Origin of the sequence: Clostridium swellfunianum, from assembly GCF_023656515.1 — a bacterium.
Taxonomy (GTDB): domain Bacteria; phylum Bacillota; class Clostridia; order Clostridiales; family Clostridiaceae; genus Clostridium_AT; species Clostridium_AT swellfunianum.
Genome location: NZ_JAMOFV010000006.1, coordinates 3,027,189 through 3,084,859, shown reverse-complemented (window position 1 = coordinate 3,084,859; position 57,671 = coordinate 3,027,189). Strand labels below are relative to the sequence as shown.

Genomic DNA, 57,671 nt, shown 5'->3' with positions numbered 1-57,671 from the left:
ATTTCATCAAGCATCACATTGGTTTCAGCCAAATCTTTTCCTTCTGGGGCTATATCTCTATCGTGGAATGCAAAATACTCTATTCCAAGCTTGTTCATAAGTTCAAAAGCAGCTTCCATTTTGGCCTTAGCAATCTTCATTGGATCTTTCTCACAGTCCCAAGGCTTTTGATAAGTTCCTACCCCAAATGGGTCTGAGCCATTTGCAGCTAAAGTATGCCAATAGGACATTGTGAACTTTAAATGCTCTTTCATTGTTTTTCCACCTATAACCTCATCTGGATTATAGTATTTGAATGAGAAAGGATTATTAGAATCCTTTCCCTCATATTTTATTACTGGTACATTTTGAAAATACTCAGTCATTTTATTACCTCCTACCATTTATATTCCTGTGAAACTGTTTTCACTTCTTATGTTCTAATTTTACTACAACATTTTTTGTTTTTCAATATGTTTTTAAATTAATTTTAAAAAGTATTTTAAATTCATTTATCATCATCTTTTTCAGTATTTTATTTCTTGACAACACATCTGCTGTTGTGTAGAATAATCACTCAATATCAAAATATATAAAAGAAAAACTTCAGCTACAAAGTATTCTGTAACTGAAGTTTTTGTATATATATCAATTAGATTTTAAATTGATCCTTTAATCGTTCAAGCCATTCTTTAAGGTCGTTTTCTAATTCTTTGGCTACTGAGTTTTCTTCAATAGCATTTATCATTGTTGGATTTTTTTGATAAGGATCTTTATAATTATCATAAAGGTATCTTTCAAGTTTGTTTTCCTCAGGAACATACCCTTTGTTTACAACATAAGTATATCTTTTAGTTCTTATTCCTCTCCAGCCATATTCTTCTGGCTTATGACCTGATTTTCTATATTTTTTCAGCAATACCTCACTGCCTGGACAAGAACATATATAAACAGAATTTTGTTCTCTAACATTTTCTCCTTTTAATAACCTTGATAAATCAATCCCTTCCACTGTGTTAGGAATATCTAATCCCATAGCACTTAGCAATGTTGGCATTATATCTGCGCTAGCAAAAAGTGCATCGGTATTTCCTCTTTTAAATTTATTCGGATATCTAATTATAAATGGAACTCCAATAGATTCCTCAAACCAGATATTTTTGGATGTGAGTCCATGGGAAACCATCATATCTCCATGATCAGATGAAAGAACTACTATTGTATTCTCCTCAAGCTCCAGTTTCTTTAATTCCTCAAGAATTCTTCCGAAGTTTTCATCAATTCCAGATATAGCAGCATAATAATTTAATATATTTTCCTTTGCTTTTTCAAAATCACCTTCAAAAGGATCTCCAACTCCAACAACAGACTTTTCAAGCGAAAAATTTTCTCGTAGCTTAAGTTCCTTTCCTTCATAGATCTTTCTATATTTTTCAGGAACCTGATCATATGGCGAATGTGGAGGATTCCATGACAAAAATAAAGTAAATGGCTTGATATTGTCATGATTTCTTATATATTCTAGAGCCATATCTGTTTCGTGTTCCACTGACCACTGATTCACTTTTATCATTTCAGGGGTATCTTTCCAATAATGCGGCTTTAAATGCTCATCAAAGGTTCCGTAAGAATACCAGTAATCGAATCCATGTCTCTTAGGCCCAGGTTCTGTATACGCATCCCATCCCCTTGCTCCAGATACTGGTTCATCTGACAAATTCATTTCTGGCAAATCAAGATGCCACTTTCCTATATAAGCTGTATCATATCCGGCATTCTTTATAACATCACCGATACAGATTTCCTCTTCCTTAAGCCTTACATCACATCCTATTTTACAGTTTGTAAACATTCCTGTAGAAAGAGGATACTTTCCTGTAAGTAAAGAAGCTCTATGAGGAGAACATAAGGGAAAGCTACTTATACAATTATCAAACACCAAGCTTTCTTCAGCAAATCTATCAATGTTAGGTGTTATAACAGGCTCTTCTTTCATAAAACCCACAGCTTGCCTTCTCCATTGATCCGCAAAAATATAAATTAGATTTGGTTTTCTAATATCCATCCTTATCACCTTCTCTCTAATTTTTAGGCTTGCCACAACCTTGGCATCCACATTGGCTCTTTTCCCATTTCAGCCCAAATATATTTAAGTAAAAGTTCTGTCTTTAAATCTCTATATTCTGGATTACTCCATAGATTATTTACTTCATTTGGATCTTCCTTCAAATCATAAAGCTCTCCATAATTTTTGTTGAAATAAACCGTAAGCTTGAATCTTTCATTAACATAAGTTTTTAGATGCACTGAACAAGGATCATGGTGATTTTCACATATTATATGATCCCTCACACAGTCCTTAGCTCCATACCATACCTCTCTCTGCGAAATGCCAGTCATACAATTAGGTACGTCTACATTAAGCATATCAAGGAATGTAGGCGCAATATCCACAAGGGATTGCATTGAAGACGATATTCTTCCAGCTGGAACTTTATGTGGATAGCGAACTATAAGCGGTACCTTTATCATATCTTCATAGTGAAAAGGTCCTTTCGCAATTAATCCATGGTGTCCGTAGAAATGTCCATGGTCTGTAGTAAATACTACAATAGTATTCTCTGCTAACCCTAACTCCTCAAGTTTATCTAAAATTTTTCCTATATATTTATCCATTAAACTAATCATGCCATAATAAGTAGCTATATCCTTTTTAAGTTCATTTTTATCATGTACATGAGAATGACAGCCATGCAGCGCAAATCCCGAATCCATATATGATGAAAAATCCGGATTTTCCTCTTGGGTCATTTTAAAATGTGGTGGATTATTACTATGCTCATCTTCAAATAAAGATGGTATAGTCAGTTTTTCCGGATCGTACATAGTATCCCATGGCTCTGGTACAAAATATGGCGGATGTGGATCCAAGAAGCTTGACCACAAAAAGAAGCTTTCTTCATTTTCTTTGTATTGATCAAGAAGCTCATTGGTTCTTTCAGCTATCCAAGTATCATAATGATATTCTTCTGGTATAGTCCATTTACGCTTTGCATCCGGTGATAAACTTCCAAGAGGAGCCATAAAATAGTCTTTCCAATTATCAAAGCCCTTTTCTTCCATCCAAAGCGCATAATGCTGCCCTGCTAAAAATTCTATTGTATGATTTCTTGCTAACTCGCTAACTTCAAATCCATAAAACTTATCATTAAAGCTTCTCCAAAACTCTAAATCATTGGTTAATGGGTATGCTTCAAGAGATGGAAACTGATCATTTCCTCTTAATGGTTGGAAATGAGCCTTACCAATTAAAGCTGTTCTATAATCATTATCTATTAAAACATCTCCAATAGTTAAAGTATTCTCTGGAAGCTTAGTGCCTAAAGTCCAAGCACCATGTTGACTTGGATATTGGCCTGTTATTAATGATGCCCTAGTTGGAGTACAAGTAGGATTAGGGCAATAAGCTCTAGAGAAAGTTGTCCCCTCCCTTACAAGTCTATCAATATTGGGTGTTGATATTTCATTATTAAACGCACCTATAGTATTCCAATGCTGTTGATCGCTAGTTATAAGCAATATATTAGGTTTTTTCATTAATGAATCACTCCATTCTTAATTTTTTTCTTTCAATACATAACCAATATATAATTATAAGAATTATTCCAGCAGTACTTGTGCAAGCTCCTATGGCAAAAACCATATCTACACCGTACAAATCAATAATATAGCCTGCAGCGCTTGAAAAAATAATACTTCCAATTGCACAAACAGATACTGCAGTTGATTGCGCTGTTACCTGAAGGTTACCAGGTGCTATTTCTGCTATAAAATATTTATAAGTGATAACATAAACAGAAAAAGTAACCATTTGTAAACTTCCTAACATTATTACTTGAATATAGGAAGCTGAATTTCCTAAAAGCAGCATTCTTATTAAATACATACATGAAGAAAACATAAAAAGACTTGTTAGTTTAAATCTTTTTATTATGTATTGGGACCCGAAGAATACTGGAAGTTCACAAACAGCCATAACAAAGGCTGAAATACCTATATGTTTTGATGTTCCACCTAAGTTAGTAATCTTAACATATAAAAAAGATAGAGTTTGATGAGTAGTAGTTAATAAAATCATTATAACTACTACAAACACATATCTATAATCCTTAAACAAGATTAAAGGGTTAATTTTTACACCTTTTTCCTTAGGATTTATATCTCTTCGGATGTCACTGATTTTTAGTGTAACTGCTGACGTCAGTAAAAGCATTATAATATATGCCTTTAAAAATATACTCCAGCCAAAATTTTCAATTAAAACTCCCATAAATATTGAACATGCAGCCCATCCTATAGATGCCCACGCTCTTATGCTTCCAAAGCTTTGACTAATATATCTTTCATTACTGAGTACCCAGCTATCTGAAAGCACCGATAACGGTCCTTGAAAAAAACCAATACTGCCAATCAATAAGATTATAATGTAGGTATTTGTAGTAATCTGCATAGCAACAGCAACTATTGACAGCATAACCAAATTAAAAATAAAAATTTTTTTAATTGTTTTTATTGAATCACATATATATCCAAATACGAATTGCCCTAGTATAGACATGCCAATATTAATGGAACTAAACATTCCTAACTCTGTCATGCTAAAACCTTTTAATTTTAAGTAAGGCATTATAAATGTACTATATATGCAGGTAGTTATGCCAATAAAACCAAATAAGCTGTTAAATTGCGTAATTTTATTTTTCATGCATATCTCCTAACTATGGAAATATAAAAATTTAAATTCTCCATTAATTCTTACCTGCTAAATATCATTTCTTAAACATTAAATTTAATCCTAAAGGTTTTTCCCTTTGCTTCTTTAACATTTATAATAAAGCTTGTATTATGTATATTTCTTTTAACTTCTATTTCATCGTCCTTGCTAATTATTTCTTTTAGCATTTTATCTATTTCAATCTCAATAGTTCCCTTATTCTCCATAGTTGGATCTGAAACTGCCAACTCTATTTCCTTTCCTGACTGCATAACCATAAAGCAAGCTTTCTTATTACAGCTTATATTCTCAATAATTATTTTTTTATCTTCCCATAGATTAGCAGCTATGATATTAAGTCTAGTATTTTTAACAGCCTGAAGCACTTTCGAGTTTTCCAAAATTAGAATATCTGGCTTTTCGGCATAGCTCTCAACCTTTTCAACACTTTTATTAGGAAGCAGCACATAACAATAATGTTCATTATTCGGATTTAATCCATGATTAATCCACAGAGTTAAATACTTTCTACAAAACTCATCGCTTGTACCATCGGCGTTTATATCCTTCCAGCATCCTCTTCTTTCTTCTCGTACAACCTCAACATCTATTAAGCTTGGAAAGTAATACCCTATATCTGAACCTTTATTGGTCCCCTTTAGATGCATCCATTTTATGCTCTTTAGATGCTTTTTCCAACCTAAATAACAAGGTAGAGTTTCACCATTTGCAATTAAAGTGTTATCCCCTTTATATTCTAGCCTTCTATTTTCAATAATAGTTTCAATATCTCTATTATCACTACTTGAGATGCCAGCACCTAAGGCTACTATCTCTTCCTGAAACATAAACCAGGATTTCTTTGCAGTAAGAGTGCTGAAGCCCGATTCTAAAGCCATACCACAAGCTCCATATATTCCGGCTAAGGTAGCTCCTCCAACCCAGCTGTTATTTGATTTTCTTTGCCCGCCAATTCCATCTTTTTGAAGAACAATTTTTCTTTCAGCTGTATCAACAGTTGTTCCAGCCATTCTATAAGGATTAACTGTTGGCCAAAAATCCTCGCTATAATGATTTAAGTCATTATTATACAGATAAGTCATTCCATCAGAGGTATACCATGCTTTTTTATTCTCATCATTCATATCCTCATAGTTCTGTATTCTCTTAGAATACATGCTAATAGCAAAAGCAAAATCTTTAGTTCTATGAACAACTCTATCCATATTAGCAAAATTCCAATGCCCTACGAGCTCTTTCTTAGGTAATATACTGTCATCCTGAAGTAGTTTTTTCGCGGACATTATTGACACAGCGTCCATATTTTCAAAAAAATTATTTTGTGAATCGGATATAATCCAATGCTTGAGCATACTCTTAAGCTTAGTATTATGAGGGTCTGGTGCATAATTAGATATCCTTAGTATAGAACTTATAATATCATGGCCGATTACATGATCTTGTAGAAAATATCTAGATACAGCTCTCCCCCTTGCCATATCCATAGCAGCCCCCTTATAAATAAGAGGCTCGTATGAATTATATATCCAATCATATATATTATTTGCTTCAGCATAATCTAGCTGCCAAGGCGAATTTGAAAGTAGTAGCTGCATTACAGACAAGCCTTCAATTAGTACTGCTCCATAGCTGCAGGTATATGGTATTGCTCCATGCTGTACAAAGGAACCGTCAGTATAAAAGCCATCTCCTTCTGAAACATATTGAAAAACTTCTCTTAGATTCTCTTTAGCACGCATCATCATTGATTCACTTTTTAAAATAATCCCACTTACTGCGACAACCTTACACATATCGACCCTGTTAGCACCAGTGGTTTTTACTTTATCAGCTCTGCATACAGTTGGATCAAAGGCAAACTTTTCAATTGCTTTCATATACTTTAGTATTTGATTCTCCGTTAAATCATCATACAAGAGTACAACTATATCATTAAGTCTTAGGGGGATTCCAATATCAAAAGGCCACCAGTTATCATAATAATCAGTATTCTCATTGTATCTATTTTCATATAGCCATTCTAGGGCGTTAATAATATCATCTAAAAGAGCTTTATTGCCTTCCAGCTCAGAACCCTTCATACAATAGGCAATAGCCATTTCCCTTAGTCTGATATAGCATTCAGTAATATTGCCTGAAACTTTATCGTTATATAGAGTTTCCCATAAGTATTTTCTATGTTCACTTTTGTTTAATGAGTTCCATACAGTTACAGCATTTTTTGTGGTTTTCTCAATAATTAATTTAATATCCAAATCTTCTTTATTAATTTCATCAACACCAAGAAGATTCCATTTCCATCTTTCTCGCAGAAAATTGAAATTTGCTTTCACTTGTTGTGTTTCATCATTTTTCATAAAGACCTCCAAAAATGTTTTTATGTTAAGTCCTGTCAATTAAAACTTTCACTATATAATAGCTCCTACAATGATTCCAGCTATTGCTGAAGAAGGAATTACCAGTATAGGATGAATTTTATATTTAATAAGTGCTGCTAATGCTAACATTAGTATAACAATCGAACTAACATTTACAGTCTGCAATGGATTTGACATAAGTCTTTTCATAAAATCCAATGAATTAAAATTCTTGAATATAGAAGTTTTAGCTACTGATATTGCAGCAGAAGCAATTAATCCTGCTACTACAGCTTTAATGCCTTTAAAAATAAGGTTATTTAGCTCATGTGTTTTAAATTTATTAAAGTATTTATATAAAATAACAACACACAAGAAGGATGGCACCATAATACCTGTAATAGCAGAAAGTGCGCCTGCCAAACCGTTTACTTTAAATCCTACAAAGGTAGCTGAATTTACAGCGATAGGTCCGGGTGTCATTCCTGCAATTCCAATTATGTCTACAAATTCTTTTGATTGTATCCAGCTATTTCTTTCAACTTCTCTTTGAATTACCGGAATCATAGCGTAACCTCCTCCAAAACTGAAGAGGCCTATTTTAAAAAAGGTTACAAATATATTAACTAGCGTCATTTTTTAACCACTTCTTTTCCTTAATTTTATTTGCTTGAGTGGAAAACTTATATAGATATATAAATGAACCGTATAAAGCACCGCCAACTATAACAAATATCGGATTTATTTTAAAGAAAGCTACTGATACGAATGTTACTACTGCAAGTAATATATCTGTTTTATCTTTAATTGAATTTTTAGAAACACTTATGGTAGCTGTAATTATAAGCGCTACCACAGCTGCACCTATTCCATCAAAGGCATTTTGAACAAATTTATAATCCTTTATCCTTGCAAAAAGAGAAGCTATAGTAATAATGATTAAAAATGATGGTAATGCAACACCTATTGTTGAAAAAAAAGCACCCTTCTTTCCATAAATTTTATATCCAATAGCTGTTGCAGAGTTAACAGCTACTGCACCTGGAGTAGATTGAGCCACAGCTAGCACATCAATTATTTCATCCTTATGTACCCATGCTCGTTTATTTACAATTTCTTTTTGGATTATCGGTATCATGGCATAACCTCCACCAAAAGAAAAAAGACCTATTTTAAAAAATGTACTAAATAATTGAAGCAATATAGTTGTATCTGAATCTCCCTTTCTGAAATCTTTTAAATTCATGTTAATTCCTCTCCTAGTTAATTTAAGTATATAACTTAATGATAATATTTATATGCTGTTATATTAAAGTGCCAGATTAAGTTTGCGTAGGACAATTTCTGAACTGCTTGAAATATCTTTAAAATAGTAAGCCCTGAAACACTACGCTTCAGGGCCATATGGTACCAATTATTTTTTTGCTTCATTATTTATGTTTTTACCGTAATGCAACCATGGTATTTCGTCTAAAATAAGGTTGAAGGGCAAGTCTATTTTTTTATCTTTATTTAAGATAATTTTATATCCCCTTCGATTATTAGGAACATTTATCTTTTTGGGCTTGATAACATTTACCTCGCAGCTGGCAATAAGGTTCCCATCTTTCAAAGTAACTGTTATATAAGCACTTCCTTTCTTTAAGGCTTTAACATATCCATTGCTATCTACTTCTACTATCCTATTATCGCTGCTTTTCCATATAAGCTCTTTATTTACAGCATCTGATGGCATTATATTAGCTTTTAATAAAGTACTATCTCCTACCTTAATATATAAATTAGTTTTGTCTAATTCTATTGTATTAGCCATTCTTTTAAATCTGCCAATAATAGCCTTTCCTTCTGAATTGCTTACGTCTATAGAAATACAGGTCTTATCGCCAGAGGATAAAACTTTGATTCTACTATCAAGCTTTTCTGGAACTAAGTAGGGTTCATTAATATCTACCTCGATGGTTGCATTATTTTCCTTAGTAGGGTCAGAGATAGATAAATCCAAATATCCATTATCCATTTGTGATAGAACAGAAGCTTTTTTATTTACTGTAATGTAATCTACAGTTTGAATGGCATCATTCCAAAAATTAGCTGCAAGCATATTTAAAGATTTTTTCCTAGCGGCTTGTACTTCTGGGGTATTTGAAACTATCTCAATATCCGAATTCTTAGCATATTGCTCCACTTCCTTTGCTGACATTCCTGGCAATAACACGTAAGAATAACCTGAATTATATGGATTTAAGCCATGATCAAACCAAGCAGTTACATAGTTTCTTGTTATAGGTGTACGATTACCATTTATATTTATATCAGCCCAGGAACCAGTCCTAGCTTCTTTTAAAATATTGATATTAGCTCCTCCAGGAAAGTAATATCCTACATCTGAATTAGCTGTTTTACCTTCTAAATGCATCCAACTTGCCTCTGGAACTACTTCACTTTCCCCTAAAGCATCAAGCTTCGTGATGCCATTAATAGTAACCCTGTTATCTCCTATGTCAGAGATTTTTCTGTTATCTATAATGGTTTCTATAGTTCTATTATCTGTACTAGTAATTCCCGCACCTAGAGCTACAACCTCATTCCCAAACATAAACCATGACTTTTTTGCCTGTAAATTCATATTTAATTTATTTGTAATTACTCCAGCAGGGTCCATCTTTAGCTTATCTAAAAACATACCTGCAGTACCGTATCCCCCCAACGAGGTTCCTCCAACCCAGCCCTGGGGCGAAGTTATTTTACTTGCTGACTGATCATTAGCAGCTGTAGGCTGAGGCAGCTTATCTACTGTTGTTCCTGGTAAACGATATGGGTCCACCGTAGCCCAATAGTCACTTGAGAAATTTGTTATATCTCCATTATAAAGATAAGTCATTCCATCACTTGTATGCCAACCCTTTAAATTTTCTCCATTCATCGTTTCATAATTAGATATTCTTTTTGAGTACATACTTATAGCTAGGGAATAATTAGAATTTCTATGGACTACTCTATCCATATTAGGATAATTAAACTGTCCTACTAATTCCCCTGACGGTTCTATTGACAAATCATTAAGTATTCTAAGTGCTTGTGACTTAAGTATTATATCACTGCAGTTGTTTATATAATCTCTATAAGTATCCTGCTGAATCATATACTTAGCTAAGCTTTTATACCTATTTGCATATGGTTCAGGAGCAAATTGCGAGAATTGAATAAAAATATTTATCAATGAAGCACCTATTTCATGATCTTGGTATCCCCCTCTTGATATTGCTCTGCCGCTTGCCATATCCATAGCAGCACCTTTATAGAGTAAAGGAGCTATACCCGTTTCAATCCAATTATATATGTTATCTATTTTGGTGTCTTTCACCTGCCATGTGCTTTCATCAAGTATATATACTATATCTCCAATACCTTGAAGTAAAACTTGTCCGTATGTATTATTATATGGAACGAACGAATGCTGTATAAAAGAACCATCGCTATAAATTCCTTCTCCGGAAGTTACTATATTAAAATTACCACTTAGAGCATCTCTACCTGCAGCTATGAACTGTGCATCCTTTGTATTTATTCCGTTAACTACTGCAACCTTACAAGTATCAGATAAATTTCCTCCTGTAGATGTTACACGTTTACCATAAGAATCCATATACCATGTAGGGTCAGATACAAAGTTTCTAACCGCCATCTCATATCTATTTATTTCATCAGAGTTCAAATAGTCATAAAGCAAAGAAACGAGATTATTTAGCACTTTAGGTGTTCCAATTACAAACGCATACCAGTTTCCATCTCCAGTTCCATTATCCCCGACAAACATTGATAATTTAGTATTACTGTTATATAAATTCTGATTCAACCAATCAAGACCTCTTAAAATATCTCTTAGCAGTTCTGTGTTCCCCTTAAGATTTGACCCCTCCATTAAATAAGCTTTAGTCATAGTCATAAGGCGATTATAATTAGCTGTTACTTCAGAAGTTTTTCTTTTAGGTCCACCTATTATAATACCTGGAATGTCATTCCAAAGATAATTTCCTGTAGAATCCATGCTGCTCCAATAAGTTTGAGCTGAAGTTGCAATATTACTTATAAATGTTTGAGTAGATGGATCATTTAGATCATAACTTATTCCTCCAAGTAAAGTTGAAGCATATTTAATCCTCAAGTTATCATATTCATCCATGGTGTAAGGTTCCACAGTCAAATTCATGCTTGCAGAATATTTATTATCCTCAGTTATTGCTGTAATAACTGTATTTCCTGAACTTATACCTTTGACTAAACCGTCTGTAACTGTTGCTATATCCTCAGAACTTGATTTCCATATAATCTTAGTCCCTGGCATAGTAGCAGCCGTAAGTAATGTATATTTTCCTTCATTAATTACTGAAGAAGCCTTGTCTAGTATAAGTCCACTTACACTTATGGTACAAAGTGCTTTTTTTGAACTATCTGAAGCTGATTGAGCAATAATGTTTGCCGTTCCTGGTTTAATTCCAGTAATTAATCCATTTTCATCTACTGTAGCTACAGCTGTATTATCAGAACTCCAAAGTATTCCTTTTTCGCTGGCATTTTGTGGCTCAATCTCAGCACTTATACTGCTAACAGTCCCCATATCAATATTAATACTGCTTTTATCTAATATAATTCTTTCTACTGGTACACCCACTACATTTACATCACAATACACTGCCTTCGAAGAATCCACAATGGAGATTCCTGTAATTCTGCACTTACCAACCTTTATTGCAGAAATTATCCCAGCATTGTCCACTGTAGCAACAGTACTGTCCGAAGATGTCCAAGTTATATCTTTTGTGGCAGCTTTTGGCATAAAATCAGGGCTTAGAGTAAACTTATTACCTATAGATAAGGATATGCTACTCTCTGGCAGTATAATACTGTCTATAACTTCCTGGAAACTAATATCATCAACCCAAAGTGTACCTTGGGTAGGTGCATCAGTGCCATGTATTATAGATACTTTTACACTTTGACAGTTGTCATCTATAATTTGATCATTATTTATTTGTGTCCAACCCATGGTTCCAATTCTTTTTTGATCTGATGATATTATCTGAGTTCCGGTAGCATTTGCTCCTGTAAATTTTTGAAATCTAAGCCCAATTGAATTCCCAGCTATATTACCTAATTTAACCCAGGCACTAGCTCTATATTTTTTACCTGCCGCTTCAGCTGGAAGATTTATTACTTGTCCTAAAAATAGCCTAGTATTATTTTTAAGCGTATCATCAGTTGGTGCTATTTTTAGAGCATTATATCCAGAATGCACGTTATCGTTTACAACAGATATCTTCGGACTGTTAGCAGCAGGTTGGCTTGGCATTGTGCTTGCATTCCATGATGCAGCAATAGCAGAAGGATTATTCCAATAGTTAGTATTGCCTCCGCTTGCTAATGTTTCAAAGCTTCCATTGACTATAAGTTGAGAAGCTGCTCTTACATTTGAACTAGGAAAAGTTAAAGGTAAAATCGTAATTACAATGGTTAAAGTTAAAATCATTGAGATACTTTTTTTAAACTTCATTGTAGTTCTTCCCCTTTTTATCAATTATTGATACTAAATAAAAAGGGAGGTCCAAAGCCCTCCCTTAAGTTGTAAACTATCTCTTGTTATATCTTTCTAAAGCACTTTGCTTTATCTTTAGAACCTTATCAATATCCATCTTTTGTATCTGGCTTGTATATTTGTCAAAGTTAGAAATTGGCTCTTGTCCCATGACAAACTTTAAGAACATTTCATCTACATATGTGCTTATTTCATTTTCCATCTTTGAAAGTTCTGATGATTCTTCTGGTAATGCTGTTACATATGGAATCATTGTCTTAGGAGCATCAGTATTAACCCAAGCCTTTATAGCCTCTTTTTGCAGTGGTAGCTGATAGTAGTTATCTATATATTCTTTTACTTGAACAAATGGTCCACTATATGTTCTCATGTATATAGACATAGCTTGTGCTAAGCTCAATTTTTCTGGGTTCTTAATAATTAAATCTGTATAAACTGGCTTTCCATCAACCATTTTATAGCTTACATCTTTTATACCAAAGTTATAAATATCCATACCAGCTTTGCTGTATCCATAATCTAAGAATCTAATAGCTTGCTCAATATTCTTTGATTTGGCACTAATTGCAACACCTTGTCCTGTAGATAGGAACTGCTTTTGACCAGTTGCTGCCTTTTGTCCCTTAACTGCTGATGGATATGGTACTCCAACAAGCTTAAAGTTTGGATCTTTATCCTTCATTGCATTGATCCAATTTCCAATATCTCCTCCGGAGTATGCTAAAGTAGCACCGGATTTTCCTGAAAGCATATTTGATGCCTTTATCTTTTTATCAACTGTAGCAAAATTCTTATCTAGAAGACCATCCTTATACCATCTATTAAAAGTACTTACAAAGTCTTTAAAACCTTGTTCCATTGGTCCAAATTTTACCTTACCATTGTCTACATAATATCCGTTTCCTACTCCATTACCATAAGTAACGCCATAAGCTCCTGCAAAAGCACCAAATATTTCTCTAAGTTCAAAGCTTAATGGAGCTGTTGCACCCTTTTTTTCCTTAAATGCTTTTAATACAATTTCCCATTCGTCCATTGTAGTTGGAACAGGAAGGTTTAATTCCTTCAACCAATCTTCTCTCATTGTTGGTCCATAGTAAACTGTTAAAAGATCATCACTTCTTATAAATGGGAACATATAATATGCGCCAGTATCAGTCTTGCATGCTTTATCTATCTCCGGATGATCTTTCAAGAACTTTTTTAAGTTTGGAGCATACTTATCAATATAATCATTTAACTTAAGAATACTTCCATCCTTTATAGCTTTATCCGGTCCACCAGGAAATGCTCCCCATTCTGATTCAATTAAATCTGGAAGGTCGCCTGATGCTAATAATAAATTGAATTTTTCTTTTTCTTGTCCTTGAGCTGGATGAATATAATCCACCTTAACACCTGTTTGTTTTTGAAGTTCCTTTGCAAACTCTGTTTCTCCTAAATTCTTTCTAGTTGCAGAAACATTTGCATTAAGAGGTAGCCAATACTTTAAAGTTACATCAGTTTTAATTGGATAACTTATTTCTCCAGTCTGTCCGCTTGTTGCTTTGCTAGAACTTGCTGTATCTTTCTTACCACATCCTGCAAGTAAACTAGCAGATAATGATAGCATAACTACAGTAGTTACTATGCTTCTTAGTTTTTTATTCATGCTTTTTCCCCCTTTGAAATTTAACGTTTACACTTCTTGTTTGAGCCTAATCGCTACACTCTAAATTTAGTTGAAATTTGTTCATATTAATAGTGACAATTTCTAAAATACGTTGACAATAATGTGAAAACAGCAATTTAATATATGTCTTATAATTGTTTCAATGGACAAAAACTAATAATAAGTCTATTAAAATGGATCCCTCCACATCTAAACACCTTACACCTTTCACATAACAATAGCTTTCTAATATATTTCATGATATAACTAGTTAGCAATGCGTTGTATTTTGTATATTATTTTCTTCAATACTGTCTTTAAAGTGTTATTTATATTTTAAATTGCAACTATTCTAATCTATCTGCCTTTTGAGAAGAATCAATACTATTTTATATTTATCAGGAAACAAATAGGTTGCTGACACAAGCCAACAACCTATATTTATTACCAGTATAAATTCCAATCCTTTACTGCCCTAACTAGAGCTTCAAAGTAGTAGTAATCTCCCCATATGCAGCTTTCATCTATACCATTGCCTTGAGGCTTAGCGTAAACAGCATGTTTTAATATACCATTTTCTTTACTGTTTATTTCAGTTGTATAGTTTATAGCCAAAGATTTTAGCATACTAAGAGCTGAATTTTCATAATAAACTCTATATTCATCAGAAAGAGGCATATATTTAAGCATTTCCATTATACCACATACTGCGATTGCTGCGGAAGAGCTATCTCTTTCTTGCCCGCTGGTATCTTCTGTAAATATTAAATCCCAATAGCATACATCATCCTCTGGGAGTCTATTTAAAAAGTAATTTGTTACCTTCTTTGCAAGCTCAATAAGCTCCCAGTCTTGAGTATACTTATAGCTTAAAGGGAATCCATATATTCCCCATGCTTGACCTCTAGCCCAGCAGGAATTATCTGCGTAACCTTGGTGTGTAGCCCCTCTTAATGGCTCACCAGTTTCTGTATCCATATAGAAAGTATGATAGGTTGATGAATCCTCTCTTACTATATACTTTGCAGCTTGTTTAACATGACTATAAGCTATTTCTCTATATTTATTATCTCCAGTTACTTCTGAAGCCCAATATAATAAAGGCAGATTCATGTTGCAGTCAATTATCATTCTTCCTCTTTGCTGAGGATCATTCAAGTCTCCCCACGCTTGGATTATACCAGCCTTATCATAATATCTTGTTATTAATAGATCGGCTGCCTTTATTGCAGTTTCTTTTGCAATTTGATTTCCAGTAAGTTTATATCCGCTTACACAGGAAAGTGTATATAAAAATCCTAAGTCATGATGATCTACTTCAATTCTATTTTCGAGTCTATTTTTAAAGCTTTCTACATGTATTTCTGCAACTCTCTTATATTTCTCGTCACCAGTTACTTCATAAGCAAGCCATAACATTCCTGTCCAAAAGCTTGCTGTCCAGTCAATATTATCTATTGGCGGATAAACACCATCTATACTTGCCGGCCTTGGAAACTTATTTGTAAATAAGTCTAGATTTTGATCTATCTTAGCTAATATATGCTTGATAGAATTTTCTATAAACTCCTTATCCACTGCAGGCCTTGTTTCATACTTATTCTTATTCTTTATTCCTTCATCAACTATATTATTCATTTTATCCTCCTTCTATTTTAAAAAGCAGTTAAAGATAATTATTCTTTACACTTCTAATATATTAATATATCTAGATGATAGCCCATCTAGATACATTATTAATAGTTATTAGCCTTTAACAGCCCCAACTAGCGCACCTTTAACAAAATACTTCTGTAAGAATGGATATACGCATAAGATTGGAAGCGTAGCTACTACAATAACTGCATATTTAATTGATTCTCCTATAGCTTCCTGATCTGCCATTCCAACCCCAGCAGCCATTACTGAAGTATCATTTTGAATTAATATCTCTCTTAATACTAATTGAAGCGGGTATAAGTCTCTGTTCTGAATAAATATCATTGCATTGAACCATGCATTCCAATGTCCTACAGAATAATAAAGCACCATAACTGCTACTATTGGCAGTGATAATGGAAGAATTATTCTAAACAAAATAGTGAAATGATTTGCTCCATCTAATTTAGCTGATTCCTCAAGGCTGTCTGGTATAGCTTCAAAGGATGTTCTCATTATTATAAGGTTAAATGTATTTATCGCTACTGGCAATATCAATGCTAGATAGCTGTCATCTATATGAAGATTTTTAACTGTAAAATAGAATGGAATAAGCCCACCACTAAAGAACATAGTAAATACTACAAAGAACATCATTGACTTTTTCCATAGCACATTCTTTCTTGATAGAACATATGCCGCCAAAGAGGTCATTAATATATTTAATGAAACTCCAAATACAACAATTATTATTGTATTTAAATATCCCTTTACTATCATAGGATTTTTAAATACCATCTTATAAGCCGCAAAGTTGAAACCTAATGGTTTTAGCAATAGTCCTCTATGAGCTAACACCTCATTAGAATCACTTACTGATGCAAATAATACATGCAGTAGTGGGTACACAGTTATAATCATGAGAACTATCATGAAAATGATATTAAATGTATTAAAGATTTTTTCTCCGTTACTTTTTTTATTGAGCATAACCCTAATTTCCCTCCTTTACCACAGACTTGAATCACTGAATTTTTTACTTATTTTATTTGCCGTTATTAAAAGAACAAAGTTAATTACTGAATTAAATAATCCTACTGCTGCACTATAACTAAATGCAAACTCCTGAAGACCTTTACGATATACAAATGTAGATATAACATCTGCAGTTGAATATATTGCAGGATTGTAAAGCAATATTACTTTTTCAAATCCTACGCTTAACATACTTCCCATTCTCAATACAAGCATTACAATTATTGTAGGCATAATTCCTGGAATTGTTATATTAAGTGTCTGTCTCCACTTTCCCGCTCCATCCATTTGAGCAGCTTCGTATAATTCTTGATCTATTCCTGTCAATGCTGCTAAATATATGATTGTCCCCCATCCTACTGACTGCCATATATCTGATAATACATACACTGGCACGAAGTTTTTAGCTTCATTTAAAAGTGTTGTTGCTTGTCCTCCAAATAAGGATATTATATAGCTTATTACTCCAGTATCTGATGTAAAATCCTTTATCATACCGCACACTACTACAAGAGATATAAAGTGAGGCATGTATGAAACAGATTGTACAGCACTTTTAAAATACTTGTTTCTTAGTTCATTAATTAATAAAGCTAATATTATTGGTGCTGGAAAACCAAATATCAAGTTTGTGATACTTATTACTAGAGTATTTTTTAAAACTCTCCAAAAATAAAAACTCTGAAAGAAATCAATGAAGTGCTTAAATCCAACCCATTCGCTCCCTGAAATCCCCTTGGTAGGTTGGAAGTCTTTAAAGGCCATTATTAATCCATACATTGGTTTGTAATGAAATATAATATAGAATGCCAATACTGGTAAGAACATTAAATAAAGACCTTTATTTAATTTAAAGTCTTTACGAACCAGAGTTGAAAAATTTGAAAATTTTACTGCTAATGTTTCTTTGTTTTTCGTTTTATTATCTTTTTTATTTACGTTCAGCATTTTGACCCCTTTCTATGCTCAAATTTTATTGTTTAAGCATTTATATCTTTATTTGTGCTGTGAACCTAAGATTAATTTAAAACATTTTCATAGCTAATCCTAGCGTCAATACATGAAATCAAAAGTCAAAACTTTATATTTTCTACTTATCTACAAATAGCCTAAATTATTTTTAATATCCTTTTATCCTCTTTTAAGCAAGTTCCTTATAAACTAGAAATATCGCATGAGATTTTGCCACCAAATACCCTTTATTATTATGGATAGTTTTTAGACAATAAGGACAAAAAATAAAAAGCAGAGGTACAGCTCTAATATGCTTTAAAGCCATACCTCTACTTTTAACCTATTTGATTAGTCTCTTTATACTTTCCGGGTGTAATTCCTTCAATTTTCATAAAAGCTCTTGTAAAGGTTCGAACATTAGAATAGCCTGTAGCCTTCGCAACATCCTCTAAGTTAATCTTTTGTTCGTTCATAATTTGTTTGGATTTTTCAATTCTTATCTTATTTATTTGGTCCAAAATTCCTTCTCCAGACTGAGCTTTATAGAGTTTGGATATATAAGAAGGATGCATATCAAAATTATCTGCTATTGCAGAAATACTTAAGTTTTCATCTTTATAATTATTTATTATGAATTCATCAACTTTACTTTTTATATTGCTATTCTTATTTTTCCTATTGCTAATTATCTTATCACAAATCACATTTAATATATCTTTTAACTCATCCTTAACCTTATTAACATTTTTATTGTTTATAAGTTCCTGTATCTTATCCAACTCATCAGAAAACTCATCAGCAGGTATAGTGCTTAAATCATTTATTGTTTTTAAAATTGTACTTACTAAATTAAAAAATAAACATTTTGCATTTTGAGGTGAAATTTCTTTATCAACAAAGTTCTTTCTATACACATCATTAATAACCAACTGTACATTTTTAAAATCCCCTAGCTTTATACAATTAATTATTTGTTGTTCTTTTTCTATTGGATAGTAATATTCTTTATTTATCTTAACCTTTGTGTCATCATAGAATATTACTCCATCTATTCCCATAACTATTTTATAATCCATTGCTTCCAAGGTTTCATCATAGGCTGCAGCAATTCCCTCTATATCTTTATGGATAGTGCTTAAAGCAACAGTAAAATTAATTTTATAGTACTTCTTAATAAAACTCTGCAGCTCACTAGTTAATTGTTTTATTTGATTTTCTTCCTCTTTAAAATTTTCATCTTTAAAATTGACTATGGCAGAAAGCATTCCATCCGTCTCAGTAACTAATACTAAAAATTTATCGCAGGCTAATTCTTCTAAGATATTAGTAATAACAAACTGTGCTAAACTAAAAGCCTCTAAGTTATTATGCTTAGTATGCTCTAAGAATACTTCACTAAAGTCCTCAATGTAGAATAGCATAACAGAAAAATAATTAGACTTAAAGCCAATGTCATATGCTATCAACGAATCGTTTACAGTAGTATCACTAAAGTTTCCTTTAAGCAATCTTTCAATAAATCTAGATTTAAGTATTGAATTTTGGCTAATAAGTTTTCTATTAAACTCTTCCTTATCGCTTACTGCATTTGCAATAGTTTTTTTAATAAATTGATACTCATTAGCTTCCATATCCCTACATTTTTCAGGCATATCTCTAAGCTCATTAATGAGCATTCCCATAGGCTCATAATTTCTTTTTACCAATATATAAGTCATTATACTTCCTAAGCCTATACAAACCAATATGCTAAGATAAATCATTCTTCGAGCATACTGAAGTTTTTGCCAAAAAATACTTTCTGGCATGATATGAATATACTTGTTTTTTTCTACCTGAGAGGAGACGTAAGAAACAACAACTTTTTCTCCATTGTAATCTCCAGTAACTACTCCTCTATCTTTGTCAAGACTCTTATAATTAAGCCAATCTGGAAGTTGTCCTTCGCTTGCTTCCCCGGCAATTATATCATTGTCTTCATTAATAATCATTAACTGACCATTATTAGCAGACTCAACATTACCAGATATTTTAATAAACTGTGATTCGTCTATCGCAGTAATAAAATTAGCTGATACATCAGTCTGTCTTAACCACGGAAAAGTTATTATATAATATATACTTTTTTCATTGCTTTTTGAATCCTTAGGTATAGAAATAAACTTCCCACCTTTGTAATTTTCCTTCACAAGCTTTATCCATTTATCATAGCTATACTCGTTCATTCCAGTATAAATATCATAAAAACTCTTATTCTCAAAATTACCTTTATCACTTAGAATAAGTTCACTATTATTTAAATAAATAAAAAAGTTATTAATTTTGGGGTTTAATATCTTATAGTTCTTTAATTCTTTTACCCCTTCATACAACTTATAGTATTGGTTGTCATCAAAAGGAGGCTTTATCGGAATTAATTCCTGAATTCGGTTGTTGTATGCAACCTGAACACTAATCATTTTTATGTCATCAGCCACACTATCCATATACTGTTGGACCTGACTTAGGTAAAAATCATTTGCTCTGTTTATCTCAGCTTTAACTATTATATCTACCTTAGCATACATGATAACGCTTACAATAATTGGCAACAGAAGTATCACTATATATGATAATGTCCAAGTAAACATAATACTTTTTCTTTTCATAAATTTACTTCTTATAAATGCTCTAATCATACTTCTCCCCCCGAATAGTTTTTAATTTAAAAGTTATACTGTCTTATTTTATACAAATTAATATATCATATTATTTGATTTTTTGAAACTTATATGTGTTTTCAGGTATCCCTGATAAATCTATACCTTCGCCGCGAACCACAGCCCATCTTATCTTCCGATTATATGCTTTTTATAATATTAAACTAACAAACTTTAAACTTAAACTGACAATATATAAAATAATACGTCAAAATCAAAAACAATGGAGAGCTTAATAGCTCTCCACTTATTATTCTGCTAATTCTAAAGCGATTTCCATCATTTGAGTAAAAGATGTCTGCCTTTCTTCTGCTGTTGTCGCTTCATGTGTAACTAATGAGTCCGAAACTGTTAATATGCAAAGGGCATTTGCTCCAGCGCGAGCTGCATTCATATAAAGTGCTGCTGCTTCCATTTCAACTGCCATAATACCCATCTTAGCCCATTTCTTCCATACCTCTTGATCTTCATCATAGAAGATATCTGAAGACAGAATGTTTCCTACCTTAGGATTAACTCCTTTTTCTTCAGCTATTTTAACAGCCTTTTGAAGCAGCTTCCAAGATGCGGTTGGAGCATAACTTCCAGGAAGTCCATACTGACTAGCATAGTTTGAGTTTGTTGAAGCTGCCATTCCTATAACTATATCTCTAACTTTTACATCTGCTTGAAAAGACCCGCAGGAACCTATTCTGATTACATTTTTAACTCCATAAAAATTTATAAGTTCATAAGAGTATATTCCTATTGAAGGCATCCCCATCCCTGTGCCCATAACAGATACTTTCTTTCCTTTGTATGTGCCTGTGTAGCCAAACATATTTCTTACAGTATTAAACTGCACTGGGTTTTCTAAAAAAGTTTCAGCAATAAACTTTGCTCTTAAAGGGTCTCCTGGAAGCAAAACAGTTTCTGCTATTATTCCTTTTTCGCTAACATTAATATGTGGTGTTGGAATCATAAATATCACTCTCCATTAACAATTCTAACTATAGTTTAAACCGTAAGCTAATTATAATGCATATTTCTAAATATATCCATAGACAAAAATTTATTGTATATTAGCTCTAAATAAAAAGAAGAGAAGATTAAATTGTAATCCTCTCTTGTAACTATATCTTCTTATGAATTCTTCATTACTATGTTTTCAATGTTATTTGCTACTTCTTCACAGTTATCGCAGCACTTCTCTAATCTTCTATATATCTCTGTCCAAACTGACAGCTGAATAGCATCTTTTTCACTTCTATAAAGACTTCTTACTCCATCCATATAAAGTTTATCGCCTTCTTCCTCTAGGCGGTTAACTTCTATTATTGCAGCATGAAGAGTCTTTGATCTTTTAAAGCCTTCAAATTCTCCTAAAGCTGCATTCATTGATTTGCAGCAGTCCATAATTAATTCTGTGAATTTAATTATTTCAGGTCTTATTGTTTGAACATTAAATATGTCAACTCCAATTAGAACATCTTCTATTGAGTCTATTACATCATCTATATTATCAGCAAGACTGATAATATCCTCTCTTTCAATTGGAGGAAGAAATTCTTTTACAAGTCTATTCATTATTTCATGTCTTTCAAGATCTGCAGCATGCTCAATTTCATGCATTTCTTTTACCTTTTGTTCTATTGTATTTGGATCATAACTGTGTAGTATAGTATTTAAAATTTCAGCAGCTTTTAATGAAAAGCCTGATAAATCAACAAACGCCTTAAAATAATTAAAATCTCTATCTTTAGCCATTTTTACACTTTCCTCTCTTATTTAAAATATTTTCATAAATATATAAGCCATTACATATCCTACAATACCGCAGCCAGGGAAAGTTAATACCCAAGCTAAGACCATTTCCTTTACTATGCTCCAGTTAACAGCAGAAAGTCTTTTAGAAGCACCAACTCCCATAATTGCTGTTGTCTTCGTGTGAGTTGTACTAACAGGAACACCCATCACAGAAGAAACTAATAAACAAGCTGCTCCTGCTAAGTCAGCTGCAAAACCTTGATAAGTTTCCAGTTTTACCATATCCATACCTACTGTTTTAATGATACGGTAACCACCTATAGAAGTACCAAGTGCCATTACAACAGAGCAAAGTACCATTAGCCATATTGGAATAGTAAAATTAGTTACATTGGTTTGTCCATTAGCTAGAAATATTCCAAGCATAAACACGCCCATAAACTTCTGTCCATCTTGAGCTCCATGCATGAAGGCCATTGCTGCTCCTCCTGCAATCTGTGCATTTTGAAAAAATGGTTTGCTCTTGCGTCTATCAACCCTTTTAAATAATGCTTCTATTGTACGAACTAATATAAATCCAAAGCCTAAACCCATAATAGTGGACATGAATAATCCATAAACTACTTTAACCCACTCGTTGCCATTGATTCCAGAAAGTCCACCTTGAAGCGCTATAGCCGCTCCAGACAAACCTGCTATCAATGCATGACTTTCACTGGTAGGTATACCAAGCCACCAAGCTGCTGTTGACCATAATACTATTGCAAACAAAGCAGCGCATAGTGCTATTAAAGGATCTTTAGACTTTCCACCAAAGTCAACCATCTTATAAATGGTTTGTGCAACTGTTGCATTGAAAACTGTCATTACAAAAACACCAAAAAAATTAAAAATAGTAGCCATTATTATTGCTTTCTTTGGACCAATCGCCCTCGTTGAAACACAGGTAGCAATGGCATTAGGTGCATCAGTCCAACCATTTACTAATATAACTCCCAAAGTAAGTATTACTATAATAAGTAACGCTGGGTTTGATACTAATTGAGACAAAAAACTTTCTAAAGTAATGCTCATTTTTATCCTCCGTCTATATTTAAAATTTATAACATTCAATAGTCCCAGAATAAATATTAACACGCTGTTTACATAATATCAATTAACAAAATGAACTTAACATACATTTAACAATAACATTTTAAGCATACCTAGTATCTATTATTTCTAATAAGTATGTAATATATCCTAACTTTTTATGCTAAAAAAAGCTGCATAGCTGCAGCCTTTTATCTTTCTTCTATAAAACTAAATTTACTCCAGGGCTCAATATAATCAAGCAAAAATATTTCTTCTGGAACGACTTTTCCCACTATATTTGTTTTTCCTGTATTTTTCATATCCTTAAGAGCCACTTGAAGCTCTCCTGCATACCTTCCATAAAGCGATGAATCTATAATTATATCACCTTTTTTTATGTCTACAATGTTATAGGCTGGAAATTCATGACCCTTGTATTTAACTCTGCTTTGTGTAGATCTAATTACATACTCGGATACATCACCTCTGTTAAAATGAGTTTCCTCCAGTACTATTTTTTTATCTAGTTCTGTAGCATTTGAAACAAATTGTATATTAAATTGGAGCATATTTTTATTTAATCTACTGATTTTTTTAAGCTCCTCCTCTGATGCAAAAGCATTAGCTATAATTACATCATCAATTAAACCTGATGCATAAAGATGCTTTGTCTGAACGTCTATAGGCAGGTTTCGATGCATTTCTAAAGTGCATAGGCCTTCTGATACTGGCCAAGGCCCAAAGCTTGCACTTTTTGAATTTACAAAGGCGGCTGTTCTTATCCCAAGTTCCTTAAACTGTTTTGAACACATCAAAAAATGATTAAGGCTTAAGCCTGTATATAGCCTTGGATAAAAATTATGGCATCCTATGATATTTTCGCTATTAGGTCTGTAGGACAAAATATTATCCACATATTTTGTTCCATTGCTCATATTAAGTTCAATTTTTATTTCGTAAGGATTACAGCTCATTATTGACTCTTCTAAACCGCTAAATCCCATATCAAGCCTAATACCAGATAGTCCAAGTTCTTTAAAGAAAGATAAATCATGTATAGAAGCACCGTACTTTTCAAATACTGTATGATCTATATCTGCAATTACTTCCATGTTGTGCTTATTAGCACAAGAAGTTAAGATTTTAAATTCTTTTATAGTTTCATCTATTGATTTCCCATTAGCAGATATAAGACAAGTAAAAATTCTTTTAAATCCATAGCTTGCAGCAAGCTGTATATAATTAATATTTTCTTCTACTGTAGCATTTTCTACATAAACTGATATTCCAAGCTTTCTTTCCATATAATCCACTCCTATATAGATTAAATTAAGAAACTCTAACACTTACGGTTAGAGTTTCTCTAAAATTTTTATATTCTAATTATGCATTCAATGAATTGGAATTGTTCTTAAATTCCATATCTCTTGCGTGCTTTTCAGCCACAATTACGAACGGCATATAAATTAATATTCCTATGGCAAGATTTATGAGCTGAAGGATTATACCTCTAATTGAACCTGTTGCAAGGAAGCCGCTTATAATCGGAGGCATAGTCCAGTGAACTATTGCTATAGTTTTCGGAACAAGACCAATAGCTATTGCTGTGTAACTTGTAATTGTTAATATTACCGGAAGAAGTATAAATGGAATAACATAAATTGGGTTTAAAACAAGAGGCATTCCAAATAGCACTGGCTCATTGATATTAAAGGCTGCTGGAGCTATTCCAAGCCTTGCTTTAACTTTATTTTCTTCTCTCTTTCCAATTATCATTATTGCTATCAGAAGACATATGGAAGTTCCTGCACCTCCCATATACACAAAGGTGTCAAAGAAGGAAGATGTAACTATATGCTCTGCAGCTTTTCCTGCCTTGAAGGCATTAACATTAGCCTCCATTAAAGGTAAAAACAGTGCACTTGTAATTGGGAGAAGTATGTTTGTTCCATGAAGACCAAAGAACCATAATAGGTGAACCAAGAAAACAACCAATAACGCTGCTGGCAGACTGCTAGCTAATCCAAGCAGTGGCTTTTGAATTATTTCAAATATAAATTTATGAATATCCGGAACTCCAATAGCGTCAAGACCAATTTTTAAGAATCCAAATATAACTAAAACTATTAATGATGGAAGCAGTGCAGCAAAGGATCTTCCTACGGCTGGCGGTACTCCATCAGGCATTTTTATAACAAGCTTTTTGTTTCCCATAAGCTTTACAAATAGCTCTGTAGCAACGATAGCAACAAATAATGAAACAAACAAACCTTGAGCTCCTAAATATCCATATGGAACCGCCCAATCCTTTGCAGAACCTGCATAAAGCATTAAAAGAGAACCGAAGGATACAACGCCTGCTGTAAGTCCATCTTTTTCATAGGACTTAGCAAGATTATAGCTAATTGAAAATACAACTAAGAGAGCCATGATGGCAAAGGTACCATTCCAGAGTGTTCCTCCAAAGCTGTTCCACTTCTCACCAAAGATGTTCTTCATGAAGTCTCCCCAGCCTGGTATTGGAAGATTATTAAAAAGTACTGCCAAGGATCCTATAAGAATTAAAGGCATTATAGTAACAAAACCATCACGTATAGCCACAAGATGTCTCTGTGAACCGATTTTTCCTGCTACAGGTACAAAGTACTTTTCCAGAAAGTTAATTAGTCCTTTCATTAAAATTCCCCCCGTTAAATAATTATTTATAATTTCATTAGATACTTAATAAATACTTATTTGCTTAACAAAGTTAAGGCATGATTTAAAACCTTTTCTCCATTCATCATTCCGTAGTCAATGCTGTTTATAACATCGACTTTAACTCCTTTTGGTTCATAAGCTGTTTTGTATTTGTTTAATAAAAATCTTACTTGAGGACCCAAAAGTAGTACATCTGTTTCATCGATATGATGCCTTAACTCTGCTTCCGCTACAGCAATTATTTTAGCTTCTATTCCAAGTTTATTGGCAGCATCATTCATTTTTACAACTAGAAGACTTGTTGACATTCCTGCCCCACAAACCAAGGTAATCCTTTTCACTCTTACCTCCTCCTTTCCAATTTTATTTTTTAATTACTTATGTTATTTTTGTCTGCATAAATATTATAAGCAAGTATCGTGCCAAAACACTTTTCTTATTATTTTCTGTTTGATTTCATGTGATTCATAGCAATTTAAGACGGTTTTATATTATAGTGTTTTAATTTATCTTTAGTGTTTTACTTGTTTTATAGTGTTTTACTTTTTATCATTAGTGTTTTGAGTGTTTTAAATAGTGTTTTATTTATTAAACAATTTTTCATACATATCGATAAATTCCTGCGCAAGATCCTTTACAGTTATTGCATTCATTAGGTGATCCTGTGCGTGTACCATAAGAAGCGTTACTTCTTTATTGTTGCCTGCTGCCTCCTCTTGAATAAGCTGTGTTTGTACTGAATGGGCCTGCGATAATTCTTCATCGGCCTTAATTATAGCTTCTCTTGCTTCTTTTATTTGCCCAGCTTTTGCAAAGTGTATAGCCTCCATAGCTTGGCTCCTGGCATTGCCTCCACTTATAATTATTTGCATTATAATCTCTTGATAGCTCATATCTCTCTCATCCTCTCTCATATTGTTGTTTATAAAAATAACTTGCTACGTTACATTAATATAGCAACTTGCATGCCAAAACACTAAAAAGAAAATGCGGCACCAATAGCCGCAGACTACTAACTATATTTTTTTATATCAAAGTAACTCATTATATAACAAATCTCATCTTCCAGTATATATACACCATATTTTTTATTAAGCTGGCTGCAAGCATTTTTTACTACTCTATAAAGCTCAGGATTTTGCTTTATATACTCCTTGCAATTTTCGAATTCTATTATAGCACCGCCAGCTTTCAGCCTGTCTATCATACATCCCATATGAAGTGCAGTGCCTATTAAAATGTCTGTATCCATTTTTATGTTTAGGTCTTCTTCAACTTGAGTTATAAATTCCTTAATATCCTTAAATACTTCTGCTCCATCAATATTTTTAAGCTGATACTTCAAAGTATCTCCCATTTTGATATAAGTAGTTTCTATATCTATAAGCTTCTGTATTTGTTCTATTGCTTTCCTGCTTAAAACTTCATGAAGACCAAACTTAGGAAGCTTTGAACTTATATTAAAAGAGCTCACAAGGCATAATACTGTTTTATCCCTAGAAATCGCTCTAAGCCTAGTACTTATATTTTCCTTAGCCACAATGTTAAGGGGAATAATTTCAAGAATACTTCTATCAAATTGCAGCTCCGCTTCTAAAAATTCTTTTATTGTTCTAGCACTACCCTCTCCTGTTGTGCATATAGTTATAATCGCCATTTTATTTTTAACACTTTCTTCCAATTCTTCTTTTTCACCTTCATGCTCTATAAATCTGTTAACATTCATAGTTTCCATATAAACCTGCTCTAAAGAATACCCAAGCATGGATTTTCTTGCAGCTTCTAAAACATGAAGTGTGCTTACCAAAGGTATTGTCCTAGTATTAATGTTAAACTCTTTTTCAAGCTCTTCACCAAAGGTTGTAAGAGATCCCATATCCACCAAAAGAAGAATATCAGAGGTTATAGTATTTTCCTTAACCATGGTCTTTAATCTCGACAGCACCTGCTGCGGTTTTTCTTCGAGTGGCGCATTAATCCCCATAACGTGCTTTATTCCTAAAAGCTTGTTTGAAACCTCAGCCATAGAGGCTGCAGTCGTATCTCCATGAGCGATTACTATTACTTTAACTTCCTCTTGTTCCTCTATACGTTCTCTATCATCATAAACTAAAAACATAGCCAGAAAACCTGCTTCATCAATTGGAATCGTTATATCCAAACATCTTTCTATTATCTTCAGGCAGTCTAAGGCTGCTGAAAATTCTTCAGGGTGCTCAGTCCGTATCTTATTTAACTGTGGATTAATTATTTTCTTGTTTCTTTTAATTCTTTCTATTGAATTTGCTATATGAACTGCCATACCATAATAGACCTTTTGACTTAAATTCTTCTTAAGTCTGTCTTCACTAAAGCTTATGATTTCTTGAACAACATCCACAATTTCATGACTTATTAGATTTTCCAAATTTGTTATATCGATTCTTCTGTTAACAGTATAAAGATACTTGGTAAAATAATCATCAATATCCTTTTCCATTTCCTGCTCCAGCTGACTGCCATTTATGCCTTTCCCTTTAAGCTCATGGAATCTTATATCTATCATTTCATAAATATTTTCTTCTTTTTGTTCCTCTTCAAATAAAATTTCATCACTGCTATTATCAAAGATGCAGTATCTCTTATTTATTCCTATAAGCTTATTCCATATTTGTCTATGTTCAGTTTCTCTATATAGACCTTCCCGAATGTATGAGGGAAGCTCAGAGCTGGTTATAGTAATACCATTTTTTCTATGAGCAATAAAATCTGCATAAGCTTTAGCACAAACAAGCTGTATATCAGTCTTAAGTTGACCTATATTATTTGAACACCCATAGCTTAAAAGTGCTCTCATGGAATTGACAGAGACCATTATCTCTCTATCAAGCCTTGAAGATTCCTCTCTAAAGAAGCTGCTTATAAGATGAAATCTTTCCTCTAGGCTTCTTTCAGACAACGAAGGGATTCTGATTATCATAGGTATTCTTCTTGTAAATGTTCTTAAGAGAGCAGAATCAGGATTTTCTGTAGTAGCAGATATTATTATTACACTTGCTTTTCTTTCCTGCTCTGTTTCTCCTAATCGCCTATATATCCCCTTATCCATAAAGGTAAAAAACATTTCTTGCCCTTCTGGGGGGAGCCTATGCACCTCATCTAAAAAAAGTATTCCCCCATTGGCCTTTTCAATAAGACCCTGTTTATCTGAATCAGCTCCTGTATATGCACCTTTTTTAGTTCCAAAAAGCTGGCTTATTAAAAGCTGCGGGTTGTTTGCATAATCCGCACAGTTAAAGGTAACAAAGGGTGCTTCCTTTCTAAGCTTTTCCATTTCTATTGCATACTTATGTATAAGTCCCGCAAACATAGACTTTCCAACTCCTGTATCACCAAGAATTAATATATGCATTCCTTTAGGTGGATACAATATTGCAGCTTTTGCTTGCTCTACTGCTGAAAAAAGGCTTTGATTTTTAGCTGCAAATTTATCTATTGTTGTGCTTTCTCTTTCTTTTTCTGCCAAACCTTCCTCGGTAATTTTAAAAAGCACCGGCCTGCCGTTGCTTTTAGAAGCCTTTCCTTCTTCACATAATCTATTTAAATCACTGCTTGCATTTGCTCTGCTTATACCTAGTGCTTCCGCAAGCTCAAGAGCGCTTACTCCACTTCCGTTATCAAGCTCCTTAAGCTTCTCGTAAACCAATTCAATTCTTTTCAAACTGCTTCAACCTCCAATGAGAAAATGAACTTATAATAATATTCTATAAATCATTAAAATTTCCTTTATACTCCCTTAATTATAAAAGTTTTTATAATTTACTTCATATTAAATAGGCTATGTTGAAAAATAATGTTGAAATTACCCAGGTAATTTAACATAACCATTAAATAAAATTTGATTTGAATCACATTTTTATTTGTTCCCAATCACAGAAAGAAAACTGTACTAAAGCTATAATTAAGACAGTTAATTAAGTGAATGGAGGAAAAATATATGGAACGAATAGATAAATTAGTAGAACTGCTTCAAAAGTTAAACTCAGGTGATATAACTCCTGAACTAAGACAAGAGGCCTTAAAGATGGTTTCAAATATTGACCCGCTAGAATTATCTTTAGCTGAACAAAAGCTTATTGAAAATGGAACAAAACCTGAGGACTTAAGACACCTCTGCGATATACACATGGAGGTTTTAAAGGATGAGCTTGATAAGTTAAGATTAAGCTTAACATCAGATCATGTTTTAACTACTATGATTGAAGAGCATGAAGAGATTTTAAAAAGACTAACTAGACTTGAAGAGTTAAACAGTAAAATCCAAAAGATGAATAGCTTCGATAAAAACACTTCCTTATTTAATGAACTTCTAAATTTAGCTGTTGAAATAATTGGTGCTGAACCTCACCACAAAAGAGAGGAAGATGTTCTATTTCCTGAGCTTGAGAAAAGGGGTGTCACAGGACCAACAAGAGTTATGAGAATGGAACATGATATGCTGCGAGCTAAGAAACATGAAATTAAAAGTTTATCGGAGAAAGTAGAAAATATGGACTTTGCAGAATTTAAGTCACAGCTTAATGAAGCAGCAAAATATCTAATCTTTAATCTACGAGATCACATATATAAAGAAAATCATATTTTGTATCCGTCCTCAGTGCAAACTTTAAAAGATTCCAAGCTTTGGCAAACTATGAAAAAAGCTTGCGATGAAATAGGTTACTGCAGCTTCACGCCCTGGAAATAAAATAGTAATAGTTATACCAATTACTAAAGGCATATTCCTTGCAGAGCAAAAAGTTAAATTGTTAAAAAGTTATATTGTTAACTTTTTACTTTGCAAGAGAAAAACCTCCATGGTTAGTACAAAGCCATGGAGGTTTTATTTTCTGTTCATTATAAGAACTGATTGAAGAAAGCTTCGGGTTATAAGCTAGCATATTCTTATACCAATTTTATTTATAGCATCATCTCGTTGTTTATAACATCCTCATAAGTTTGTCTCTTGCAAACAAGCTTTGACTGTCCGTCCTTAACAAAGACTACAGCTGCCTTAGGTATTTTGTTATAGTTGCTGGACATGGAGTAGCCGTAAGCTCCTGTTGAGAGCACCGCAAGAATGTCGCCACTTTGAGCTTTTGGTATTTGCACATCATTTAACAAAATATCTCCCGATTCACAGCACTTTCCTGAGATTGTAACCTTTTCTTTACTCGCCGCTTCAACTCTGTTTGCTATTACACATTCGTATTCTGCCTTATAAAGAGCTGGTCTTATATTGTCTGTCATTCCACCATCAACAGCTACATATTTTCTTACTTCAGGAATTTCTTTTATTGCTCCAACGGTGTAAAGAGTTGTGCCCGCCTTTCCAATTATTGATCTCCCTGGTTCTATAGTGAGGCTTGGTAGGGTTATTCCTAATTCGGCTGCGGTCTTGTCTGCCCTGCTTAATATAGCACTGCAAAATTGTTCTACTGTTTTAGGATTATCCCCACTTCTATAGTGAATTCCAAAGCCTCCACCTAAATCTAGTTCCTTTAATTCATAGCCAAGTCCTTGCCTTATGCTTGCTACTAAAGAAAGCATAACATCAACTGCATCCTCATAAGGAGTTATATCAAAAATCTGGGATCCTATGTGACAGTGGAGTCCAACAAGCTCTATATTAGGAAGCTCTATTGCCCTCTTGACTGCATTTAGAGTATTGTTATTTAAAATAGTAAAACCAAACTTCGAATCTATTTGGCCTGTCTTTATATATTCATGAGTGTGGGCTTCTATGCCTGGAGTTATTCTTAAAAGAATCTTTTGAACTTTATCATAAGTTTTAGCTATTTCATCAATTCTTTCTATTTCATAGAAGTTATCTACGACAAATTTCCCAACCCCATACTTGATTCCCATATCTATTTCCTCAAAAGTTTTATTATTGCCGTGGAAATAGACATTTTCTATTGGAAATTTGCTTTTTATTGCGGTGTAAAGCTCACCTCCTGAAACTACATCAAGGCATAAGCCTTCCTCTGCTATTACCTGACACATAGCAAGAGTTAAGAAAGCCTTTCCTGCATAAGCAACTCTATTGCCTCTTTCCTTTACAGCAAAAGATTTATAATATCTTTTGCATTTTTCTCTAACTAATTCCTCGTCAATAACATATAAAGGAGTTCCATACTGCTTAACAAGCTGAGTAGCATCTACGCCACCAATATTTAATACATTATCTACAACCTTCGTTGTACCAAAAAACTCCATGCTCTCACATCCTTATAATTTAAACTCTTCTGCTACTAGATTAATTGCCTTTAATTTGTCTTCCTGCCTTATAGCACAGGTAATTCTAATTTCTGAGGTAGTTATCATCTTAACTTCTATGTTGTTAGAACTAAACAATCTAAACATTTTAGCTGCAACCCCTGAGGTTGTTTTCATTCCTATTCCAACTATTGAGAACTTTGTTATTTCCTCATCTATATTTATGCTATTTTTGCTTGCATAAGTCCTAATAACTGATAAGCATTCTTTTAAATCATCCTTTGGTATTGTAAAGGATATATTAACCCTTCCTTCTACAGGTGCAGTTTGGCTTATCATATCAACATTTATTCTTCTGCTTGCCATTGCTTCAAAAAGATTTGATAGTACGTTTGTGTCATTTGATATATCTCTTATTGTGACAGCCACATCCTCATCACTAGTGGCAAGGCCTGTAACTGGTTTGCTCTCCATATTCATATTAGTAACCTCCTTAATAACTGTTCCACAAGTTTCGCTATTGCTAAGCCCAACATATATTGGTATTCCATACTTTTGTCCAAGCTCTACTGATCTGGAATGCATAACTTGAGCTCCAAGACTTGCAAGTTCCAACATTTCCTCATAATCTATCTCACTAAGCCTTTTAGCTTTAGAATATTTTCTTGGGTCTACACTATAAATCCCATCTACATCAGTGTATATTTCGCAAACTCCTTGAAGCTTAACAGCTATAGCAACTGCAGTAGTGTCAGAACCGCCTCTTCCAAGAGTGGTTATATCTCCTTCTTCATTGATTCCCTGAAAACCTGCAACAATCACTATTTTACCTTCCTCAAGGCTCTCTTTAAGGTGGTTTCCATCTATATCCTCAATAAGAGATTTTCCATACTGCCCACTTGTTCTTATTCCAATCTGATAAGCTGTATAGCTTACAGCATCATAACCTGAATCCTTTAAAGCCATAGCAAGAAGCGCCGAAGATATCATCTCACCTGTAGAAAGAAGTACATCTAGCTCTCTCTTATCAGGATTATCAGTTATCTTTTTAGCAAGTCCTATTAAATCGTCCGTGGTATCTCCCATTGCTGATACAACAACTACTAAATCATCACCTTTGTTCTTCCTCTTAATAATTGTCTCAGCCACATTTTTAATTTTTTCAACAGTCCCTACGGAACTGCCTCCGTATTTCTGCACAACTACAGCCATATTATAGCCCCCTAATTAATGTTTTAATAAATTAGAAACATACATTATTTTATAAAAAAAATAAATGCAGCAAAGGAACACCTTTGCTGCATTGTAATAAGACGTATTACTGCAACTTGTGAACCTTGTAGCTCTCCACCATTTTCACAGTGACAACCCTGCATATATTTTATGCAAAGCCAGGAAGAATACTCGCAAAGTAATTTTTCCTTCGGCCATAACTCCTTTCATCATAAGTCAGCGCGTGCCCGCTCTTTATGATTACTATTAGTTACAGCACCTCTACCCTAGGTAACTTATTCAGTTAAGAATGAAATTTAATTCATCCTTTTTTATAATTTAACACAGTCATTTTCATTTTACAATAGTTATCAGAAAATTTTTCTTTTTATATTCTTTACTATATTTTATAAAACTCTTCAAAAGATTTAACAACATAGCTATGGTCATCTACTCCTCCAAGCTCTCTTATAGAGTGCATAGCAAGTATTGGAGTTCCCATGTCTACCGAGCGCAATGCAAGGTGAGTTGAGGAAATTGGTCCTATAGTTGAACCTCCTGGAGTATCTGAACGATTAACATACTTTTGAACAGGAACTCCTGCTGCCTTGCAGATTTGCTCATAAACAGCAGCTGAATTACTGTCTGTTGTATAGCTTTGATTTGCTGCAAGCTTTATAACTGGTCCCTTATTTATTACTGGTCTGTTTATTGGATCAGCCTTTTCGCCGCTGTTTGGATGAACAGCATGAGCTAAATCAGCTGATATCATGAAGCTTCTTGAAACAGCTCTAAAGAAATCTTCCCTATCTCCGCCAAGAGCTAATACTATTCTTTCTAAAAGGTTTGATAAAAGCTCCGAATCTGCCCCTTGTTTAGTTGAGCTTCCAACTTCCTCATTGTCAAAACAAGCCATAATATTTGTAGCTTCTGAAGCTTCAGCATTAATTAAAGCCTTTATCCCTGCATGAACCATTGCCAAATCATCTAGTCTTGGACTTGATATAAATTCATTATTAAGACCTATAATGCTTCCCTTCTCAAATTCATAAAGGAATAAGTCAAAATCTAGAATATCCTCTTTTAAAACCTTTAATTCTTCAGCAACAGCATTTAAAAGGTAGCTTCCTTTTTCAAGCTGCTCATTTATAAGTGATAAGAGCGGCAACGTATCTTTTTGTCTGTTAAGCTCAACGCCCTTGTTCACTTCCCTATTCATATGTATTGCAAGATTAGGAATTATAAGTATTGGTCTGTTGATATTAACTAATTTTGTAACTGGATTAAGAAGATTTTCACCTTTTAATGTTACTCTTCCAGCCACAGCTAATGGCCTGTCTAGCCAAGTATTTAGTATTGGCCCACCATAAACTTCAGTATTAAGCCTCACATAAATATTTTCAGATGTCATTTCTGGATTTGGCTTTATTCTAAAGCTTGGCGAATCAGTATGAGCACCTATAAGCTTAAAACCCTTTTCCTGTGGCTTTCCTTTACCAATTACAAAAGCGAATACCGCTGAATCATTCTTAGTAACAAAATATTTTCCTCCATTCTGAAGGCTCCATCTATCTTCTGCTTTCAATTCATCAAATCCATTGGATTCCAGCATATTTTTTACACTTTCTGCTGCATGAAAAGCAGATGGACTATCATAAATAAAATCGATAAGCTCATTAGCAAGCTGTAATTCTTTTGACATATTAAGTGCCCCCTTTGTATTCCTTATTTTGCACATAGCAATTATTAATTGCTATGCCCTTTGTATTCCTTATTTTGCACATAGCAATTATTAATTGCTACGCCCTTTGTATTCCTTATTCTGTACATAACAATTGTTAATTGTCACACCCTTTGTATTTCTTGCTATGTACATAATAGGTTCTTTAATAGCAAATCATAATTAAAGTATAACAAAATAATAGATATAATTTCCACTCTTTTCTTAAACTGTTTTCACCTTTGGTATTATATGTTATATTAAGGATAATTATTATTTTTCAAGGAGAGTTATAAAATGCTATCTCAATTTTTAGTTTCTCGTTTTATAAAAGATTATGATAATACACAAAATGAAAAAGTAAGAAGCGCTTATGGATACTTAGGCGGTACAATAGGTATCATAGTCAATGTTCTTTTATTTGCTATAAAGCTTTCTGTAGGACTTATTTCTGGAAGTATAGCAGTAACCGCTGATGCTTTCAATAACTTGTCTGATGCAGCCTCTTCCATCATTACAATTGTAGGGTTTAAGTTAGCCAGCAGACCGGCAGACGAAGAGCATCCATTTGGTCATGGAAGAATTGAGTACATATCAGCCCTAATTGTTTCATTTATGGTTATGATGGTTGGTTTTCAATTTATTAAAGCTTCTTTTGAGAGAATAAAGAATCCTACACTAGTTAAATTTGATCTTATACCTTTTATCTTAATTTTAATTTCTATTGGAGCAAAGGTTTGGCTCAGCAGGTTTAATAAATTTATAGGTAAATCAATAAACTCTGGAGCTCTTGAAGCTTCTTCGCTAGATGCTCTTGGCGATGTTTTCGCTTCTAGCTGTGTTGCTTTATCTCTGCTAATTTCAAGATGGACTGCTTTTCCTATTGATGGTTACATAGGAATTTTAGTTGCCTTATTTATACTCTATTCCGGTTTTTCAATAACCAAAGATACCTTAAGTCCACTGCTTGGAGAAGCGCCAGATCCGGAACTTGTTGAAAACATAAAAAATGGAGTTATGTCCTATGAACATATAAATGGAGTGCATGATCTGGTAATTCATAATTATGGACCAGGGCGATGTATGGCTTCAATACATGCCGAAATTCCCTGTAACATATCAGTAGTTGCCATCCATGAAATAATTGATAAAGCCGAAAAGGAACTATCTAAAAAACTTAATATATTTTTAGTAATTCACATGGATCCCATAAACACAGATAGTAAAGAAGTTAATAAGGCTAGAGAAGAACTTGAAGTTATCCTTAAAAGGTTCCCTCTTGTAAAATCAATGCATGATTTTAGAATAGTTGGAGATGGGGACTACAAGAATCTAATATTCGATTTGGTAATAGAACATACAAAAGGTTTTAGTCATGATGATGAGGAAAGACTTAAGAAGGAAATAGACGTAGAACTTAAGAAAGTGCAACCTAGATATAATACTATTATTACTGTAGATAAAGATTTTACAGTTCTTTAGAATTGTGTATCAAAAAACGAGAAAATCTTAATGAATTTTCTCGTTTTTTTGAGCTTATTTATATTCTGGAAGCCAGCTGCCGTGAGCTTCAATTAAATCATCGCAAAGACTTCTTATATCATCCAGGCTTAATTCTGATAAAGTATGTGGATCAAGCATTGCAGCCATGTATATATTTTCTTTCTTCTTTGTTATAGCAGCTTCAATAGTCATTAGCTGAACATTTATATTTGTTCTGTTGAGGGCAGCAAGCTGTTGAGGAAGTGCTCCTACATAGCATGGAGTAATCCCACTCCTATCTACTAGGCATGGTACTTCTACTACAGAATCATTTGGAAGATTTGTTATTAATCCAGTGTTTAAAACATTTCCACCAATTTTATACGGTACGTCTGTTTCCATTGCCTCCATGATGTAAGAAGCATATTCATTCGTACGCTTATGTATTAGATTTTTATTATTGACTAAACTTTCTTTCATATCTTCCCAGCGTTTAATTTGCTCAATACATCTTCTTGGATACTCATCTAACGGAATATTAAATCTCTGAATTAGCTCAGGATATTTGCTCTTGATAAAATATGGAGTATATTCAGCATTGTGCTCGCTTGATTCTGTTACATAATATCCAAACTGCTTCATTATCTCAAATCGAACCATATCATGATGAATTCCATCTACTTTTGAAGCTCTCTCCTTTATTTCAGGGTACAAATCCTTACCATTCTGGGTTACTTCAAGCAGCCAAGCCATATGATTAATTCCTGCAATCTTATGTTGAACTCCTTCTGTGCTCATTCCTAAATGTCTAAGTAAATCAGGCATACAAACTTGCACGCTGTGGCATAATCCTACTGTTTTTATTGGAGTATATCTCAGCATAGCCCCAGTAAGCATCGACATAGGATTTGTATAATTTAAAAACCAAGCCTCAGGGCATACTTCCTCCATATCCTTTGCAATATCAAGCATTACAGGTATTGTTCTTAATGCTCTAAATATACCCCCAATACCTAGAGTATCCCCGATAGTTTGACGTAAACCATATTTTTTAGGTATTTCAAAATCTGTTATTGTACAAGGATCATAGCCACCAACCTGAATTGCGTTGACTACGTATTTTGCTTCTCTTAAAGCATCTTTTCTGTTTGTATAAGCAACAATCTTTGCATATCCCCCACTATTTTCGTTGATATTTCTAAGCATTTCTTCAGATTCTTTAAGCCTTTCTATATCAATGTCAAACAAAGCTAATTCTGCTTCTCTTAAAGCAGGTGTGAGCATGCAGTCTCCAAGTACATTTTTAGCAAAAACAGTACTTCCAGCACCTATAAAAGTAATCTTTAACATTTATATCCCCCCATTAACCTTCTTATATTATATGCTCTAACAAGGTAATTCTACCAAAGTTTTCCCTAAAGGTATATACTATACTTCTTTTAATTTTCCTACAGGAGCTGCATAAACAACAAATTCCTCTTCTCCATCAAGCCGTAAAAACTTATCGGCAATCTCCTGATGGTAGTCACCTATAGCCACTGTTCCACAGCCTATCGCCTCACAGGCTAAATAAAGATTTTGGCATAGGTGTCCTGAATCTTGAAGAATTGTTTTAGCCGCAGCTATATCATATCTCCATTCGCTTCTATAAGGTATGCAGCTCCAAAAGAATACTACTGGAGCAGTAGCGATAAACTTTTGTCCTGAAGTTGCTTCAGCTATTTTCTCTTCCATATTTCCTTCACTAAATAAATATACAAGCTTATGCTCAATAGCTAGATACCTATACACACCCTTATTTAAGCCTTCCACATTATTAACTACAAGATAAGTTTCAAAAGGATGCCTTGCTCCCCCTGACGCCGCTGGTCTGAAGGTTGCGAAATTCACTTTTCCAACTACCTTCTTAACCTTTTGAGTAGTCCAAAGTAAAAATGAAAGCTGCTCTAGCGTCAGGGCTTCTTCTGAGTAAGTTCTAACGCTTTGTCTATCCATAAGACAGTTAAAAATATCATTTTTTATTACTACGTCCTTAGTAGCCTCTGGAAGGTTGATAATTTCTGTTCCTTCTTCCAATACCTTTTGAATTAAAGGCTGCGGCATTCTTTTCTTTTGATCTGTTTCGATATCGGCAAGAAGTGTAAATTTAGCTTTTAGTAAATGTCTTTGTTCTTTAGTATTATCCATTTTGTGTTCCTTTCGTTTCCTCATTTTTTATATAGATATTAATACCACTATTAAAATATTAATGCAACCTATTGTTTAATCTATTCACATCTTAATTATTTGCTGCATAGAATATATTGATTTGAAAATTAGGAGTGTGATACTTATGCCAGGAAAAATAGTTGATTTATTCCCAGGTGGCAATACATCAAAAGGCTTTTATTCTTTTTACAGATACATTCTAGGTCAAGAAGAAGCTCGCAGAATTATATGCATAAAGGGTGGTCCTGGTACTGGCAAGTCTTCACTTATGAAAAAAGTAGCGGTACATTTTAGCGCAAAAGGCTATGACATAGAGCTTCATCACTGCTCGTCGGACAACAATTCCTTAGATGGAGTTGTTATTAAAGGTCTTAATGTATCTATGATGGATTCTACTGCACCTCATAACATGGACCCTATGAATCCAGGAGCTGTGGATGAAATACTTAATCTAGGTGACTGCTGGAATGAAGAAGGCTTTAAAAGATTTAGAAAAAATATTATAGATACAAATAAGGAAATCGGCAAAATCTTTAAACGCGCCTATAGATTTTTAGGTGCCGCAAAAGCCGTACATGATGACTGGACTAATTACAACAACGAAGCTCTAAATACTGTTAAACTAAACAAGCTTAAGGAGGATTTAAAAGATAAGCTTTTTACTTCCCCAGTTGATGGCTATGGTAAAGATAGACATCTGTTTGCTACAGCCTTTACTCCAAATGGTATCGTAACCTATATAGATACCATAGTTAAAGACTATGAAAAAGTTTATGTATTAAACGGTGGTCCTGGAACAGGAAAGACAGAAGTTCTCGACTTTCTATCAAAGGAAGGTTTAAAGCGAGGATTGTACGTTGAAATCTTCCACGACCCGCTGATTCCTGAAAGAATTGAGCATATATTTATTCCTGAGTTAAAAACTGCCTTTATAACCTCAAACGAAATCAATCAGAAAAAATTCGAAGGTATTCAGATTTATATGGATAATTATTTAAATTCTTATTTGATAAGCAAAAACAGAGAAGAAATCAAAGCAGACTCTGAAATGTTCTATAATCTTTTAAATAAGGGTTTAAAAACCATCGCCTCTGCTAAGGCTCTTCATGATCAGCTTGAGACTTACTTTATCCCTAATATGAATTTTGATAAGCTTAATGAGGTTACTAAGAAGGTTATTGATAAAATCGAAAAGTATGAGCAGGAATATTTAAAGGATAAACAGATATAGTATTTTAAATAATAATTATTAGTAAAGCCAGCATTATTCATAATATAGCAAAGCTGTAACCAATTTTGGTTACAGCTTTGTTTCAGTTGCTGCTCTAAAGGTAAATTTCCACTCTGCCTCTGCGCAGCTTTTATTTGATTTTAGCAATATTCTTCTAAGAACCTTATCCCATGACTTTCTAAGCTTTTCATCATTAATATGTATTTCTTCTACGTCAACCTCAAACAGATTGTTATCATAAACAAGCTCAATATCTTTGGATTTACTTTTGAATAAAACTATACCATCTTTCAACTCGATGGGGCAGCAAGTCATAAAAACTTCTATTATATTGCTAGTGTTATTTCCCAGCTTAAAATCTTCTACTAATTGCACTGAAGAATTATTAGTTCTATTTAGCAATAAGGTCCTTGTCCAGCTTATTATATCAGACTCTTTTTCGTAAGCTTTAGAAATATCCAAAGAAAACCTTGCTTCATTTTCAACAGAGCAATATTCTATATCTTCTGCTTTAAAGCTTTCTCCATGCTTTTGCTGATATCCATTTATAATAGGAACGTTATGGTATGCAGATTGCATGGTCCATATGTCATACCTTTCATCACTAAAGGTTTTAGCAGAATAGGTTTCCACGCCAATATCTATAATTAATGGACTCCCATCGTAGTATAAGACAAATTGTCCAATGTCATTATGATTATGGCTTTCGCCATTGTGACCACCTTTTGCTGCTATAAAAAAACCTTTATTAGTTTCATCTTCACGAGCAGCCATTACTTGAATATCTTTAAACCAGATATCCTTGGGCTTATCTGGCGTAATCTCTTCCATGTACATAGTCTCATAATTGAATAATTCGCTTAAGGCCCTGTAAAAGGAATATAATCCTTCCATCTCAAGCTTTTTGTCATTAAGTCTGTACATGTAAGCGCCAAAACTCTCAAGCTTATCATCCTGTATTCGTTTCCCGTACCTATAAATAAGCTCAGCATCTACATTTACTTTTGCACTTCCATCTGCAAAATTAATAAAGTAGTCTTTATCAATGTGAGTCTTATATATAAAGCTTCCTATAGCTTTAATAATTGGTTCATTATAAAAATTAATCTTTCCCTTTGAGAAAGTATAAAAAAGCTCAAGGCAATCAAAAAGTGAGCCTCCTGCTCTTCCCCAGTAGCTTGACCCCTCATCACAGCCACCCTCTTCACTATAGGTATCTAAAAACCTATCTATGCTTTTTGCAGCTTTTATAATGCCTTTTTTTCTAAGTTCCATATCCTCATCTATTAGTAGCAAAACAATTATACAATTAGAATTGCACCATGGGTTCCAATTATTAACAAAGCTTTCACCAGAAAGCCCCATCCACCAATAGAAATCATTTATATAAGGTATAACTATCCTCTTTCGTATTTCTTTCTTTATTCTTTCTCCAATAATTGGAGTTATATCATCAAGCTCTTCTCTTAATAAATAATAGGTCCAGCTTAGTGTGGCTGCAATTTCAGAAGAGGACAAAGTTACTACAGGATTATCTATATCCGGCAATGGTTCCTTACCTCTTTTGCTGATTCCGTTATGTGCTGGAGAACTCCAGGAGCTTTGCTCGCAAATGCACCACACAGCATTTATTATCTCATCTAAAAACCGTCCTTTATATTCTATACACTCGCCTAGTATCAGCTTCCCAATTGCTTTTAGCCTTTCATGGTATAACTTCTCATACTCGCTTCTATTGCCATTCTTGATAAAGTCCATATACCTAACTGCCTTTGCAGCTGGCCACTCATAGTTTAAATAATCTTCAGCTTCCTTTATAACCTGTTTACTTATGCTTTTAGGAACCTTTTCCCACGGCTCTCTCTCGCTTGCTTTAGGAAAGAATTTATAGTCCCTTGCTTCTAAAAACTTATCTATATCTTCCTTAAGAAGTTTTTCCAATATCATATTATCACTACTTCCGACTAATTCTAAGTTATGCTTTCACTATCCTAGTACTTAATATTATAAACTTTATTTTCATTAGAATTTCTTTTAATAAGCACTACTTTACCATATACGTATTCTCCATCCGCATCAATCAGGCTGTAAGTTCTGTGAATTTCCTTGTGAAGAACAACAATTATATGTATCTCCCCGTTTTGAAGAGTTATCTTTATACCCGAAGCTTCATCTTTGTTTAGTACATCTCCTAAAGAGCTTTTTAATTCTATTAGTTCACAGCTCGCTATATTATTTTCCTTATTTTTTTCAGCATTCAACACTGTAATCATTGCTGTAAAGCCTTTGTTATGTTTTTCAACAATTAATTTATTGCTTTCTTCCAGCTTATTATACTCTTTAGAAATACTGCAGTTTTCTATTTTATATTGTGTTCCTGCTGTTAGTGCAAATATATTTAGCTTTGCTTTTTCTCCTTGATATGTAACTAATTTTCCCTCTTTAAGCACCTTTCCCTTATTATCGAAGTGGAACAGCTGCTTATAATTGTGTTCACCTGTTGTGTGAAATTCATCTATTATAATCCAATAAGCTGGCTTTATAAATATTACTTTTCTTAAAGTAAATACTGGACTCTCTAAATCCATATATCCAAGATGTGAGCCTTCTACGAAAGCATAATCTTCTTCACTTATATAGCTTCCTTGAATTGGGGTTGCTATTTTGCTATAGCTCCAGGAACCAGTACACTCGGTAAAAGGCTTGTTATCAATTATTGTTGTATTATGGGAGCTGCAATCCTTCAGCTGAGCTCTTACTGGACTACTTTCACAGTAATTGTATCGTCCTGGATCTACAAGCATGCTTTCACCCTGAGCAAAGATATCTATATGCAGCAAATCAGCATGTCCATGTCCACTTCCAATAGTACCGCAGTGAAATCTTAAATAGTTGTCCTCCTCACTCCAGCCAGATCTTAAGAAATAGTTGCCGCTGTCTTTAAAGGCATAATCTGTGCATTCAGGTACAAGAACTTTTAAACTTTTATATTTTTCTATAGCCTCTAGCTCTAAATCCCAGACATTATCAAAATCCAATTCTCTATAGGCTCCAAATTTTAACACTCCATCACTATAAATATAAGCAGCCTTTGTTAGAATATCCCTTAAGTCAGTGTAATCGCTGTCGCTTTGTACAGGTTGATAATGATTAGGCTGAGCCATATATAAGTCTGCATATACCATGGATTTTGTTTTCTCCAAAATTTCTTTTGGAAGCTGTATATTATTTCTTTCAGCTGCATTTATTATGTCTAAGTAGCAGTGCAGCACCTCATTATGATACATAGGTGATTGCTCCCAATGCATTCCATCCTTCATAATCTGGAGCTTTATTTCCTCATTAAGTCTGTTAATACTATTTTTTCTGAACTCATCTGCCATCTTTAGCTCTGGTAAAAATACTGCTAACATAAATAGACCATGGTTTCCGATAACTCCCCAATTGCTTAGCCTTCTAAAACCATCATGAATACTATTTAAATACTTCCCATGTTCATTAAGCGAAAGAATAAATTTCGCCAGCCTTTCTGGAGTGCACTCACTGCTGTTTCTAAAGTACATAAAGCTTTTAATCCAATTCTCACATCTTATTCCTGCTTCTATTGTCCTCCAAGTAGTGCTTTGACTTTTTTGAGTCCTAGCATTATTGTCTATCCAGTGTTCCATTTGACTAAAAAAGGCTTTGGCGTATTCTTCGTTCTTTGTAAAACAATAAGCTTGACCTAGAGCTATCCAATATTTATGTCTGTTAAGCATAAAAGTCCACTCATTGTCATCATAAGGCTTATACTCCCAATTTATTTCTTCCTTAAAGAGTACGGGTTCATTAGTTTTTTCCATGTCCCATTTGTACCTAAAAACAAAATTTTGATTTCTTACTTGGTCTGCTACACTTATAACTTCTTCAATATCTTGTTTGCAATTGGATCTGCAGTATTCTTCCTTTAAGGAAACATCGTCATAAGAATATATATTTATATGTTTTTTCTTCATAAAGTAATCAAAAAAACACTGCAAGGCATCAGTATTACTACCTTGCATTAGTTTCTCCTTGACGCTTTTTAAAGCAACATTATTTAAATCCAGAATATCAAACAAATTTAAAATATTCATTTTACTTTCTCCTATTGTTAACAATTCTTTTACCAATAAAGCTGCCAATCCTTTATAGCTCTAACAAGAGCTTCAAAGTAATAGTAGTCACCCCAAATACAGCACTCATCTACTCCAACACCTTGAGGTTTTGCATAAACCCCGTGAAGAAGAAGACCATTACTTTCCTTACAATCTTTTGTTGTATATTTTTCATATAGTGACTTTACCATGTTTATTGCTGCATTTTCGTAATAAGTCTTATATTCATCGCATAGAGGAAGATGCTTTGCCAGTTCCATTAATCCGCAAGCAGCTATAGCTGCAGTAGAGCTATCCTTCTCTTCACCATCCTTATCTGTAAATACTAAATCCCAGTATGGCACACAGTCCTCTGGAAGTCTGTTTATATAATAGTTCGCAACCTTTTTTGTAAGCTCTACTAAATTGTAATCCTTTGTGTAGTTATAGCTTAAAGGAAACCCGTATATTGCCCAAGCTTGTCCTCTTGCCCAGCAGGAATTATCTGAATAACCTTGGTGAGTCGTTCCTTTCTTTGGTTTTCCTGTGTTTGTATCCATATAATAAGTGTGGTAAGTTGAGGAATCTTCTCTTACAATATACTTTGCAGCTCTGCTTACATGATTACAAGCAATATCTCGGTACTTGGTATCTCCTGTTACCTCAGAAGCCCAATATAAAAGTGGTAGATTCATATTGCAGTCTATTATCATTCTGCCGCTCTGACTTTCATCTTTTAAATCTCCCCAGGCCTGTATTATCCCTGCTTTTTCATGATATCTTTCTATAAGTATATCGGCAGCCTTTATGGCTGTTTCTTTTGCAAATTCATTCTCTGTAAGCCTATAGGCATTTACACAAGATAAAGTATATAAAAACCCCATGTCGTGATGGTCTACTACAATTCTTTTTTCTAATCTTTCCCTGAATATCTCAAGGTGATTTTCTGCAGCTTTCCTATATTTTACACTACCAGTAACCTCGTAGGCAAGCCATAGCATTCCTGTCCAAAAGCCTCCTGTCCAATCATTGTTGTCTACTGCTGGATATACTTGATTGACGCTAGAAGAAGCGGGAACTCTCTCTGAAAACACCTCAATATTTTCATCTATCTTAAGCAAAACTTGCTTGATTGCTTCATCAATTTGTTTTTTATCCAATTTAGGTTTAATACTATACTTCTCTTTCTGTTTTATTCCTTCATCGATGATATAAGACATATTATATCCTCCACTTATATTAAAGTTTAATTGTTCTAATTTATAAAAACACTCTGCCTAATAAAGTTGGATTTCCTCGCAGCAATTTAAAGCTGCGAGGAACCCAGAAAAATATACAAATATGCTATTAGTTATTTTTTATTTTTAGTTTTAATAATTATATCTTCACTAGCATCTGAAACATTTCCATCTTTATCAAAAGCTTTGATATAAAATTTATATTTGCGTGCTTTCTCTAAGCCTGTCACATTATACATGCAACCATTTTCTGAGGTAGTTGCAAACAAGATATCATCCACATAGATTTCATAGCCTTCAACACCAACATTATCGCTTGATGTCTGCCATTTGATTGTTATACTATTATTTTCTTTCTCCTCATGTTTAAGCTTTGTTGGTAAAGATGGCGCTTCCCCGTCTTTAGTCTTTATAGATAGAATTGGGCTAGTTTCCGATAAATTTCCTTCTTCATCATAAGCTTTAATAGAGAAGTTGTACTCAGTTAGCTGTTGTAGTTCAGTTGCCCTATAACTTGTAATACTGCCTGATACTCTGTCGATAAGAATATCATTCTTATATATTTCGTATCCCGCTACACCTACATTATCGGCAGAAGGAGCCCATGAAATCAGAGCAGATTCTGAGGTTTTTTCTTCGCAAATTAAATTTGAAGGAACAGTCGGAGCCACTGTATCTTTAATCAAGAATTTAGCAGTAAAGCTTTCTCCCTTTGCTCCATTTACATCAACTTCAAATTTTATAGTAGGTTCAAACTGAGTAACCTTTATTGCAGGATTATTTAGAAGTTCTTCAACTCCAATTCTATGAAGCTCAACATTAATTACTCCCTTATTAATCATAGTAGGGTCTGAAACGGATACCTCTACATACTTGCCATTTTCCTTAACCATTACAGAAGCTTTCCTATCTACAGTTAAGTAATCTACTTTCTTAACTGCATCGTTCCAGAAGTTTGCAGCTAAAATATTAAGTTTCTTTTCCTTAACTGCCTGAACTTCAGAGTTATTTTCAACTATAGATACATCTGGATTTTGAGAGTAGCTGCTTACTCCCTCAGCAGTTTTATTTGGAAGCATTACATAGGAATATTCAGCAGCAGCTGGGTTTGCTCCGTGGTCATACCACATTGTCAAATAGTTTTTAACTATTTTTGCATCTGATTTTGTTGAATTAATATCTTTCCAGCTTCCTTCTCTAGCTTCTCTTAGAAAATTAATATTTGAACCTTTTGGAAAATAATAACCAATGCTAGAGTCAGCATTATTTCCTTCAAGATGAGCCCACTTTGGATTAACTATTGTATTGCACCATCCTAATTGGGAAGATTTTTCTTCTCCATCAACAATAAGCTTGTTAGCTCCATTAGCATTTAACTTTTTATTATCAATTATTGTTTCAATAGTCCTATTGTCTGTACTGTTTATATCTGCCCCAAGAGCCACTATTTCATCATCAAACATAAACCAGGATTTTTTAGCTTTTAGATTTATCCCGTACGCCTTTGAGCTGTCTAAGAACATTCCTGCTGTACCATAAAGATTAGAAAGAGTGCTGCCTCCAACCCAAGCCTGAGAAGAAGTTTTAGCAGTTCCTTGACCAACAGAAAGAGTTTTTGTATCTACTGTAGTGCCAGGTAATCTGTATGGATTTACAGTAGCCCAAAAATCCTCATTGTACTGGCTTAGATCATTGTTATACATGTAAGTCATTCCGTCGCCTGTATGCCAGCCTTTTAGGTTTTCGCCATTCATATTTCCCTCATAGGAGGCTATTCTGCTTGAATACATGCTTAACCCAAATGTAAACCCAGGAGTTCTATGTACTACTCTATCCATATTAGCAAAATTAAAGTTTCCTATTAATTCTGCTTCAGGCACTATTGAACTATCATTCATTAATTTCTTAGCTTCTATTATAAAGGGTATATCCTTTGAGGTTTGAACCATATCTTTATAATTGTTTGCCTGTATCCAATACTTAACTATGGCTTTATACTTTTCTCTTAACTCTGCTGGAGCGGACCTTGCAAAGTATTTCAGCATAAAACCTGCTACAGTTCCTCCGCTACCTTGTTCTTCTGGTCTTGATATTGCTCTGCCTTTAACACCTTCTATGAAATTCCCTTTATATATTACAGGATAGAAAGATTTTATAATTGCCTCGTACATATTATTTAGACTAGCATTTGTTACAGACCATTTACTGTCACTAAGCAAATATAAAAGTTCTCCTACTCCTCCCATAAGTACGCTTCCATAGGTTGCAGTATAAGCAATGTTGTTATGCTGAACAAAGGAACCATCCTTGTAAAATCCATCCCCTGAGGTAACAATTTCAAATACCGGACTCAAGCTTTCGCTTGCTATACTAACCTTATAAGCATTTTTGCCCAGTATTCCTCTTAGTCCTACCACCTTACAAAGATCAACTCTATTAGCTCCTGTAGATGTAACAGCTTGATTTTGCTGCTTCGTTGGATTTGGTACATAACTGTCTATCGTAGTTAAATAGGCATTTATGTCTGCATCGCTTAAGTACTCATATAAAAGTACCATTGTGTTATTTAACTGCTGCGGAACTCCAACTTCCCAGTCCCACCAATTATTATATCTTTGATTATTTTTATATCGGTTAACATTAAGCCATTTTAGACCACTAATTATATCTTTTAGCAGTTGAGCATTGTCCTTAAGCTCAGAGCCTTCCATAACAAAAGCTTTGCTCATCTCAAACAGATTTTTATAACTTGTAGTTACATGTGCTGAATTTGTAGTGCTTGACGCATCAGCCCATAAATAAGTTCTGTCTGATGATTTATCCATGGAATCCCATAGTTCTCGTCCTCTTTCTCCAGCTAAAGCAGTTATATTTTTAATTTGAGAATCGCTGTTCACTACATTTGCATCTGGTATAGTTAATGCACGCCATTTGTTTCTGAGCTTATCATATTCGTCTTCTGCCGCAGCTGTAACTGTAACGCTGCAATTAGCTATGTATCCACCGTCTGCTGTTTTAGCTGTAATAACGGCTGTTCCAGCTTTATTGCTTTTAACTATTCCATTAACAACATTGGCAACAGAACTATCTGAGGAAGTCCATATTACTTCTTTATTCGAAGCATAAGCAGGACTTATTTGTGCTGTTATTATTTCTGCTTTACCCGCTTGTAAAATAATAGAGTTTTTATCTAAGGCTATACTCTTTACCGGAACCTCTCCTTCAAGTGCTTTTACTGTACAACTCGCCTTAATATCAGGATAAATAGTTGATTCGGCAGTAATTGTTGCAGTTCCAGCTCTAAGCATTTTTATCGTGCCATCCTTTACTTCAGCTACAGTAGAATCTGATGAGCTCCATGTAACTTGTTTAAAAGATGCATTACTTGGAGAATAAGCTATAGATAAGGTCTCTGACCATCCTATTGGAACCTCTAAGCTGCTATTATTTAAACTTAAAGCAGTTAATGGTATAACAGGCTCAGTTAAGCTAACATCATCTACCCATACTGTTCCTGTTGCTCCCCCGCCAGTTGCTGTTACAACTCCAAAAACAAATACAATTTTGATTGTGCTGGCATTAACTGCTGCAGTTATGTTTCCTGAAACATTTGACCAATCATTTGTACCTGAGAATACCTTTAAATCTGCTCTCGTTGAAGATATAGTTGCCCCAGCCTTATCTAATTGCTCTACTCTCACAAGCATAGGCTTATTAGAATAATTTACTGTAGTCAAATTTTCTGTTTTTACCCAGGAGCTAAAACTATAATTCCTTCCTGGTACTACAGTTTTGCTTACTTGTTGTAAGAAACCTACTGAATTGTTTAGCTGTACTTTCACTGCTTTCCCTTGTGTATGATAAATATCTGAAACCATTGTGCCATTTGGTGCAGTGTAGGTTCCGTATTTTCTCATATCCCATGATAACGGCTTAATAGCTTGTTCCCACATAACCGAAAATGAGTCTGTAATTTTTTCTGTCAAATCAAAATTTCCGTTATTTATGATTTCTACCCTGTCTTGTATTGATTCAACAGCTTTTACTTTAGTAGATAGTGGAATAACACCCGCTAATAAATTAACTAAAAATATTAATGTAAAGGTTAGTGATAATCTTTTAATTTTCAAATTTTTCATACTTACCCCCATACTAATTTAAAATTGCTTTATACTTCGATAAAATCTTTTCTTAATGGTGTAAAAATATCTAATATGATGGAATCTTCCAAAGCTATAACTCCATGAGGAGTATTTTTATCCGCATAAAAGCTGTCTCCAGCCTTTAAAACTTTTGCTTCCTCTCCAACAGTTACTTTAAAGCTTCCTTTAACGATATATGAAACCTGTTCATATTCTTCATGGCTATGAATTTGTCCTATGCCATCTTTTTTAAAGCTAACTTCAGCCATGAGAAGGCTGCCTCCACAGCCAAGTACCTTTCTCGAAACCTTCTCATCAAGTTGCTTACATTGTGTTAAATCATTTAATACAAACATGTTAAACCATCCTCTTTACTAATTATCCTTCCAATTGAATCCCCTACGGTATTTTCGCCTTCGTGGAATATATCTAGGGAAAAAATATATATGCCATGTAATTGCCTTTAAAACTTCTATTTTGTCATAGTTATTAGCCTACTATGTAACTATAGACGCTTAAATATAAGCGTCTATAGTCTTGTAAATTTATTATTTCTTTCCTATCATTGTAAGGTAAGTGTCGTTAAGTTCCTTAAGAACTTCATCTCCCCCATTAGACTTAAATTTTGCAACCATTTCATCGAAATAGTCAACACTCTTTTCGCCGGTGATTATCTTCAAGTATCCATCAGTTACTATCTTAGCAAGGTTATTACTATACTTTTGGAAAGCAGCTCCTGGTGCGATAAATGCATTTCTATAGCCATTGTACTTAAAGTACTTATCTCCAAACTCATATTGGAATGGGTTAGTGCTTCTCTTAAATTCATCTGGCATAGTTCCTAGGTTAAATACATCTCCGATACCTTGCTTTTCGCCATCAGATGATTTCCACTCTGGGTGTTTAGTTGCTGGAGCTCCGTTAACCGTCTCCCAGTCAGTTCCTTCAATACCAAACTTAGTTAGATTGAAGTATGCTTTATCTGTGTGTAAAGCTTCTATCATTTTGTAGATTGTTTCAATTTTCTTAGGATCCTTTGCAGCTTTAACAGTTATAGCTGTTGGCTGAGAAGTTAATGACCAAGCTGGGCTTCCTGATTTTCCGCTAGGTCCAACTGCCGGCTTTCCAAATACCACTTGTCCATCTGGCTTAACCTTTTTAAAGTTTTGCCACACTTGTCCACCCTTATCATTTGGATTTTTAGGATCTAATTCATTTCTCCAGTGATAGAACATGGACAAACCAGTTACACCAACTTTTCCATTAAAGAAAGCTTGTGAATCTGCCCAATATCCTCCTGTGTTTTCACCAGTTATGAATTCTGGATCTATTATTCCATCTTTATACCACTTTTGAAGTGTAGCTAATGCTTCCTTATTTCCTGGCATTATTGAACCTATAACTACCTTATCATCTGGAGTAACGAATATTGGTAGCGCAGAAGCTAAATCATTCTTCTTTATTGCCTGTGCAATATTATATATACCTGGGTAATCAAAAGCACCCATTATAGTAGGCATTATTGTATCTGATAAACCATAAGTATCCTTCTTTCCATTTTTATCTGGATCGTTATTTCTAAATTTGTAGAAAGCTTCTTCATACTCTTTTAGAGTTTCAGGAATCTTTGTAATACCTACGTTATCAAGCCATTGCTTGTTCCAGGTTATTACTGTTGGGTAGTTTGAATCGTAAGTTGTAGTTGGTATAGCGTATAACTTACCATCATAACTAACTTCTTTCCAAGCATTTGGATACTTTTCATCTATAAACTTAACGTAGTTTGGCATATACTTTTTCATATCTTCTTTGGAAAGCGGTGCTAGTATTCCTTGATCCTTATACTTTCCTAGATTTGCCTTGTTTTGTATTCTCATTACATCAGGCATTTCTCCTGCTGCAAATTTAACATTAAGCACTTCATCAAGATTATTTCCGTTTACAAACCAGAAGTTAAATTTTGTATTGAACTTTTCTTCTACCTTCTTAACAACTGGAGAATTTGAATCTGGCTGACCAAGCATTTGATAAGCCATATAGTCAATTGTAACTGGTCCATTTTTTGATGCATCTCCTGCTGCTTCTTTGTCTTTTCCCTTGCAGCCTGCAAGCATTCCAGCTGATATTACAGCTGTTAGAGCTAAACATGCAATTTTAGCAGTTCTTTTTTTCATATTTATTCCCCCCGAATTTTTAGTTTTATTTATGTAATTTGGTTCCATTTAAGCTTTAACCCTTAACTGAACCAACTAACATACCTTGTACAAAGTACTTTTGTAAAAATGGATAAACACAAATTATTGGTAGTATTGCAACTACTAAAGTTGCCATTTTCATTGATTCTAGGTTAGTGTTAACTACCTGTCCGCTCATTTCTGCGGTAGCATCAGCACCTTCAAGTATTATTCTTCTAAGGACAAGCTGCAGTACATATTTGCTTTCATTTTGAATGTACATCATACAATCAAACCAAGCATTCCAGTGATATACCATAGTATATAGGGCTACTGTTGTAAGTATTGGCATAGATAGAGGCATTATTATTTTAAACAAGATATAAATATCATTTGCCCCTTCAATTTTGGCTGATTCCTCCAAGCTTTCTGGAAGCATTGCTATAAAGTTTCTTGTAACTATTAGATAAAATGTATTAATAGCACCTGGAAGCACTAATGACCAGATAGTATTATTAATGTTTAATACTTTAACCACAAGCAAGTATGAAGGTATCATTCCTCCTGAGAAGAACATTGTTAATGTAACAAAACCTGTCCAGAATTTCCTGTGTGGTAATGTCTTCTTAGATAATGTATAAGCTCCTAAGAAAGTAAGGAATACTGTTATAGCTGTACCTATTACTGTTCTTACAATAGTATTTCTATAACTTGTCCATATTAATTCCTTCTTAAATATTATTTTATATCCTGAAAAATCAAGATCCGTTGGTATAATATGCATTCCAGGTTTATATATAGACTCTGCTGAACTTAAAGATATAGTGATTACTTGAAGCAGAGGATATAATATCGTTACTGTAAGAAGTATAAGTGTTATATAAGTAACTGCCAAAAACACTTTATCTGACGTTGTATTTTTTGCCTTCATAATATCCCCTCCTAAAATAATGTATCGTCGCTAATTTTAGATGCTACAAAGTTTGCACTTAATACCATAATTAACGCTATAACATTTTTAAATAATCCTACTGCTGCTCCATAACTCATGTTCATGTTTATAAGTCCCTGCCTGTAGGTATAAGTTGATAAAACATCACCAACCTCCATAACCTTCGCATTCATAAGGTTAAATACCTGCTCAAAGTCATCATTTATTATGTTACCTGCTCTTAATATCAGCATTATAATAATTACAGGCATTATTGAAGGAATAGTTATATAGATAAGTTTTTGAAATCTGTTTATCCCATCAACCTCAGCAGCCTCATATTGTTCTGGATTTATTCCGCTTATAGCAGCTAGATAAATAATTGCTCCAAATCCTATACCTTTCCATATTTCACTTCCTACAAGAATTTTTCTAAACCAGTATGGTTCAGTAATAAAAAATACAGGTTTAAACCCTAATGCAGTTATAATCGCATTTATTGGACCTCTACTTGGTGATAAGATTTCTAGAAGCATACCTGCTAAAACAACCCATGATAGAAAGTGAGGCATATAGCTCACTGTCTGAACAAATTTCTTAAATCTTTCCTTCTTTATTTCACTAAGCATGATAGCTAATATTATAGGTGCTGGAAATCCTATTAGTAATTTCCCAAAGTTTATTATCAGTGTATTTTTTAATACTGTAAAGAAATATGGATCTTCTATCATTGCTTTAAAATGTTTAAGACCAGCCCAAGGACTGCTCCAAATTCCATCTAATGATCTGAAATCCTTAAACGCTATAAGTATCCCGTACAGCGTACCGTAGTGAAATACCAAATAGTATAATACTACTGGGAAGAACATTATAAAAAAGTACTTGTGCTCGGCGTATCTTTTAAGAATGCTTTTCTTTCGTAGAGCTGGTGTAAAATTATCTACAGCACTGTTATTTGTAGTTGTTATCGTCTTCACGCTCTGACCTCCTGTTCGCAATTTGATTTTATGAAGCTTCTGCTTGTTTGCTTCGACGAATTTAATTATAACAGTGAAAAGGTTTTACACAATGATGAAATTACTACGAAAATATCACTTTTATATCCTCATATAAAAATATCACTTTTATAACATATATCATTTTTTTACTATTCAATAGAAGCATAAAAATAAGCCAGCTAAAGGCTTTGAGCCCGCTGGCTTATTTTTATGCTTCTATTAAAAATTTTGTTTTTGATACTGCTTTGGAGTAATGCCATACTTCTGTTTAAATACCTTAATAAAATAATGCGCTGAATTATATCCAAGCTTATAAGCAATATCCTGAACAGTAATATCTTTTTCTTTTAACAAAATAATAGCATTATTTAGCTTAATATCAATTAAATATTCAGAGAAGGTTAATCCAAAACGCTGTTTAAAAATTTTGCTTAAGTAGTTTGGGGTTACCCCTATATAGTCTGCCAAAATCTCCAAAGATAAGTTATCATAAATATGGTCTGATATATATTTTATTATTTTTTCATCCAGATTATAGTCTGAGCTAGATTTTTTTTCATTTATTTTCTCCGTTGATATATCTATTATACTGTTAATCCATTCTTTGAACTCATTTATATTGTTTATCTTTTTGTATCTTTCCCTAATACTATAACCAAACATTTCTTTTGTGCTGTAGCCTAAATTATTTATTGACTTCTTAATTGTTGTAACTATATCCAACAATATATTTCTGCAATTTTCAATTCTGTAAAATCCGTTGGCCATTCCTTCAATTATAGATGCAATAGCCTCCTGTAGAGATTTTTTATCCCCAGCCTGCAAATAGCTTTGAATTTTATTTAATATGCGTACGGAACTTTCTGATTCCTTCATTGCCTCAAAATCCAATTCAGAGTATGAAATTGTATTTACATTAGGATATATAAAATAATACTCTGCTGCTACTTCAGCTTCTTTGAATGATTGAGAAATGCTATCTATACTACCATTACAAGCATTACCTACTCCAATAGTATAAAAATTTCCTATATTCATTTTTAATTTGCAATGTAAGTAATCAATAATCTGGTTCAAAGATATATCATTATTTAGCTCAACTATACCATAAATATGAGTAGATTCACCTTGAACAAACCATAGTTTGCTTGGAGCTTCTTTTGCTTCAATGGATTCAATTATTTTGTGTGGCAATAAAACCAAATCCTCAAAGCTCTTATAAGCCTCTTCGTGTATATAAATATTAAAGACCGAAAACTGATTAGAGTCTAATGTGAAATTGAACAGCTTTCCTTGTTCAGAGACATGAAACTTCTCTCTTATATTGCCTTTTAATAAATTTGTAAAGAAATGCTGTTTTATAATAGGCTGATTTTTTTCGATTTTTTCTGTCAGTTCATGAATTTCATCAGCTATCGGTTTATGAGCCTTCCTGGCAAGAATATAAGCCATAGATATATTTATAGCTAGCATAATAACACCAGCAATTAGAATAATATTTCTTACACTATTTGTCTTATCATAATACTCACTTATAGGTATAAGAGATATATAAGTCCAGTTATTAACATCGGAAACTACACTTGATACCATATATTTCTTCTTGTCTAAATACATTATTCCTGTATATTTATCTAAATTTTGATTTTGGGGGCTTATATAGCTTTCCTTTATTTCACGAACAATCTCATTATTAAGGCTTGTTTGGTTGCTGCTTATTATATTATTATAAGAATCTACGATTAATGCAATTCCATCCTCTGGTGACTGATGCTTTTGCATTTCTTTGCTTATAGTATCAGTCTCAACGTTTATAGATACAATTCCTTTAATATTGTTATTTTCTGCAAATAGCGGTATCGTTCTTATAAAAGATAAAATTTGAACTTTATTTGTACTGTCATTATGAACTACCCATTTGAATTGATTTTCTACATAATTTTTAGTGTCAATCCAATCTGGTAAAGCACTGCCTCTTTCAATAGCCTTGTCCAAAAAAATAACGTTTCCATCATAAAATAACATATTACTTTTAGGATAAAATAAATCAATAGAGTGAATAAGAGAGTTTTTCCCTTTAATGTCATTTATGCTTCTATAAATGTTTATAGTTCTACTGGTGTCACTGCTGATGTTATTATCCAAAGGATATGTCAAATCTTCATTGCTTGGCAAATTTGAAAGATATTTATTGGGAAAGCTTATAATATCAGTTATTATATTTTCATCAATTGAGTTTTGCATATTTTTGATAGACTGCATATTTGATTCTTTCACGTGGCTCTCTATAAAAACATTCAAATACCTAAAATAAAATATTTGTGGAATAATAGTCATCACTACAACAAGTATTAAGTTAAAAATTATTAACCTCTGAAGAGTGTTCTTATTCGAAATTTTAATCATTTTCATTTATTTACCTCACCTACTGGATGTGTAGTATGTAATGCATCTATAATAATGTATCACATCTTGAATGTAATGAAAAGATTTTGTCGAATTTAGTCATTTATAACCAACTTACTATTAATGCTATACCTATATATCTCTTCCATAAACCTCAATTTCAGTAAGCGCTGCAAAGGCTGATGATACTGGTCTTCTAATCTCTGTCAGCTTAATCCATGCAACTTTCTTGGCTTCAAAGCAGTATTCTTGTGGATCTGAAGTTTTAATCATAGAAATAGGAAGTCTGCTGCCATCTGAAAACTCAAAAACCCCTGTTTCCCAGTTTGTATCATGATCATTTACATAATCCGCTCTTAAGTAAAGCACTATTTTGTCTATCTCAACTTCTCTTCCAAAGTATAAAGTAAATTCTAAATCATCACGCAATCCCCCTCCCCAAGAGTGATATGGATAATATCCATGAGAAGAATTGTCCTTACATCCATCTATTGCATTTCTTGGTTCAAAGCAAGCTTCATTTCTCGTTACAACATTTGCATAAGCATGAGGATAATAATTAATCTCCTGATGCTTATCAAGTCCATTTAAAGCTAAATTCCTATATTCATTAATTTCTTCCAATGAAGCCTCTCTTATAGATATTTCATGTAAATTTCCTTTAAAAGCCTCAGGATGATAAGCTACTAACTTTTCGCCAAATGGTATACCAAATTCAAATTTAGACTCAGGTGCGTAAATTAAAGATTCTGCAACATATTCTCCAATATTTGCAACTATATACTTTATATTCTCAAAGTGAAAAACTATCTTATCTCCCTCTTCATATTCTTTGTTAAAAGTCAATTTAATTTTTTTATCTCCTTCAGCTAAGAATAATGCCTCATTGTTCCTATCTTTAATTTCTATTTTCATTGCTATTCCTCCATCTCAAAATTTAATCTTCCTTTATTAAGTAGATAGCCATATAAATTTTAAAAAAGTTATATGGCTAAAATTTTTAAATAAACTAAATGCGTGACTTGCGCCACGCATCGTATTATCTTACTAACCAGCCACCATCAACTGCTAATATATGTCCGTTTACATAATCTGAAGCTCTTCCTGCTAAAAATACTACTGCTCCTATAACATCAAATGGATGTCCCCATCTTCCAGCTGGAATTCTGGAAAGTATTTCTGAACTTCTTCCTTCATCCGCTCTGATTGGTGCGGTGTTATTTGTTGCAATGTAGCCTGGCGCTACAGCATTTATTTGTACATTTTTATCTCCTAATTCATTTGCAAAAGCCTTAGTTATCCCAGCAACACCGTGCTTTGACGCAGTGTAGGATGGTACAAACTTCCCGCCTTGGA

General features: G+C 33.6%; 40 protein-coding genes and 1 riboswitch (2 of these 41 cut by a window edge). Of the genes, 3 read left to right on the top strand and 37 right to left on the bottom strand.

Features of this window, described 5'->3' with window-relative positions; all coding sequences use genetic code 11:
* The 21 genes from xylA to NBE98_RS14575 form a co-directional block, all read right to left on the bottom strand.
* A protein-coding gene (gene xylA, locus NBE98_RS14675) for a xylose isomerase (RefSeq protein ID WP_250815753.1) crosses the window boundary here: on the bottom strand, window positions 1-365 show its start. It extends 955 nt beyond the left edge of the window; the window shows 365 of its 1,320 coding nt (coding positions 1-365); its start codon is at window positions 363-365; its stop codon lies beyond the left edge, outside the window.
* Between the two features lie 266 nt (window positions 366-631).
* On the bottom strand, window positions 632-2,044 hold the full coding sequence (locus NBE98_RS14670; protein WP_250815752.1) for a sulfatase family protein: 1,413 nt from the start codon (window positions 2,042-2,044) through the stop codon (window positions 632-634).
* A 23-nt stretch (window positions 2,045-2,067) separates the two neighbouring features.
* A complete protein-coding gene (locus tag NBE98_RS14665) occupies window positions 2,068-3,576 on the bottom strand; it encodes a sulfatase family protein (protein ID WP_250815750.1) in 1,509 nt (502 codons plus the stop codon).
* A gap of 7 nt (window positions 3,577-3,583) precedes the next feature.
* The gene (locus NBE98_RS14660; RefSeq protein WP_250815749.1) at window positions 3,584-4,744 is read right to left on the bottom strand and encodes an MFS transporter; all 1,161 of its coding nucleotides are present in this window, start codon (window positions 4,742-4,744) and stop codon (window positions 3,584-3,586) included.
* 71 nt (window positions 4,745-4,815) lie between these two features.
* The gene (locus NBE98_RS14655; RefSeq protein WP_250815748.1) at window positions 4,816-7,131 is read right to left on the bottom strand and encodes a polysaccharide lyase 8 family protein; all 2,316 of its coding nucleotides are present in this window, start codon (window positions 7,129-7,131) and stop codon (window positions 4,816-4,818) included.
* A gap of 51 nt (window positions 7,132-7,182) precedes the next feature.
* Window positions 7,183-7,698: a chromate transporter gene (locus NBE98_RS14650; protein ID WP_250815747.1), complete on the bottom strand. Its 516-nt coding sequence runs from the start codon at window positions 7,696-7,698 to the stop codon at window positions 7,183-7,185.
* Window positions 7,699-7,753: 55 nt separating this feature from the next.
* Window positions 7,754-8,377, bottom strand: coding sequence for a chromate transporter (locus NBE98_RS14645; protein WP_250815746.1), 624 nt, complete (start codon window positions 8,375-8,377; stop codon window positions 7,754-7,756).
* Between the two features lie 168 nt (window positions 8,378-8,545).
* Window positions 8,546-12,682, bottom strand: a complete 4,137-nt coding sequence (locus tag NBE98_RS14640; protein WP_250815745.1) for a polysaccharide lyase family 8 super-sandwich domain-containing protein — start codon at window positions 12,680-12,682, stop codon at window positions 8,546-8,548.
* A 76-nt stretch (window positions 12,683-12,758) separates the two neighbouring features.
* The gene (locus NBE98_RS14635) at window positions 12,759-14,375 is read right to left on the bottom strand and encodes an extracellular solute-binding protein (RefSeq protein ID WP_250815744.1); all 1,617 of its coding nucleotides are present in this window, start codon (window positions 14,373-14,375) and stop codon (window positions 12,759-12,761) included.
* A 444-nt stretch (window positions 14,376-14,819) separates the two neighbouring features.
* Window positions 14,820-16,013 carry a glycoside hydrolase family 88 protein gene (locus NBE98_RS14630; RefSeq protein ID WP_250815743.1) on the bottom strand — a complete coding sequence of 398 codons (1,194 nt, stop codon included), beginning with the start codon at window positions 16,011-16,013 and terminating at the stop codon, window positions 14,820-14,822.
* Window positions 16,014-16,121: 108 nt separating this feature from the next.
* A complete protein-coding gene (locus tag NBE98_RS14625) occupies window positions 16,122-17,003 on the bottom strand; it encodes a carbohydrate ABC transporter permease (protein ID WP_250815742.1) in 882 nt (293 codons plus the stop codon).
* Between the two features lie 18 nt (window positions 17,004-17,021).
* A complete protein-coding gene (locus NBE98_RS14620; protein WP_250815740.1) occupies window positions 17,022-17,996 on the bottom strand; it encodes an ABC transporter permease in 975 nt (324 codons plus the stop codon).
* A gap of 341 nt (window positions 17,997-18,337) precedes the next feature.
* Window positions 18,338-20,680: a helix-turn-helix domain-containing protein gene (locus tag NBE98_RS14615; RefSeq protein WP_250815739.1), complete on the bottom strand. Its 2,343-nt coding sequence runs from the start codon at window positions 20,678-20,680 to the stop codon at window positions 18,338-18,340.
* Between the two features lie 271 nt (window positions 20,681-20,951).
* Entirely contained in the window at window positions 20,952-21,662 is a 711-nt protein-coding gene (gene deoD, locus NBE98_RS14610; protein ID WP_250815738.1) for a purine-nucleoside phosphorylase, read from the bottom strand.
* Window positions 21,663-21,823: 161 nt separating this feature from the next.
* Window positions 21,824-22,447 (bottom strand): DUF47 domain-containing protein, encoded by a 624-nt coding sequence (locus tag NBE98_RS14605; RefSeq protein WP_250815737.1) that lies wholly within the window; start codon window positions 22,445-22,447, stop codon window positions 21,824-21,826.
* A 21-nt stretch (window positions 22,448-22,468) separates the two neighbouring features.
* The gene (locus tag NBE98_RS14600; protein ID WP_250815736.1) at window positions 22,469-23,521 is read right to left on the bottom strand and encodes an inorganic phosphate transporter; all 1,053 of its coding nucleotides are present in this window, start codon (window positions 23,519-23,521) and stop codon (window positions 22,469-22,471) included.
* 209 nt (window positions 23,522-23,730) lie between these two features.
* Window positions 23,731-24,825: a DUF871 domain-containing protein gene (locus NBE98_RS14595; RefSeq protein ID WP_250815734.1), complete on the bottom strand. Its 1,095-nt coding sequence runs from the start codon at window positions 24,823-24,825 to the stop codon at window positions 23,731-23,733.
* 79 nt (window positions 24,826-24,904) lie between these two features.
* A complete protein-coding gene (locus NBE98_RS14590) occupies window positions 24,905-26,197 on the bottom strand; it encodes a PTS sugar transporter subunit IIC (RefSeq protein WP_250815733.1) in 1,293 nt (430 codons plus the stop codon).
* Window positions 26,198-26,253: 56 nt separating this feature from the next.
* Window positions 26,254-26,562 carry a PTS sugar transporter subunit IIB gene (locus tag NBE98_RS14585; protein WP_349305958.1) on the bottom strand — a complete coding sequence of 103 codons (309 nt, stop codon included), beginning with the start codon at window positions 26,560-26,562 and terminating at the stop codon, window positions 26,254-26,256.
* A 240-nt stretch (window positions 26,563-26,802) separates the two neighbouring features.
* Entirely contained in the window at window positions 26,803-27,114 is a 312-nt protein-coding gene (locus tag NBE98_RS14580) for a PTS lactose/cellobiose transporter subunit IIA (protein ID WP_250815732.1), read from the bottom strand.
* A gap of 119 nt (window positions 27,115-27,233) precedes the next feature.
* The gene (locus NBE98_RS14575; RefSeq protein WP_250815730.1) at window positions 27,234-29,921 is read right to left on the bottom strand and encodes a sigma-54-dependent transcriptional regulator; all 2,688 of its coding nucleotides are present in this window, start codon (window positions 29,919-29,921) and stop codon (window positions 27,234-27,236) included.
* Between the two features lie 276 nt (window positions 29,922-30,197).
* On the opposite strand from NBE98_RS14575, the gene NBE98_RS14570 reads away from it, so the two are divergent.
* Window positions 30,198-30,947, top strand: coding sequence for a DUF438 domain-containing protein (locus NBE98_RS14570; RefSeq protein WP_432432669.1), 750 nt, complete (start codon window positions 30,198-30,200; stop codon window positions 30,945-30,947).
* A 212-nt stretch (window positions 30,948-31,159) separates the two neighbouring features.
* Here the strand turns inward: NBE98_RS14570 and lysA are convergent, their stop codons facing one another.
* The 3 genes from lysA to NBE98_RS14555 form a co-directional block, all read right to left on the bottom strand.
* Complete coding sequence (lysA, locus tag NBE98_RS14565) at window positions 31,160-32,458, bottom strand: diaminopimelate decarboxylase (protein WP_250815727.1); 1,299 nt, start codon at window positions 32,456-32,458, stop codon at window positions 31,160-31,162.
* Window positions 32,459-32,470: 12 nt separating this feature from the next.
* Window positions 32,471-33,670 carry an aspartate kinase gene (locus tag NBE98_RS14560; protein ID WP_250815726.1) on the bottom strand — a complete coding sequence of 400 codons (1,200 nt, stop codon included), beginning with the start codon at window positions 33,668-33,670 and terminating at the stop codon, window positions 32,471-32,473.
* Between the two features lie 120 nt (window positions 33,671-33,790).
* A riboswitch (Lysine riboswitch) is annotated at window positions 33,791-33,963 on the bottom strand.
* A gap of 107 nt (window positions 33,964-34,070) precedes the next feature.
* Window positions 34,071-35,372 (bottom strand): M18 family aminopeptidase, encoded by a 1,302-nt coding sequence (locus tag NBE98_RS14555; protein ID WP_250815725.1) that lies wholly within the window; start codon window positions 35,370-35,372, stop codon window positions 34,071-34,073.
* Window positions 35,373-35,687: 315 nt separating this feature from the next.
* Between NBE98_RS14555 and NBE98_RS14550 the strand changes: the two genes are divergently transcribed.
* The gene (locus NBE98_RS14550; protein ID WP_250815723.1) at window positions 35,688-36,872 is read left to right on the top strand and encodes a cation diffusion facilitator family transporter; all 1,185 of its coding nucleotides are present in this window, start codon (window positions 35,688-35,690) and stop codon (window positions 36,870-36,872) included.
* A gap of 54 nt (window positions 36,873-36,926) precedes the next feature.
* On the opposite strand, the gene NBE98_RS14545 is transcribed toward NBE98_RS14550, so the two are convergent.
* The gene (locus NBE98_RS14545; protein ID WP_250815722.1) at window positions 36,927-38,222 is read right to left on the bottom strand and encodes an alpha-glucosidase/alpha-galactosidase; all 1,296 of its coding nucleotides are present in this window, start codon (window positions 38,220-38,222) and stop codon (window positions 36,927-36,929) included.
* Window positions 38,223-38,300: 78 nt separating this feature from the next.
* Complete coding sequence (locus tag NBE98_RS14540) at window positions 38,301-39,059, bottom strand: SagB/ThcOx family dehydrogenase (protein WP_250815721.1); 759 nt, start codon at window positions 39,057-39,059, stop codon at window positions 38,301-38,303.
* 145 nt (window positions 39,060-39,204) lie between these two features.
* On the opposite strand from NBE98_RS14540, the gene NBE98_RS14535 reads away from it, so the two are divergent.
* Complete coding sequence (locus NBE98_RS14535; protein WP_250815720.1) at window positions 39,205-40,311, top strand: PRK06851 family protein; 1,107 nt, start codon at window positions 39,205-39,207, stop codon at window positions 40,309-40,311.
* A gap of 69 nt (window positions 40,312-40,380) precedes the next feature.
* Here NBE98_RS14535 and NBE98_RS14530 read toward each other — a convergent pair whose 3' ends face one another.
* The 11 genes from NBE98_RS14530 to kduD form a co-directional block, all read right to left on the bottom strand.
* Window positions 40,381-42,258, bottom strand: a complete 1,878-nt coding sequence (locus NBE98_RS14530; RefSeq protein ID WP_250815719.1) for a heparinase II/III domain-containing protein — start codon at window positions 42,256-42,258, stop codon at window positions 40,381-40,383.
* A 44-nt stretch (window positions 42,259-42,302) separates the two neighbouring features.
* Window positions 42,303-44,426, bottom strand: coding sequence for an alginate lyase family protein (locus tag NBE98_RS14525; protein WP_250815718.1), 2,124 nt, complete (start codon window positions 44,424-44,426; stop codon window positions 42,303-42,305).
* Between the two features lie 29 nt (window positions 44,427-44,455).
* Window positions 44,456-45,646 carry a glycoside hydrolase family 88 protein gene (locus NBE98_RS14520; RefSeq protein ID WP_250815717.1) on the bottom strand — a complete coding sequence of 397 codons (1,191 nt, stop codon included), beginning with the start codon at window positions 45,644-45,646 and terminating at the stop codon, window positions 44,456-44,458.
* A gap of 131 nt (window positions 45,647-45,777) precedes the next feature.
* Complete coding sequence (locus tag NBE98_RS14515; RefSeq protein ID WP_250815716.1) at window positions 45,778-49,803, bottom strand: polysaccharide lyase family 8 super-sandwich domain-containing protein; 4,026 nt, start codon at window positions 49,801-49,803, stop codon at window positions 45,778-45,780.
* 29 nt (window positions 49,804-49,832) lie between these two features.
* Window positions 49,833-50,162: a cupin domain-containing protein gene (locus tag NBE98_RS14510; RefSeq protein ID WP_250815715.1), complete on the bottom strand. Its 330-nt coding sequence runs from the start codon at window positions 50,160-50,162 to the stop codon at window positions 49,833-49,835.
* Between the two features lie 192 nt (window positions 50,163-50,354).
* Entirely contained in the window at window positions 50,355-51,980 is a 1,626-nt protein-coding gene (locus NBE98_RS14505) for a type 2 periplasmic-binding domain-containing protein (RefSeq protein WP_250815714.1), read from the bottom strand.
* Window positions 51,981-52,035: 55 nt separating this feature from the next.
* Window positions 52,036-52,911, bottom strand: a complete 876-nt coding sequence (locus NBE98_RS14500; protein ID WP_250815713.1) for a carbohydrate ABC transporter permease — start codon at window positions 52,909-52,911, stop codon at window positions 52,036-52,038.
* Window positions 52,912-52,922: 11 nt separating this feature from the next.
* The gene (locus NBE98_RS14495; protein WP_250815712.1) at window positions 52,923-53,888 is read right to left on the bottom strand and encodes an ABC transporter permease; all 966 of its coding nucleotides are present in this window, start codon (window positions 53,886-53,888) and stop codon (window positions 52,923-52,925) included.
* 240 nt (window positions 53,889-54,128) lie between these two features.
* Window positions 54,129-56,321: a helix-turn-helix domain-containing protein gene (locus NBE98_RS14490; RefSeq protein ID WP_250815711.1), complete on the bottom strand. Its 2,193-nt coding sequence runs from the start codon at window positions 56,319-56,321 to the stop codon at window positions 54,129-54,131.
* A 126-nt stretch (window positions 56,322-56,447) separates the two neighbouring features.
* Window positions 56,448-57,230 carry a carbohydrate-binding protein gene (locus NBE98_RS14485; RefSeq protein ID WP_250815709.1) on the bottom strand — a complete coding sequence of 261 codons (783 nt, stop codon included), beginning with the start codon at window positions 57,228-57,230 and terminating at the stop codon, window positions 56,448-56,450.
* A gap of 124 nt (window positions 57,231-57,354) precedes the next feature.
* A protein-coding gene (gene kduD, locus NBE98_RS14480; RefSeq protein WP_250815708.1) for a 2-dehydro-3-deoxy-D-gluconate 5-dehydrogenase KduD crosses the window boundary here: on the bottom strand, window positions 57,355-57,671 show its 3' portion. 466 nt of this gene lie beyond the right edge of the window; the window shows 317 of its 783 coding nt (coding positions 467-783); its start codon lies beyond the right edge, outside the window — the gene reads right to left on this strand; its stop codon occupies window positions 57,355-57,357.

Excerpts from the sequence above, each read along its gene's own strand:
- NBE98_RS14500 (WP_250815713.1), bottom strand. The coding sequence starts at position 52,911 with ATGAAGGCAAAAAATACAACGTCAGATAAAGTGTTTTTGGCAGTTACT.
- NBE98_RS14595 (WP_250815734.1), bottom strand. The coding sequence starts at position 24,825 with ATGGAAAGAAAGCTTGGAATATCAGTTTATGTAGAAAATGCTACAGTA.
- NBE98_RS14515 (WP_250815716.1), bottom strand. The coding sequence starts at position 49,803 with ATGAAAAATTTGAAAATTAAAAGATTATCACTAACCTTTACATTAATA.
- NBE98_RS14665 (WP_250815750.1), bottom strand. The coding sequence starts at position 3,576 with ATGAAAAAACCTAATATATTGCTTATAACTAGCGATCAACAGCATTGG.
- NBE98_RS14625 (WP_250815742.1), bottom strand. The coding sequence starts at position 17,003 with ATGCTCAATAAAAAAAGTAACGGAGAAAAAATCTTTAATACATTTAAT.
- NBE98_RS14600 (WP_250815736.1), bottom strand. The coding sequence starts at position 23,521 with ATGAGCATTACTTTAGAAAGTTTTTTGTCTCAATTAGTATCAAACCCA.
- NBE98_RS14660 (WP_250815749.1), bottom strand. The coding sequence starts at position 4,744 with ATGAAAAATAAAATTACGCAATTTAACAGCTTATTTGGTTTTATTGGC.
- NBE98_RS14650 (WP_250815747.1), bottom strand. The coding sequence starts at position 7,698 with ATGATTCCGGTAATTCAAAGAGAAGTTGAAAGAAATAGCTGGATACAA.
- NBE98_RS14505 (WP_250815714.1), bottom strand. The coding sequence starts at position 51,980 with ATGAAAAAAAGAACTGCTAAAATTGCATGTTTAGCTCTAACAGCTGTA.
- NBE98_RS14525 (WP_250815718.1), bottom strand. The coding sequence starts at position 44,426 with ATGAATATTTTAAATTTGTTTGATATTCTGGATTTAAATAATGTTGCT.
- NBE98_RS14615 (WP_250815739.1), bottom strand. The coding sequence starts at position 20,680 with ATGATTAGAGCATTTATAAGAAGTAAATTTATGAAAAGAAAAAGTATT.
- NBE98_RS14670 (WP_250815752.1), bottom strand. The coding sequence starts at position 2,044 with ATGGATATTAGAAAACCAAATCTAATTTATATTTTTGCGGATCAATGG.
- NBE98_RS14510 (WP_250815715.1), bottom strand. The coding sequence starts at position 50,162 with ATGTTTGTATTAAATGATTTAACACAATGTAAGCAACTTGATGAGAAG.
- NBE98_RS14540 (WP_250815721.1), bottom strand. The coding sequence starts at position 39,059 with ATGGATAATACTAAAGAACAAAGACATTTACTAAAAGCTAAATTTACA.
- NBE98_RS14530 (WP_250815719.1), bottom strand. The coding sequence starts at position 42,258 with ATGATATTGGAAAAACTTCTTAAGGAAGATATAGATAAGTTTTTAGAA.
- NBE98_RS14555 (WP_250815725.1), bottom strand. The coding sequence starts at position 35,372 with ATGTCAAAAGAATTACAGCTTGCTAATGAGCTTATCGATTTTATTTAT.
- NBE98_RS14490 (WP_250815711.1), bottom strand. The coding sequence starts at position 56,321 with ATGAAAATGATTAAAATTTCGAATAAGAACACTCTTCAGAGGTTAATA.
- NBE98_RS14640 (WP_250815745.1), bottom strand. The coding sequence starts at position 12,682 with ATGAAGTTTAAAAAAAGTATCTCAATGATTTTAACTTTAACCATTGTA.
- NBE98_RS14580 (WP_250815732.1), bottom strand. The coding sequence starts at position 27,114 with ATGAGCTATCAAGAGATTATAATGCAAATAATTATAAGTGGAGGCAAT.
- NBE98_RS14645 (WP_250815746.1), bottom strand. The coding sequence starts at position 8,377 with ATGAATTTAAAAGATTTCAGAAAGGGAGATTCAGATACAACTATATTG.
- NBE98_RS14570 (WP_432432669.1), top strand. The coding sequence starts at position 30,198 with ATGGAACGAATAGATAAATTAGTAGAACTGCTTCAAAAGTTAAACTCA.
- NBE98_RS14545 (WP_250815722.1), bottom strand. The coding sequence starts at position 38,222 with ATGTTAAAGATTACTTTTATAGGTGCTGGAAGTACTGTTTTTGCTAAA.
- NBE98_RS14535 (WP_250815720.1), top strand. The coding sequence starts at position 39,205 with ATGCCAGGAAAAATAGTTGATTTATTCCCAGGTGGCAATACATCAAAA.
- NBE98_RS14550 (WP_250815723.1), top strand. The coding sequence starts at position 35,688 with ATGCTATCTCAATTTTTAGTTTCTCGTTTTATAAAAGATTATGATAAT.
- NBE98_RS14655 (WP_250815748.1), bottom strand. The coding sequence starts at position 7,131 with ATGAAAAATGATGAAACACAACAAGTGAAAGCAAATTTCAATTTTCTG.
- NBE98_RS14635 (WP_250815744.1), bottom strand. The coding sequence starts at position 14,375 with ATGAATAAAAAACTAAGAAGCATAGTAACTACTGTAGTTATGCTATCA.
- NBE98_RS14630 (WP_250815743.1), bottom strand. The coding sequence starts at position 16,013 with ATGAATAATATAGTTGATGAAGGAATAAAGAATAAGAATAAGTATGAA.
- NBE98_RS14485 (WP_250815709.1), bottom strand. The coding sequence starts at position 57,230 with ATGAAAATAGAAATTAAAGATAGGAACAATGAGGCATTATTCTTAGCT.
- NBE98_RS14620 (WP_250815740.1), bottom strand. The coding sequence starts at position 17,996 with ATGCTGAACGTAAATAAAAAAGATAATAAAACGAAAAACAAAGAAACA.
- NBE98_RS14590 (WP_250815733.1), bottom strand. The coding sequence starts at position 26,197 with ATGAAAGGACTAATTAACTTTCTGGAAAAGTACTTTGTACCTGTAGCA.
- deoD (WP_250815738.1), bottom strand. The coding sequence starts at position 21,662 with ATGATTCCAACACCACATATTAATGTTAGCGAAAAAGGAATAATAGCA.
- NBE98_RS14560 (WP_250815726.1), bottom strand. The coding sequence starts at position 33,670 with ATGGCTGTAGTTGTGCAGAAATACGGAGGCAGTTCCGTAGGGACTGTT.
- lysA (WP_250815727.1), bottom strand. The coding sequence starts at position 32,458 with ATGGAGTTTTTTGGTACAACGAAGGTTGTAGATAATGTATTAAATATT.
- NBE98_RS14605 (WP_250815737.1), bottom strand. The coding sequence starts at position 22,447 with ATGGCTAAAGATAGAGATTTTAATTATTTTAAGGCGTTTGTTGATTTA.
- NBE98_RS14520 (WP_250815717.1), bottom strand. The coding sequence starts at position 45,646 with ATGTCTTATATCATCGATGAAGGAATAAAACAGAAAGAGAAGTATAGT.